General features: G+C 46.3%; 60 protein-coding genes (2 of these 60 running past the window's edge). 41 read left to right on the top strand and 19 right to left on the bottom strand.

What is annotated here, in order from left to right; translation table 11 throughout:
- The 12 genes from EEX84_RS10180 to EEX84_RS10125 form a co-directional block, all read left to right on the top strand.
- Window positions 1–541, top strand: partial view of a GAF domain-containing sensor histidine kinase gene (locus tag EEX84_RS10180; protein ID WP_123165529.1) — the 3' portion only. The gene continues 569 nt to the left of window position 1, outside the view; only the last 541 of its 1110 coding nucleotides appear in the window; its start codon lies off the left edge, out of view; the stop codon is at window positions 539–541.
- An 18-nt stretch (window positions 542–559) separates the two neighbouring features.
- Window positions 560–1195 carry a response regulator gene (locus EEX84_RS10175; RefSeq protein ID WP_123165528.1) on the top strand — a complete coding sequence of 212 codons (636 nt, stop codon included), beginning with the start codon at window positions 560–562 and terminating at the stop codon, window positions 1193–1195.
- A 156-nt stretch (window positions 1196–1351) separates the two neighbouring features.
- Window positions 1352–1612 (top strand): hypothetical protein, encoded by a 261-nt coding sequence (locus EEX84_RS10170; RefSeq protein ID WP_123165527.1) that lies wholly within the window; start codon window positions 1352–1354, stop codon window positions 1610–1612.
- Window positions 1613–1887: 275 nt separating this feature from the next.
- A complete protein-coding gene (gene ehuB, locus EEX84_RS10165) occupies window positions 1888–2778 on the top strand; it encodes an ectoine/hydroxyectoine ABC transporter substrate-binding protein EhuB (protein WP_123165526.1) in 891 nt (296 codons plus the stop codon).
- A gap of 95 nt (window positions 2779–2873) precedes the next feature.
- Entirely contained in the window at window positions 2874–3530 is a 657-nt protein-coding gene (gene ehuC, locus EEX84_RS10160; protein ID WP_123165525.1) for an ectoine/hydroxyectoine ABC transporter permease subunit EhuC, read from the top strand.
- Window positions 3530–4246 (top strand): ectoine/hydroxyectoine ABC transporter permease subunit EhuD, encoded by a 717-nt coding sequence (gene ehuD, locus EEX84_RS10155; protein ID WP_192892949.1) that lies wholly within the window; start codon window positions 3530–3532, stop codon window positions 4244–4246. The genes ehuC and ehuD overlap by 1 nt, the downstream gene beginning before the upstream one ends.
- A complete protein-coding gene (gene ehuA, locus EEX84_RS10150) occupies window positions 4243–5019 on the top strand; it encodes an ectoine/hydroxyectoine ABC transporter ATP-binding protein EhuA (protein WP_123165524.1) in 777 nt (258 codons plus the stop codon). The genes ehuD and ehuA overlap by 4 nt, the downstream gene beginning before the upstream one ends.
- A gap of 122 nt (window positions 5020–5141) precedes the next feature.
- Window positions 5142–6335, top strand: a complete 1194-nt coding sequence (locus EEX84_RS10145) for a cytochrome P450 family protein (RefSeq protein WP_123165523.1) — start codon at window positions 5142–5144, stop codon at window positions 6333–6335.
- A gap of 97 nt (window positions 6336–6432) precedes the next feature.
- Complete coding sequence (locus EEX84_RS10140) at window positions 6433–7734, top strand: DUF2254 domain-containing protein (RefSeq protein ID WP_123165522.1); 1302 nt, start codon at window positions 6433–6435, stop codon at window positions 7732–7734.
- 50 nt (window positions 7735–7784) lie between these two features.
- A complete protein-coding gene (locus EEX84_RS10135; protein ID WP_123165521.1) occupies window positions 7785–8840 on the top strand; it encodes a mechanosensitive ion channel family protein in 1056 nt (351 codons plus the stop codon).
- Window positions 8841–8941: 101 nt separating this feature from the next.
- The gene (locus EEX84_RS10130) at window positions 8942–9547 is read left to right on the top strand and encodes a YflT domain-containing protein (protein WP_123165520.1); all 606 of its coding nucleotides are present in this window, start codon (window positions 8942–8944) and stop codon (window positions 9545–9547) included.
- 110 nt (window positions 9548–9657) lie between these two features.
- Window positions 9658–10059, top strand: a complete 402-nt coding sequence (locus EEX84_RS10125; protein ID WP_123165519.1) for a YndM family protein — start codon at window positions 9658–9660, stop codon at window positions 10057–10059.
- A gap of 35 nt (window positions 10060–10094) precedes the next feature.
- Here EEX84_RS10125 and EEX84_RS10120 read toward each other — a convergent pair whose 3' ends face one another.
- Complete coding sequence (locus EEX84_RS10120) at window positions 10095–11414, bottom strand: hemolysin family protein (protein ID WP_123165550.1); 1320 nt, start codon at window positions 11412–11414, stop codon at window positions 10095–10097.
- A 205-nt stretch (window positions 11415–11619) separates the two neighbouring features.
- Between EEX84_RS10120 and kynU the strand changes: the two genes are divergently transcribed.
- Both kynU and kynB read left to right on the top strand, forming a co-directional pair.
- Window positions 11620–12873, top strand: a complete 1254-nt coding sequence (kynU, locus tag EEX84_RS10115) for a kynureninase (protein WP_123165518.1) — start codon at window positions 11620–11622, stop codon at window positions 12871–12873.
- A 3-nt stretch (window positions 12874–12876) separates the two neighbouring features.
- Window positions 12877–13497, top strand: coding sequence for an arylformamidase (gene kynB, locus EEX84_RS10110; protein WP_123165549.1), 621 nt, complete (start codon window positions 12877–12879; stop codon window positions 13495–13497).
- Between the two features lie 43 nt (window positions 13498–13540).
- Here the strand turns inward: kynB and EEX84_RS10105 are convergent, their stop codons facing one another.
- From EEX84_RS10105 to EEX84_RS10095, 3 genes are all read right to left on the bottom strand, one after another.
- Complete coding sequence (locus EEX84_RS10105) at window positions 13541–13975, bottom strand: phosphatase (RefSeq protein WP_123165517.1); 435 nt, start codon at window positions 13973–13975, stop codon at window positions 13541–13543.
- Window positions 13976–14138: 163 nt separating this feature from the next.
- Window positions 14139–14657 carry a universal stress protein gene (locus tag EEX84_RS10100; protein ID WP_123165516.1) on the bottom strand — a complete coding sequence of 173 codons (519 nt, stop codon included), beginning with the start codon at window positions 14655–14657 and terminating at the stop codon, window positions 14139–14141.
- Window positions 14658–14895: 238 nt separating this feature from the next.
- Entirely contained in the window at window positions 14896–15099 is a 204-nt protein-coding gene (locus EEX84_RS10095) for a YheE family protein (RefSeq protein WP_123165515.1), read from the bottom strand.
- Between the two features lie 52 nt (window positions 15100–15151).
- Here EEX84_RS10095 and EEX84_RS10090 point away from each other — a divergent pair, with 52 nt between their 5' ends.
- The 3 genes from EEX84_RS10090 (at window position 15152) to EEX84_RS10080 (ending at window position 17563) form a co-directional block, all read left to right on the top strand.
- Window positions 15152–16333: a DUF445 domain-containing protein gene (locus EEX84_RS10090; RefSeq protein ID WP_240033956.1), complete on the top strand. Its 1182-nt coding sequence runs from the start codon at window positions 15152–15154 to the stop codon at window positions 16331–16333.
- A 12-nt stretch (window positions 16334–16345) separates the two neighbouring features.
- A complete protein-coding gene (locus EEX84_RS10085) occupies window positions 16346–16693 on the top strand; it encodes a YlbF family regulator (RefSeq protein ID WP_123165514.1) in 348 nt (115 codons plus the stop codon).
- 90 nt (window positions 16694–16783) lie between these two features.
- Complete coding sequence (locus tag EEX84_RS10080; RefSeq protein WP_123165513.1) at window positions 16784–17563, top strand: enoyl-CoA hydratase; 780 nt, start codon at window positions 16784–16786, stop codon at window positions 17561–17563.
- 283 nt (window positions 17564–17846) lie between these two features.
- On the opposite strand, the gene EEX84_RS10075 is transcribed toward EEX84_RS10080, so the two are convergent.
- Window positions 17847–18032, bottom strand: coding sequence for a YhzD family protein (locus EEX84_RS10075; RefSeq protein WP_123165512.1), 186 nt, complete (start codon window positions 18030–18032; stop codon window positions 17847–17849).
- A gap of 126 nt (window positions 18033–18158) precedes the next feature.
- Here EEX84_RS10075 and EEX84_RS10070 point away from each other — a divergent pair, with 126 nt between their 5' ends.
- From EEX84_RS10070 to yhaM, 5 genes are all read left to right on the top strand, one after another.
- Window positions 18159–19058, top strand: coding sequence for an ABC transporter ATP-binding protein (locus tag EEX84_RS10070; protein WP_123165511.1), 900 nt, complete (start codon window positions 18159–18161; stop codon window positions 19056–19058).
- Window positions 19051–20295 (top strand): ABC transporter permease, encoded by a 1245-nt coding sequence (locus EEX84_RS10065; RefSeq protein WP_123165510.1) that lies wholly within the window; start codon window positions 19051–19053, stop codon window positions 20293–20295. The genes EEX84_RS10070 and EEX84_RS10065 overlap by 8 nt, the downstream gene beginning before the upstream one ends.
- Window positions 20296–20394: 99 nt before the next feature.
- Window positions 20395–21609 (top strand): metallophosphoesterase family protein, encoded by a 1215-nt coding sequence (locus EEX84_RS10060; RefSeq protein ID WP_123165509.1) that lies wholly within the window; start codon window positions 20395–20397, stop codon window positions 21607–21609.
- A gap of 4 nt (window positions 21610–21613) precedes the next feature.
- The gene (locus tag EEX84_RS10055) at window positions 21614–24451 is read left to right on the top strand and encodes an ATP-binding protein (protein ID WP_123165508.1); all 2838 of its coding nucleotides are present in this window, start codon (window positions 21614–21616) and stop codon (window positions 24449–24451) included.
- A complete protein-coding gene (gene yhaM, locus EEX84_RS10050; protein WP_123165507.1) occupies window positions 24448–25389 on the top strand; it encodes a 3'-5' exoribonuclease YhaM in 942 nt (313 codons plus the stop codon). Before EEX84_RS10055 ends, yhaM begins: the two co-directional genes overlap by 4 nt.
- Window positions 25390–25435: 46 nt before the next feature.
- On the opposite strand, the gene EEX84_RS10045 is transcribed toward yhaM, so the two are convergent.
- From EEX84_RS10045 to EEX84_RS10015, 7 genes are all read right to left on the bottom strand, one after another.
- Window positions 25436–26323 carry a peptidylprolyl isomerase gene (locus EEX84_RS10045; RefSeq protein ID WP_123165506.1) on the bottom strand — a complete coding sequence of 296 codons (888 nt, stop codon included), beginning with the start codon at window positions 26321–26323 and terminating at the stop codon, window positions 25436–25438.
- 107 nt (window positions 26324–26430) lie between these two features.
- Window positions 26431–26616, bottom strand: a complete 186-nt coding sequence (locus EEX84_RS16680) for a hypothetical protein (RefSeq protein WP_123165505.1) — start codon at window positions 26614–26616, stop codon at window positions 26431–26433.
- A gap of 60 nt (window positions 26617–26676) precedes the next feature.
- Window positions 26677–27222 carry a DUF3267 domain-containing protein gene (locus EEX84_RS10035; RefSeq protein ID WP_123165504.1) on the bottom strand — a complete coding sequence of 182 codons (546 nt, stop codon included), beginning with the start codon at window positions 27220–27222 and terminating at the stop codon, window positions 26677–26679.
- Between the two features lie 109 nt (window positions 27223–27331).
- The gene (locus tag EEX84_RS10030; protein WP_123165503.1) at window positions 27332–27889 is read right to left on the bottom strand and encodes an HTH-type transcriptional regulator Hpr; all 558 of its coding nucleotides are present in this window, start codon (window positions 27887–27889) and stop codon (window positions 27332–27334) included.
- 127 nt (window positions 27890–28016) lie between these two features.
- Window positions 28017–28472: a YtxH domain-containing protein gene (locus tag EEX84_RS10025; RefSeq protein ID WP_123165502.1), complete on the bottom strand. Its 456-nt coding sequence runs from the start codon at window positions 28470–28472 to the stop codon at window positions 28017–28019.
- Window positions 28473–28596: 124 nt separating this feature from the next.
- Complete coding sequence (locus EEX84_RS10020) at window positions 28597–29127, bottom strand: tryptophan transporter (RefSeq protein ID WP_123165501.1); 531 nt, start codon at window positions 29125–29127, stop codon at window positions 28597–28599.
- Between the two features lie 590 nt (window positions 29128–29717).
- On the bottom strand, window positions 29718–30140 hold the full coding sequence (locus EEX84_RS10015; RefSeq protein WP_123165547.1) for an HIT family protein: 423 nt from the start codon (window positions 30138–30140) through the stop codon (window positions 29718–29720).
- A 239-nt stretch (window positions 30141–30379) separates the two neighbouring features.
- Between EEX84_RS10015 and EEX84_RS10010 the strand changes: the two genes are divergently transcribed.
- The 4 genes from EEX84_RS10010 (at window position 30380) to EEX84_RS09995 (ending at window position 35354) form a co-directional block, all read left to right on the top strand.
- Window positions 30380–30808 carry a hypothetical protein gene (locus EEX84_RS10010; RefSeq protein WP_123165500.1) on the top strand — a complete coding sequence of 143 codons (429 nt, stop codon included), beginning with the start codon at window positions 30380–30382 and terminating at the stop codon, window positions 30806–30808.
- 13 nt (window positions 30809–30821) lie between these two features.
- Window positions 30822–33254 (top strand): molybdopterin-dependent oxidoreductase, encoded by a 2433-nt coding sequence (locus EEX84_RS10005; protein WP_123165499.1) that lies wholly within the window; start codon window positions 30822–30824, stop codon window positions 33252–33254.
- A 161-nt stretch (window positions 33255–33415) separates the two neighbouring features.
- The gene (locus tag EEX84_RS10000; RefSeq protein WP_123165498.1) at window positions 33416–34165 is read left to right on the top strand and encodes an ABC transporter ATP-binding protein; all 750 of its coding nucleotides are present in this window, start codon (window positions 33416–33418) and stop codon (window positions 34163–34165) included.
- The gene (locus EEX84_RS09995) at window positions 34149–35354 is read left to right on the top strand and encodes an ABC transporter permease (RefSeq protein WP_123165497.1); all 1206 of its coding nucleotides are present in this window, start codon (window positions 34149–34151) and stop codon (window positions 35352–35354) included. Before EEX84_RS10000 ends, EEX84_RS09995 begins: the two co-directional genes overlap by 17 nt.
- A 40-nt stretch (window positions 35355–35394) precedes the next feature.
- On the opposite strand, the gene EEX84_RS09990 is transcribed toward EEX84_RS09995, so the two are convergent.
- The 3 genes from EEX84_RS09990 to EEX84_RS09980 form a co-directional block, all read right to left on the bottom strand.
- Window positions 35395–36561 (bottom strand): amidohydrolase, encoded by a 1167-nt coding sequence (locus EEX84_RS09990; protein WP_123165496.1) that lies wholly within the window; start codon window positions 36559–36561, stop codon window positions 35395–35397.
- A gap of 155 nt (window positions 36562–36716) precedes the next feature.
- On the bottom strand, window positions 36717–37712 hold the full coding sequence (locus EEX84_RS09985) for a sodium:calcium antiporter (protein ID WP_123165495.1): 996 nt from the start codon (window positions 37710–37712) through the stop codon (window positions 36717–36719).
- 54 nt (window positions 37713–37766) lie between these two features.
- Window positions 37767–38276 carry an antibiotic biosynthesis monooxygenase family protein gene (locus EEX84_RS09980; RefSeq protein WP_123165494.1) on the bottom strand — a complete coding sequence of 170 codons (510 nt, stop codon included), beginning with the start codon at window positions 38274–38276 and terminating at the stop codon, window positions 37767–37769.
- 214 nt (window positions 38277–38490) lie between these two features.
- On the opposite strand from EEX84_RS09980, the gene hemE reads away from it, so the two are divergent.
- The 4 genes from hemE to EEX84_RS09960 all read left to right on the top strand — a co-directional run bounded on the left by hemE (window position 38491) and on the right by EEX84_RS09960 (window position 42766).
- Window positions 38491–39537, top strand: a complete 1047-nt coding sequence (gene hemE, locus EEX84_RS09975) for a uroporphyrinogen decarboxylase (RefSeq protein ID WP_123165493.1) — start codon at window positions 38491–38493, stop codon at window positions 39535–39537.
- A gap of 378 nt (window positions 39538–39915) precedes the next feature.
- Window positions 39916–40833 carry a ferrochelatase gene (gene hemH / locus EEX84_RS09970; protein WP_123165546.1) on the top strand — a complete coding sequence of 306 codons (918 nt, stop codon included), beginning with the start codon at window positions 39916–39918 and terminating at the stop codon, window positions 40831–40833.
- Between the two features lie 25 nt (window positions 40834–40858).
- Window positions 40859–42265, top strand: coding sequence for a protoporphyrinogen oxidase (gene hemY / locus EEX84_RS09965; protein ID WP_123165492.1), 1407 nt, complete (start codon window positions 40859–40861; stop codon window positions 42263–42265).
- A gap of 30 nt (window positions 42266–42295) precedes the next feature.
- Window positions 42296–42766, top strand: a complete 471-nt coding sequence (locus tag EEX84_RS09960) for a FixH family protein (protein ID WP_123165491.1) — start codon at window positions 42296–42298, stop codon at window positions 42764–42766.
- Between the two features lie 56 nt (window positions 42767–42822).
- On the opposite strand, the gene yhfH is transcribed toward EEX84_RS09960, so the two are convergent.
- Window positions 42823–42945, bottom strand: coding sequence for a protein YhfH (gene yhfH, locus EEX84_RS09955; RefSeq protein WP_123165490.1), 123 nt, complete (start codon window positions 42943–42945; stop codon window positions 42823–42825).
- Between the two features lie 145 nt (window positions 42946–43090).
- On the opposite strand from yhfH, the gene EEX84_RS09950 reads away from it, so the two are divergent.
- The 7 genes from EEX84_RS09950 (at window position 43091) to EEX84_RS09920 (ending at window position 52449) form a co-directional block, all read left to right on the top strand.
- Window positions 43091–44083, top strand: coding sequence for a lipoate--protein ligase (locus EEX84_RS09950; RefSeq protein WP_123165489.1), 993 nt, complete (start codon window positions 43091–43093; stop codon window positions 44081–44083).
- Window positions 44084–44231: 148 nt separating this feature from the next.
- The gene (locus EEX84_RS09945) at window positions 44232–44936 is read left to right on the top strand and encodes a response regulator transcription factor (RefSeq protein ID WP_123165488.1); all 705 of its coding nucleotides are present in this window, start codon (window positions 44232–44234) and stop codon (window positions 44934–44936) included.
- Window positions 44937–45965 carry a sensor histidine kinase gene (locus EEX84_RS09940; protein ID WP_123165487.1) on the top strand — a complete coding sequence of 343 codons (1029 nt, stop codon included), beginning with the start codon at window positions 44937–44939 and terminating at the stop codon, window positions 45963–45965.
- Complete coding sequence (locus EEX84_RS09935) at window positions 45943–46716, top strand: ABC transporter ATP-binding protein (RefSeq protein WP_123165486.1); 774 nt, start codon at window positions 45943–45945, stop codon at window positions 46714–46716. The genes EEX84_RS09940 and EEX84_RS09935 overlap by 23 nt, the downstream gene beginning before the upstream one ends.
- Window positions 46688–48625 carry an FtsX-like permease family protein gene (locus EEX84_RS09930; RefSeq protein WP_123165485.1) on the top strand — a complete coding sequence of 646 codons (1938 nt, stop codon included), beginning with the start codon at window positions 46688–46690 and terminating at the stop codon, window positions 48623–48625. Before EEX84_RS09935 ends, EEX84_RS09930 begins: the two co-directional genes overlap by 29 nt.
- A 99-nt stretch (window positions 48626–48724) precedes the next feature.
- A complete protein-coding gene (locus EEX84_RS09925) occupies window positions 48725–50278 on the top strand; it encodes a fatty acid--CoA ligase family protein (RefSeq protein WP_123165484.1) in 1554 nt (517 codons plus the stop codon).
- Between the two features lie 188 nt (window positions 50279–50466).
- A complete protein-coding gene (locus tag EEX84_RS09920) occupies window positions 50467–52449 on the top strand; it encodes a S9 family peptidase (protein WP_123165483.1) in 1983 nt (660 codons plus the stop codon).
- Between the two features lie 275 nt (window positions 52450–52724).
- Here EEX84_RS09920 and EEX84_RS09910 read toward each other — a convergent pair whose 3' ends face one another.
- Entirely contained in the window at window positions 52725–53501 is a 777-nt protein-coding gene (locus tag EEX84_RS09910) for an enoyl-CoA hydratase-related protein (protein ID WP_123165481.1), read from the bottom strand.
- 103 nt (window positions 53502–53604) lie between these two features.
- Here EEX84_RS09910 and EEX84_RS09905 point away from each other — a divergent pair, with 103 nt between their 5' ends.
- Entirely contained in the window at window positions 53605–55221 is a 1617-nt protein-coding gene (locus EEX84_RS09905) for an ABC1 kinase family protein (RefSeq protein WP_123165480.1), read from the top strand.
- A gap of 121 nt (window positions 55222–55342) precedes the next feature.
- The gene (locus EEX84_RS09900) at window positions 55343–55708 is read left to right on the top strand and encodes a YhjD family protein (protein WP_123165479.1); all 366 of its coding nucleotides are present in this window, start codon (window positions 55343–55345) and stop codon (window positions 55706–55708) included.
- Here EEX84_RS09900 and EEX84_RS09895 read toward each other — a convergent pair.
- Window positions 55705–56259 (bottom strand): competence protein ComK, encoded by a 555-nt coding sequence (locus tag EEX84_RS09895; RefSeq protein WP_123165478.1) that lies wholly within the window; start codon window positions 56257–56259, stop codon window positions 55705–55707. The two genes, EEX84_RS09900 and EEX84_RS09895, sit on opposite strands and share 4 nt — an antisense overlap.
- Window positions 56260–56434: 175 nt before the next feature.
- Here EEX84_RS09895 and EEX84_RS09890 point away from each other — a divergent pair, with 175 nt between their 5' ends.
- Window positions 56435–56674: an IDEAL domain-containing protein gene (locus EEX84_RS09890; protein ID WP_123165477.1), complete on the top strand. Its 240-nt coding sequence runs from the start codon at window positions 56435–56437 to the stop codon at window positions 56672–56674.
- Between the two features lie 101 nt (window positions 56675–56775).
- Here the strand turns inward: EEX84_RS09890 and EEX84_RS09885 are convergent, their stop codons facing one another.
- The gene (locus EEX84_RS09885) at window positions 56776–57312 is read right to left on the bottom strand and encodes a hypothetical protein (RefSeq protein WP_123165476.1); all 537 of its coding nucleotides are present in this window, start codon (window positions 57310–57312) and stop codon (window positions 56776–56778) included.
- A 170-nt stretch (window positions 57313–57482) separates the two neighbouring features.
- Here EEX84_RS09885 and EEX84_RS09880 point away from each other — a divergent pair, with 170 nt between their 5' ends.
- Window positions 57483–57671: the beginning of a sigma-70 family RNA polymerase sigma factor gene (locus EEX84_RS09880; RefSeq protein WP_123165475.1), read on the top strand. It continues 342 nt past the right edge of the window; only the first 189 of its 531 coding nucleotides appear in the window; the start codon lies at window positions 57483–57485; the stop codon falls past the right edge of the window.

Below are 57671 nucleotides of genomic sequence, written 5' to 3'. Positions count from 1 at the left end.
CTCGGTCAACCAGTTATTGTTTTCTGTCACTTTGACCGCACGGGGCGGCGTAGAAATGGCGAAAGATGAAGAAGTCCGGGAAACGTTCAGCGGCATTCAGCACCTGACGCAAGAGGCGTTGAACGAGATGAGGGCGCTCATATGGCAGTTGCGCCCAAAAGGCCTGGAGAGCGGTTTGTTGGAAGCAGTGAAAGGATATGCCGATATGCTCGGCCTGTCTTTGGAAACAAAAGTGACGGGCGTGATCCAATTACCGTCCAGAATAGAAGAAACCTTATTCCGCATTTCCCAGGAAGCACTGAACAATGTCCGGAAACATGCAGGAGTCAGCAACGTTCAATTGTTTTTATCCGTCACTTCTTCTGATGTCCTGCTGGTGATAAAAGACGAAGGACGCGGGTTTGCGATTGACGAAAAGCGTTATGTCCCTTCAATTGGCATTCAAAGCATTAATGATCGTGCCAGGTCGGAAGGCGGCAGCGTCGATTGGTCGAGCGAAATTGGAAAAGGCACGGAAATTCTGGTAAGGATTCCGTATTAACTAGGGAGTGGTGAAAACATGAAAGTACTGATTGCTGACGATCACCATGTAGTAAGGCGCGGCTTGCTGTTTTTCCTGAAAACGCAAAAGGATATTGAAGTGGTGGGAGAAGCAGTGAATGGAAAAGAAGCGGTTGAAATGGCGGGTACGCTGCAGCCGGATATCATATTAATGGATTTGGTAATGCCGATAATGGATGGCATACAGGCAACCGAGCATATCAAACAGCGCTTTCCTGATATCATTGTTCTGATGCTGACGAGTTTCTCGGACCGTGACCATGTAGTTCCAGCCATTGAAGCGGGAGCAGCCGGTTATCAGCTAAAGGATATCGAGCCTGACGAGTTGGTCGAATCGCTTCGTGGATTGATGAGGGGCGAGAATATGCTCCATCCCAAAGCGACATCCCAATTGATGAAAGAACCGGAGCAGCCGGCCCCGCATACGGTGAACTTGTTGACGCCACGTGAACAGGAAGTGCTTGCTGAGCTGACAAAAGGGAAAAGCAACCGGGAAATTGCTTCCGCTTTATTTGTGACGGAAAAGACGGTTAAGACGCATATTTCCAATATTTTCACCAAGCTGGAAGTCCAGGATCGCACACAAGCGGCACTTTACGCTGTCAAGCACGGCCTAACCGGGACGAATCAATGAAAAAAAGGTGCATATTTTTTTATGCACCTTTTTTTCGTTTGAGAGAGGATTTTCAGTTTCCTGTTAATTTCAGAGCAATTGGGGTAAAGAAAAGTAAGGTAATGAAAAAAGATATATTTTGAAGTCGAGGATAATGGATGGGAAGGAGGAAGTACGATGACTCAATCTAAATGGTTGAAAGTCGGAGCTGCTTTGTTTTTATCGATGGGTATGCTCGCAGCGTGCGGAGACGGTGATGATGACGACATTGAATTTGAAGCGCCGAATCTTGATACTGATGTGGGAGAAGATGAGAACGAAGCTCCTGAAGTAGATGATTCAGATGATGCAACCGATACAGAAGTCGATCAGGAAGGCGATGATGAGACCGAAACTGACGAAGAGCTGGAAGAAGACATGGGCGGCTCTGGCTCATAAAACGGCCTTCACTATCAATAAATAACTTTCAAAACCTTTTACTGTTTTCAACGGTAAAAGGTTTTTTGTTTCAGTTCTATATTATGAAGAAAACGGGCTGTTTACTTTTGGAATTTACCCGTGTTTCGGAAAGAAAATAGAACCGGATATTTGATAAAAATTTCAAGTATTCGTTCTTCCTGTCAAAGAAATATGATACGATAATGATAAACAAAGAGAATATTCTAAAAATACAGTTATTTTAGTATTCTCTTAAAAAGGAGGAGAGAAGGCGAATGAAAAACGTGTACAAAATACTGTTCGGTTCAATGACTGTATTCATGCTGGCAGCGTGCGGTGGTGACAACGGTGGAGGCGACAGCGGCGGAGAAAGTGGAAGCGGCAGCACACTGGAAACGATTCAGGAAGAAGGGGTGGTGACCGTCGGTTTTGCTAATGAACGTCCTTATGCCTACCAGGAAAGCGACGGGACGATTACCGGACAATCAGTAGAAATTGCCCGAGCTATTTTCGAAGAAATGGGCGTGCAAGAGCTGGAAGGTTCTGTAGTTGGTTTTGATTCCTTGATCAGCGGATTGAATTCCCGGAACTTTGACGCGGTTACAGCAGGTATGTATATTACCCCTGAACGTTGTGCCAACGCGGCGTTTGCTGAGCCGGAATATCAAATTGGAATCGGCATTGCAACACAGGCAGGCAACCCTCATGACATTAACAGCTACGAAGATATCGCCAATAACCCTGATCTTACAGTGGCGGTCATGTCAGGTGCCATCGAACGTGATTATATGCTTGCCAATGGCGTAGCGGAAGATCAGATCCAGCAGGTCAATGATATTTCAGCGGTTATCACGGCGCTTGACACCGGACGTGTCGATGCAATTACGATGACTGATTTGACATTGCAGACAGCGATGCAGGATCAGGAAACAGAAAATATTGAAATTGTGGAGAATGTGGAACAGCCGATTGTCGACGGAGAAGAAGTCATCGGATACGGCGCGGCGGTTTTCCATCCGGATGATACGGAGTTACTGGAACGCTACAACGAAATACTGGCTGAATTTAAGGAGTCCGGGAGATTACTGGAGCTGATGGAACCATTTGGATTTACGGAAGCGAATTTGCCTGGGGACGTCACTGCTGCAGAGCTTTGTGAAGGATAATTTCCCTTCAGGTAAATAACGGATGATCCATCTTCAGGCACTCTTACCGGGTGCCTGATTTTTCCGCTGAAGTAGCGTGAAAAGGAGTGATGACATTGAGTCTGATTGAAATAGTGGAGGTCTTGATGAGGGGGGCCACAGTCACTGTCAGTTTGCTGCTGGCATCAGGTGCGCTTGCTTTTATCCTGGCTTTTATCGCGGGGCTGTCGCGGGTGTCGGAAAACAAGGCCGTGCGGGTCCTCACAATGATTTATGTGGAATTCTTCAGAGGGACTTCATTGCTTGTCCAGTTGTTTTGGATATTCTTTGTGCTTCCCCAATTATTCGATATCCGTCTGGATCCTTTCACAGCAGGTGTTGTCACACTTGGGCTGAATTATGCCGCCTACGCTTCCGAGATTGTCAGAGGTGCGATTCTTGCCGTGCCGGATGGGCAGACGGAAGCGGCCATCGCATTGAATATGTCAAAGTTCCAGCGGATGCGTTATATTATTTTGCCACAGGCGCTGAGGACGATGCTTCCGGGCTTTGGAAACATATCCATCGAATTATTGAAAGGTACTTCCCTCGTGTCGCTGATCACATTGCAGGACATGATGTATCTTGCCCAAAATTTACGGGCGGCTGACTACAGTCAAAGCCTGCAGGTTTTCGGAATCCTGCTGATTCTCTATTTTGTCCTTGCCTTGCCGCTTATCGTATTGTCGCGATATTTGGAAAGACGGGCATCGAGAGGGGTGGCTAGTGCCTGATGGAGATTTTTAACTGGTCATACGCCGCAGAAGTTTTTCCGACTATTTTCAGAGCGATGTTCGTGACACTGGGCATTACACTGGCATCGTTTGCAGTAGCACTTGTTTTGGGACTTATCCTTACCTTGTTAAGAAGGTCACCGGTTAAAATCATCGCGTACCTGACATATGGATTCATTGAATTCGTTCGAGGAACGCCGGTCCTTGTGCAATTGTTTTTTGTCTACTTTGCCTGGCCGCTGGTGCCGGTCATCGGTTTTGAAATGTCGGCAATGACAGCGGGCATCTCAACACTCGGCATCCATTACAGCACGTATTTATCTGAAATCTACCGGTCGGGTATCGAATCGGTGGATCAGGGGCAATGGGAAGCAAGCCGTGCACTCAATTTCAGTAAAGCAAAGACGTGGACAAAAATCATTTTGCCGCAGGCTGTACCGCCGGTCATTCCGATGCTCGGAAATTACTTGATCGTCTTATTTAAAGAAACACCCTTATTAATGGCCATTTCGGTCAATGAAATGCTGATGACTGCGCGGAATTTGGGCTCACAGGTATTTTCATTTGTGGAAGTGTATACGATCGTCGGTTTGTTGTTCTTGTTGTTGAGCTATCCTTCTTCTCTTTTTGTCGGTTATATGGAAAGGCGCATGAACACCCGTTATATGCGTAAAGCGAAAGTCCAAAAAATGAAAAAAGAGGATGTGATTTCATGACGGGCAAACCGATTGTACAATTTAAAAATGTAAAAAAATCTTTTGGAGATCTGGAGGTGCTGAAAGGTTTCGATTTGGATATTATGCCGGGAGAAAAAGTCTCTATTATTGGACCCAGCGGTTCCGGGAAAACGACCATTATCCGAATGCTGATGACCCTTGAAAAACCGACAGGCGGCGAGATTATTGTTGACGGTGAAAATTTATGGCATATGGAAGTGAACGGCAAACTGGTCGAAGCGAATGAAAAGCATTTGCGCAAAATCCGAGGCAATATCGGAATGGTTTTTCAGCATTTTAATTTATTTCCTCATATGACCATCATGCGGAATTGCACAGAAGCTCCTGTACAGGTGCTGGGCCTCAGTAAAAAAGAAGCGGAGCAGCGTGCCGTTCAAATGCTGAAAAAAGTCGGTTTGGCAGACAAAGTCAATAATTACCCGTTCCAGCTGTCAGGTGGGCAGAAGCAGCGTGTCGCCATCGCCCGGGCATTGGTCATGCAGCCGAAAGTGATGTTGTTTGACGAAGTGACATCAGCGCTTGATCCCGAGCTTGTCGGCGAAGTGCTCCAGGTGATTAAGGACCTTGCCGAGCAAGGGGACATGTCGATGATTTTGATCACTCACGAAATGGACTTCGCCATGGAGATCTCCGACCGGGTGGCTTTTTTCGCAGACGGTTTATTAATGGAAGAAGGTCCGCCGCAAGAGTTGTTCAACAATCCGAAAAGCGACCGCTTAAAGAGCTTTTTGCAGCGTTTCAGCAGAGTATAATATCCAGTACCAAGGAGAAGGCCGAGATAGCTCGGTCTTTTTGCATATGCGGAAAGTTAGGCGAAAGGAAGGAGTCATGGTGACCCATGTGCGGGTATAGGAAAGAAAAAGGAGGAGAAGCAATGAGCTCACATCATCCAGAAGAAGCCAAGTTATTTTCAAAAGACTTTATCCGGAATCCTTATCCGGCATATAACAAAATCAGGGAAATCAATCCGGTTCACCAAGTGCGGTTTCCGGACGGCCAGCAGGGCTGGCTGGTGACGTCCTATCCGGAAGCGGTGGATGTTTTGACCGATCAGCGCTTCATCAAGGATTATTCGAAATTGTTTGGGGGCAGCATGGACCAAATGAGCGTATTTACACAGAATATGCTGTTCTCTGATCCTCCCGATCATAAACGGTTGCGGGGGCTTGCTCAAAAAGCATTTACACCGAAAATGATTTCGGGGATGCGTGGGCGGATTCAGGAAATTACCGACGAACTGCTGAATGATATGGAGGGCAAAAGCGAAATAAATTTAATCGACGAGTTTGCGTTTCCGCTTCCCATTATTGTTATCTGTGAAATTTTAGGTGTACCGTCAGAAGACCGAAACAACTTCCGGACCTGGTCCAATGCATTGATAGAAGGAACCAGTGGAGAAGCGGAAGTCAGCATGTACCAGCACATGACGGATTTTATTCAGTATTTGAGTGAATGGTTTTCGAAAGTAAAAGAAAATCCGGGAGAGGACTTGATCAGCAAACTCGTACTTGCAGAAGAGGAAGGGGACCGGCTGAGCGAAAAGGAACTTTATGGAGTGGTGTCGCTTCTCATCATTGCAGGCCATGAGACGACGGTGAATTTAATCGGCAACAGCGTCTTGGCGTTGCTTGAAAACCCCTCACAAAAAGCTTTATTGGAACAGCAGCCGCACTTAATCAGCCAGGCGATTGAGGAAGCTCTCCGTTTTAACGGACCAGTGGAATTCAGTACGTCCCGTTGGGCAGGAGAAGACATGGAATTCCATGGAAAAAGCATTCATAGAGGTGAGCTTGTGACGGTTTCCTTGAATGCGGCAAACCATGATCCGGAAATTTTCCCTAATCCGGAGCTGTTTGATATCAACCGGGAAAAAAGCCCCCATTTGGCGTTCGGAAAAGGCATTCATTTCTGTCTCGGTGCCCCACTGGCCCGGCTGGAGGGGGAAATAGCCCTTACCAGCCTGCTGAATCGCTTCCCAAATATGAAACTGAGAGTGGATGAGCAGGAACTGGAGTGGCGTCCGGGCATGATTGTCAGAGGCGTCAAAGAAATTCCGCTCTCCGTTTGAACAAAAGGCCGGAATCCGTTCCGGTCTTTTTTGGTGTTTGTCCAAAGAAGGGAAAGGGAAAAAGTACATATGAACAGCCGGGGGAGGAGGAATGGATATGGAAAAGATCACCTATTGGTTTAAAGAGAAGTTTTGGGTAACACCGGCCGTATACAGTTTGCTGGCTGTCGCATTGTCCGTTATTTTCTTTTACGTGGATTTATTGGTCGTTGAGCGTTACAGAGAATACATACCATCCATTCTGCTTACAAACGTGGATTTAGCAAAGACCATTATGGGCGCTTTGGCTGGAGCTTTATTAACAATGACAACCTTTACGTTCTCCACCATCCTTGTCGTCTTGACGATGTACTCTTCCCAGTTTTCCCCAAGAACATTGAAGAATTTCGTGCATGACCGGCTTACATGGCGCGTATTGGGTATTTTTCTTGGCGGCTTTGTCTACAATACGTTGTCGCTGCTGTTCATGCGTGATGATTTATATAGCCATAATGTGATTTCCACATTCGTCGGAATTTTAATTGCATTCTTTTGTCTGTCCGCATTCGCTTATTTTGTGCATCACATTGCTTCCACCATTCAAGTCAGCAAATTGATCATTGGACTTGTGGAAGATGCGGAACGGGTAATTTCCCTCTATGAAAAACTGGAAGATGAACAAGCCGGAAATCCAGGACAGTGGGCTCCTGTAGGCATCAAAGAAGCCGTCCGGGCCGAAACATCCGGATACGTCCAGTTCATTTCCTTTGATAAAATGAAGGACTTTTCGCTGGAACATGAAGCCAAAATCGAACTGCATGTTAAAACTGGGGATTTCGTATACGAAGGCAAGCCTTTGGCTACCATTTACCTGAAAAAATCTTCCGGTAAAGATCTTTCCGAATTTTGGGTTATCGGCCAGGAAAGGACCACCGAACAGGACGTCGATTTTGCTTTGCAGAAGCTGGTAGAAGTTGGGCTGCGGGCGATTTCACCAGGCATCAATGATCCGAACACCGCCAATGAAATCCTGGCACGGATTGGAAGGCTTCTGGGAAGACTGGGGTGTTTGGAGTTGGGCCCACAGCATATAGAAAATAAGGAAGGAGAAAAAGTGATTTTATATCCTTTTTTTTCTTACAAGGAAATCTTATATCATGTCTATTATCAGGTTTCCCATTACGGCAAAGAAGATATCTCGGTCCTGGCAGCGGTGACAGAGTCGCTGGGAATTGCGGCGGCAATGGGAGATTCCCGCCATCATGAAGCGCTATGGAATATGGAGCTTTATGTTCTGGAAGGATTGGAAGCACAGCAATTGAAAACACTTGACCGTGATTTTCTTCAGAAAAAGATCGACGAATTGGCGGACGCGGTGAACAAGCGCCCCGTTAACCTGCACACCTTGGAAGGGGATTGAAGAAGCATCTCTACACTGAGTGAGGATGACTCAGTCAAAGGAGGAAAGAAATGGATAATACGCAGCTTTTTCAAGGAATTGAAATTTTAAGGGATTTGTCAGTCCGTGAGTTTTTTATGTTCTTTGTCTACTTATCTTTGATTTTCGCAGTGAAATCAGGAATTCAGTGGTTGTTAAAGTTGATATTCCGATCGGAGAATTTCAAAGAGCGGACATTCCCTATTATCGAAGATGTCCTCAACTGGGTTGCCTTTTACAGTGCCATCTTATTGTTTTTATTTTATTTTTCCAAAGAACAATGGCTGTTCACCCCTTTTTACACGACAGAAGGGGTGGAAATTTCCATTTTCCTCATAGTCGTAGCTGTTATGATTGTCACCTTTGCAAGTCGCCTTGTGAAAGCATTCAACCGACATATCATGCCTTTTATATATGAACAGTTCGATGTCGATATCGGGTTGAGTTTTACAATCAACCGCTTGATCTATTATTCTGTCATGTTTTTGGCGCTGGCGGTCAGTTTTACGACAGTGGGGTTGGATTTGACAGCTTTGGGAGTAGTCTTCAGCGTACTCGGAATCGGAATCGGTTTTGGTGTGCGGAATATTGCGGCAAACTTTGTGTCAGGCATCATCATTTTGTTTGAACGGCCGATGGAAGTGGGAGAAATGGTCGAAATCGATAAAAAGATCGGTAGGATTACGAAGATCAAACTGCGTTCAACGGTTGTCGAAACATTGAAAGACGGAACGCTTGTCGTGCCGAACCAGTATTTCATTGAACAAATCGTCAAAAACCGTTCCAGTGCGGAACTGTTTGCGCGGGTCGTGGTCAGTGTGGTATATGGAAGCGACACACAGCGCATTGAACAACTGCTGCAACAAGCCGCAGAGAAAGAAGTGCAGGCCATGGAAGGAGTGCCGGGAACCCCTCCGGATGTCCGCTTCATCGAATTCCGCAATTCTGCCATGGATTTTCAAGTAGAAGTCCATGTGGTCAATGTGGAAATGAAACAAGCTCTCGAAAGCAGGCTGCGTCATTCAATCGCCACGTTGTTTTTTGAAAACGATGTGCAGCTTGCGGCCATTCCGCCAGTCGAGCAGTGATTCAATGTCATGAAAGGAAGCAGAGTTTAAAAGATTTCCAGAAGGGAATTCAGCTAGAAAAGAAAGAAAATTTCAACTAAACTCTTAGGAGGCGACAGGAAATGGCAAAACAATCAGTAGTCGGATATTACAATAATGAAAATGAAGCAATTGAAGCGATTGAGGATTTAAAACGACAGGGTTACCGGCCGGAAGATATTTCAGTGCTCAGCAAAGACAAAGACGAGACAGAAAAAGTAACAGAAGAAACCGGAACTCATGCTGGTGAAGGTGCAGCAACAGGTGCTGTAACAGGAGGAGCACTTGGCGGACTCGGAGGCGTGCTGGCAGGGCTTGGGGCACTGGCCATCCCGGGAATTGGTCCGATTGTTGCGGCAGGTCCCATTGTGGCTGGTTTGACAGGAGCTGCTGCAGGGGCAGGGATCGGTGGACTTGCCGGTGCATTAATTGGTTTAGGAGTGCCGGAAGAAGAAGCAAAAGAATATGAAACGCGGTTTAATGAAGGGAAAATCCTGGTTTTGATCGATGATGAAAACCGGCCGCTTTCAAAGGCCAGAGACCGTGAAGATGTAGCCTATACACCTGAAACGGGAGAGCGCGGCGCAGATACTCAAGTGGATGATACAAGAAGGATGGATGCAAGCGAGCCGATCATCGGAGCTCCGCACGATGACGCAAAAGATAAAATAGATCGATCAGGTCTCTGAAGACGAAACGTACAGTACTTTTCGAAATGGTTTTTTATGCTAGAAGATGATTATAGACAGCGGAGCGGGGTAAACAAACTATAACCACAAGAAAAAAGGAGGAACAAGCATTGAACCATGTAAAAGCTCTTATCATCAAGTTTGTAATGATTGCTGCCGTCCTTTTGATTGTTCTGACCGGGTTTTTCGACGTATCCTTCATGGACTCGATTTGGATCAGCCTTGTCCTGACGGTAGTAGCTTATGCCATGGGAGATCTGATGATTTTCCGTAAGACCGGAGGTGCAGCAGAGCGCACGAAACGGAATGCGATTGCGACCATATCCGATATCGTTGTTGCGTTTCTGGTGATCTGGCTGATGGGCGAAGCATTGGTCGGAGGAAATGTCGATATCATCACAGCTTCCATCATTTCCGCTTTAGTCATCGGGGCTGGTGAATGGTTCTACCATATTTATCTGGACCGCAGCGTCTTCCCCGAGAAACACAACCATACAACAACAGCACATTAACGGAAAAAGGCTCCTTCAAGGGAGCCTTTTTTTCGTTACTCTTCTTCAATTTCCATCTCCGGCAATTTCTGGACTTCTAAATACAATATATGATGGCCATCAATATCTTTGATCAGGAATTCGTAGCCCTGCTCGACAATTTTCTGCCCTTTGATGGCATCAAAGCTTTTGGTCATGAACCAGCCACCGATGGTATCGATGTCTTCTTCCTCGATTTCAATGCCCAATGTATCATTGACGGTTTCAATCAGCATCTTAGCGTCGAATATGTAATGATCTTCCCCGATTTTTTGAACTTCCGGCACTTCATCAATATCGAATTCATCGCGGATGTCACCGACAATTTCTTCGATAATATCTTCAATAGTCACCAGCCCGGAGGTGCCGCCATATTCATCGCGCAGAATGGCCATATGGATCCGTTCCCGCTGGATTTTCAGCAACAATTCACTGACGGGCATCGTGTCAATCACCTGAATGATCGGCAAAGCGAAAGAAGAAACCGGCAAATCTCCGTTTGACGAATTTTTGATATAGGCCGTCAGCAGGTGTTTCATATTGATTACACCAATAACGTTGTCTTTGTCACCGTCAGTGATCGGGTAACGAGTGAATTGTTCGACTCCGATCAAATCGAAGACTTCTTTTAAGGTCATGTCTTTTTCGATGGTACTCATTTCTGTCCGAGGGACCATAATTTCCTTGGCAATCCGGTCATCAAACTCAAAAATCTTATTGACGTAGGCGTATTCAGACGAGTTGATTTCGCCGCTTTTCAGACTGTCGGACAACAACATACGCAAATCTTCTTCTGTGTGTCCCATTTCGGAACGGGATACCTGCTGGATGCCGAACAACCCGGCTACAAAACGTGTAAGGCCATTAAAAACCCAAATAAAAACATACAACAGGCGATACGCTGCAAGAAGCGGCTTTGCAGTGGCCAATGTAATTTCTTCCGCTTTGTGGATGGCAATCGTTTTTGGTGTCAGTTCACCAATCACTACCGACAGGAGTGCCACCGCAAGAAAAGCAAGCAAGAAAGCAATCGCTGTAGAAATACTATCCGGTATATTAAAAGTGGCGATCCAAGGGCGCATTAGCTGTTCCACGGCAGCATGGCCGAGCCAGCCAATCCCCAACATTGACATCGTGATGCCGACTTGGCAGGTAAACAGGTAATTATCAACATTTGTCACAACTTTTTTGGCAGCCAGGGCATGTTTATGCCCTTCTTCAACCAATTGGTCTATTCGAGTTGAACGTACTTTTACAATCGCATATTCACTGGCTGAAAAAAAAGCAGTGGCAGCGAGTAAGATAGCAAAAGCTGATAATTGTATGGGTATGTCCAAATAATTCCTTTGCTCCAGTCTCAAATGGGAAAGTGGAACAAAGTCTGCACCTCCTACGGTGAAAGAATAAAGTATTTTAATGATAAAAGATAATTGGAAAAAAGACAAACCTCTCCGTGAAATAATTTGCGGAATTTTGATTTTATTTGTAAAAGCAATCCGTTATGATGAAAAGAGCATGAAATTTTATAGAGGAGGGCATCACATGCCTACAGTGAAAGAGTTGGATCGTTCAGATTCATTGGCACATTTTAAAAAAGAGTTTTACCGGACAGAAGGGCAATTATATATGGATGGCAATTCGCTTGGATTGATGTCGAAAAGAGCGGAGAACAGGCTGAACGAACTGATGGACAGTTGGAAAATACATGCTATCGATGGTTGGACGGAAGGAGAAAATCCCTGGTTTACATTGGCTGAAGACATGAGTGCCCGCATCGCACCCCTTGTAGGAGCTCATGCACACGAAGTCATGGTGACAGGTTCCATCACGTCGAACATTCATCAAATGTTGTCCACGTTGTTTCGACCGACACCAGACCGCTCGGTGATCCTCGTTGATGAGTTGAATTTTCCATCTGACATCTATGCAGTGGAAAGCCATTTGCGATTACGAGGATTAGAACCGGAAACGGCCATGCGGAAAGTTAAAAGTACGGATGGATATACACTGGAAATGGCAGATATACTTCAAGAGCTGAGAGAAGATGTCGCCGTACTGCTGCTTCCCTCTGTTCTGTACCGTAGCGGACAATTATTGCCATTGCGGGAAATAACGGAAGCGGCACACGCAAAAGGGATTCTGGTCGGCTTCGACTTGGCCCATTCCATCGGCGCGATGCCACACGAATTGCATGAATGCGGTGTCGATTTTGCCGTATGGTGCCATTATAAATACATGAATTCAGGTCCGGGGGGAACCGGTGGCCTGTATATCCACGAACGGCATCATCACCTGTCACCAGGCAATGCCGGGTGGTTCGGTTCCGAGAAAACAAAGCAATTCGATATGGACCATCAATTTACTAAAGCACAAGGCGCAGGGGCTTATCAGGTTGGCACCCCCAATATCTTCAGCATGGCTCCGCTGCTCGGCAGCATTGAACTGTTTGAAGAAGCCGGCATCGATTCCATTCGCAAAAAGTCGTTGGAGCTGACACGGCTGTTAAGGCAACTGGCTGCTGAACACATTCCGGAATTGCAGGATGTCACACCGAAAGCTGATGAGGAGCGGGGCGGCCATATCGCATTCGCTCACCCGGAAGCGGCCCGGATCTGCAAGGCATTAAAACAAGCGGAAGTCGTGCCGGATTTCCGCGCACCAAATATTATCCGTCTGGCGCCGATCGCTTTTTATACTTCCTACAGCGATGTGGAAGAAATGGTCAGCCGTCTGAAAAATATTATGGCAAACGAATTGTATAAGAATTTTTCCAACGAACGAAATGTGGTGGCGTAAATGATGGACAGGGAAATAATCGATATTTCAATGGAGCTTGCAGAAGCCACTCCCGAATGGCCTGGAGATACGCCATTTGAGTACCGTCTTGCTGTCACCAAAAAACAGAGCGGTTCGGTGAATATCGGGGAAATGAAATCCAGCACCCATATGGGTACACACATCGATGCGCCGTTCCATTACGATGATGATGGGTTGACAGTGGGCGAATTGCCGTTGGATGTCTACCTTACCAAAGCACAGGTTATGGACGTGGCCGGCCTTGAAACAGTAGGTCAGCCGGATTTGAAAAAGTTGCTGCCGGGAGTCCAGGCTGTTTTGCTGAAAACAAATTCCTGGAGAGACCGTTCCAGATTTCCGGACAGCTGGCCGGTGTTTGACCCTTCAATTGCAGAATGGATGGCAGAAAATGATGTCCGGCTGCTGGGCGTCGATGTGCCGTCAGTAGACCCGGAAACCAGTAAGGAATTACCAATGCACCATGCCATGAACCGTTTCGCAAGATTCATCCTGGAAGGGATTGTCCTGGACGAAGTACCAGAAGGCACCTATCAGCTCGCTGCCCTGCCACTGAAGATCAAAGGAGCGGAAGGCAGCCCGGTGCGCGCAGTTCTTTATCGATAATTTGCTGCAAAAAAGACCTTCACCTGTTTACCGGGTGAAGGTCTTACATGTAGTTGGAACGAAAATAAGGTTCCAGCTCTTTTATATTCATCGCTATCTCTTCACAAACCTCTTGGTATAAAGCCCATTGTTCTGCTTCATCAGTCGCTCGAAGTTCAGGGCTGCGGATGTCCCATTTCAGAACTTTTTGAGTAGGCAGATCCGAAGGGATTTCTCCTTGTTCGAATTCACCATCGTGCAAAGCTATGATTAAATCAGCTTCACCCACTTCTGAAGAGTTGTAAAATCTTGGTTGTACATTGGGTAAATCCAACATAATTTCTTTCATGATTTCCACTGGCGTATCGGTCATTAGTGGCTGATTCCATGCAGCGCTCCTGACATCCCAGTTCGGAAGTTTTAAACGGTTAGCCCAAATCTCAGCCATGAGACCACGATGCTGGTGTGAAGACAGAAAGTAAACGGTATGTTTCGGCATGGCTGATACCTTCTTCCTCTGATCAAGTTTTCTGTTGTACTAGTAATCTTTACCCACTACACAGCTCTTTAAACTAGTAAGTAAAAGGACATCATGTTAATAAAATACAAAAAAAGAAAAATGGTTAGCGGAGAAGTGTGGACAATCGGGAAAAGCGGGATTTTTATTTTACTACCAGAACAGAGCAGGCAGCTTCTTTGATCAGCTTTCGGCTGACAGATCCGACAAAGAACTTCTGCAAACCGGACTTCCCGCTGTTTCCGACGACTAGTAAGTCGATTTTCTGTTCCTCAATAAAAGCAGGGATGGTTTTGGAAGCGGTTCCTTCCAATGCCAGTACAGAAGCCTCCACACCTTTCGCATCAAGTTGCTGCTGGATGGAATTATGCATGTACTTGGAATACTCCATCGGCGACGTTTCCAACCCTTGGGCCGAATCGTATTCTTCGTCGTTGACGACAGGAGGCAACGACTGGGTGGAAGTGCTGTCCAGAGTCGGTGAAAAAATGGGAGCGGACGTCCCGGGACTGTCAAGCAAACTGACGTTCTCCTGGAATTCTTCATTCACATAAATGATGGAAAGCTTGATATCGGGAAGTGCCTGTTTCATCTCAACGGCTTTGTCAAACGCCAATCGGCTTCCATCAGATCCGTCGTATGCTACGGCCATATTCTTATACATTTTGAATCACCTCAGGGGATTATTTTCTTATTATTAAACTACCCCTCTTCAGTGCTGCAAAAACATGGACAGGGTCCGGCGGGGCAGCAGTTGGATTCTTACAGAAAGCTTATGTGTACAGTGTGTCCGTTAAGCAGCTCACATTCGATTCATGCTGAATGCAAATGCTGTTCATTGAAGGCGGTCTTGCCTATAATAAATAAATGGAATGAAAAAAGCGCTGGAACTTTCCAGCGCTTTAATCGTATACATGAAATAGCATCAATTCGTGAATCATTTCTTTCACGGTTTCTTCGTCTTCCGGTGTTTTCGACAGCCAGACGATACTGCCGTCGGGATGATATTCTCCGGTGATGCGTTCGTTCCGGTAAAAAAACGATATATTCCAGCCGGGCAATTGGCGGTTTTCGAACATCGGTTTAAATTTAAAATGCTGCAGCATATGACCCCTCCTTTGCCTCTCCACATTATCATTATAGGCGGAGTTTGGCGGATTGACAAAGAAGAAAAAGAAGAGAGTGACGATTTTGGATATTTTAGTGATTTTATTGTTGATGGCATTAATCGGCGCTTTGATCGGGGGAGTTACCAATCTGATCGCCATAAAAATGCTGTTCCGTCCATACAAACCACTTTACATCGGTTCATGGAGATTGCCGTTCACCCCAGGAGTCATTCCGAAGAGAAGAGATGAACTGGCCAGCCAGCTGGGCAGTACGATCGTCGAGCATCTTTTGACTCCGGAGTCGTTTAGAAAAAGGTTTTTGAACGCAGAGATGCACCAAAAAACAGAGAATTGGATTCAACGGCAATTACAGAAATATGTTTTCAATTCACCAAACAGTTTCAATGACTGGCTGGCATCAGCTGGGCAGGAGAATATGCAGGCCAAAGCGGAAGCGAAGCTGGACGAGTTGGTGGACCTGCAATATGCATCCATCCGTAAACGGATAGCGGGAAAAACAGTGGGCGACTTGATGCCTGACAATTGGAAGCAGGAAACCGACCAAAAAATATGGCGGTCGGTCAAGTACGCAGTAGACCGGGGAAGCGATTATTTCTCATCTGTGGAAGGGCGGCGGGCCATCAAGGTGCTGCTGGATGAATTCTTTGCCACGCGCGGCCGTTTTGGGAATATGCTGCATTCTTTATTGGGAGAATCGACTTCGTTGGTGGACCGGATCCAATCAGAAATCATCAAATTTTTAAATTCCCCGAAAACATTTGAATTGTTGGCTTCTTTAGTTTATGAAGAATGGGAAAAACTGCAGGAACGTGAGGCTGACAAGCTTTTGTCAGAATTTGACCTGGAACCGGCTGTGGATTCAATCAAAGAATATGTAAGAGAAAAAGCCGATATTCCAGGTCGCTTAAACGCAACACTTGCAGAGACTTGGCCTCGGGGGTTAGAATGGACAGGTGAAAACTTTACTCCCCTTGTCACGGATTTCATATTCCAGCAAGGCGAGTTGAAGATGGAAGAGACGATGCAAAAGATCAATATCGAAGGCATGGTCAAAGAGCAAGTCGATTCTTTGCCGTTGAGTCGAATGGAAGAATTGGTCCTGGGGATTTCACGGAAAGAATTTAAGATGATCACGGTACTGGGCGCTTTTCTGGGTGGATTGATCGGCATAATCCAAGGATTGCTTGTCACGGCACTGAATTTAATGTAGAGGAGAATTATAATGGCAGTAAACATTTATGACGACATCAACAAATTGGAAAGCACGTTCCGCAGTACAGAGGAGTTCGAAAAATTAGAAGCAGCTGTTGAGTCAGTAAAAGCAGACAACGAAGCGAACGAATTGTTCAAAAGCTTCCGCGATCTTCAAATTTCACTTCAGCAAAAACAGTCGCAAGGCGAAGAAATTTCTGAAGAAGAAATGATGAGCGCACAAGAGACAGCACAAGCAGCTCAGCAGAACCCGAAAATCTTGGCAATGCTGGAAGCAGAAATGGGCTTGAGCCAAATGATCGAAGAAGTAAACCGTGTATTGATCAAGCCAGTACAATCCCTTTATGAAAGCATGTAAGATTATTAATAATTAAAGGGTTTTCCACTAAAGACACCGAATACGTAAAGGTGAATGACTATTCATCTTTACGAAGGGGTGTCTTTTTTTATGTATGAAACAATTGAATTGAACAAGGAAGGGCGTACGGCTCATTTAATCATGAAGCGGCCGAAGTCAATGAATGCGATGAACGGCAAAATGATGAAGGAACTGGCGGATTGCTTTGATTCTTTATTGCAGGATTATACTGTTCAAGTATTGATCATCCACGGCGAAGGCAAAGCGTTTTCAGCTGGGGGCGATATCAAGGAAATGATGGATCCGGATCAGCCGATGGATATGAGTCTGGTGATGGAAGACCTGAAGCGGTTATCGAAGGCCCTTTATACATTGCCGCAAATAACCATTGCAGCGATTCACGGGGCTTCCGCCGGGCTTGGCTTCAGTATTGCACTGGCTTGTGATCACGTAATCGCGGAAGAAAACAGCAAGCTGGCGATGAATTTTATAGGTATCGGCCTTGTGCCGGATGGCGGCGGACATTTCTTCCTGAAAGAACGGGTCGGCGTTCCGAAGGCGAAGCAATTGATATGGGCAGGACAGACACTGAAAGCACATGATGCCCTGGCCAAAGGGCTGATCGACGAAGTGACTGCAGAAGGCCGTGCATTGGAACATGCCGAAGCGTATGCCAAAGAAGTGCTCGCTTCTCCGGTCCGGGCCAAATTGGAATCGAAGAATATTCTGCACCAATTGAAAGTGGATGAACTGGAGAAAGTATTGGAACGGGAAGCGGCAGCTCAAACAGCGATGCGCCAATCAGAAGACCACTTGGAAGGCATACAGGCATTTGTTGAGAAACGGAAACCGGCGTTTAAAGGGATATAAAAAAGAATAAGCTTTTCGAAAGCACCTAAAATAAAACAGGTGGAGAAAATGAATTAATTTCTCCACCTGTTTTTAATGTTATTATCGCTTCTGTTTCCTTATTCTCTCGATTGCGCATAAAATCACTCTCTACAAGTGAGCAAGGCTGATTGGAGTAGAGGCGGCGACTCCTGCGGGAAAGCGGAGTGATGAGACCCCGCAGGAGCTTGCGACGAGGAGGCTCAGCGCTTCGCCCGCGGAAAGCGTCCGCCGGAACGGAAAACAGCCACTTTCTTTATAAATTTCACGAATGGAACAATAACAGTTTCCCGGCAGGCGAAGCAAGGCGATGCGTTTGCTTCACTAACTCTTTTTCTTCCAGAATTTCTCTTCCTTTTTTTCTTGCCTCTTCATCATTTTCTGCTGTAAACGTTTCTTCCATGATCAGTTTTCCGGTTTGTTCGAATGCAGTCAATTTGTACGTTCTCATGAAAATCCAATCCTTTCTGAATGCTTATTCAGTTTAAGTATAAAGGGTTTGAAGAAAAATGTCCTCGGATTTTGAAACATTTTGAAAATAAGTCCGTATAAATGAAAGTGAAAGGCAGGGATAAAGATGGCTTTAGAAGTAAAAGGTGCGACAAAAAAATTTGGTGGCTTCACCGCAGTGGATGATTTACATCTGTCCGTAGATCAAGGACAGATGTATGGCTTCCTTGGAGCCAATGGGGCGGGGAAAACAACAACTTTCCGGATGATCCTCGGTTTGCTGGATCCGACTGAAGGGGAAGTCCGTTGGAACGGCAAATCCATTACATACGCAAGCAGCCCGGAAATCGGTTATTTACCGGAAGAACGGGGGTTATATCCGAAGATGAAAGTTGAAGAACAGCTCATCTATCTGGCACAGTTGAGGAAAATGCCGAAAAGCGAAGCAAAAAAACAAATGGAGCATTGGCTTGACCGCTTTGAAGTACCTCATTACGCAACCAAAAAAGTGGAAGAATTATCGAAAGGCAATCAGCAAAAAATTCAACTCATTGCGGCTCTTCTGCACAATCCGTCATTGCTGATCCTGGATGAACCGTTTTCAGGGCTCGATCCGGTCAATGTCGAGATGCTCAAGAGCGCCATCCTGGATTTCCAGAAGCAGGGAGCGACCATCATTTTCTCCAGTCATCGTATGGACCATGTGGAAGAGCTGTGTGATGATATGAGCATCCTGGATCACGGGAAAGTGGTGGTCAGCGGATCCATCCGTGAAGTCAAACGATCATTTGGCAAACAAAATGTCCGGATCAAAATGGACAGTGAGTTGTCAGGGCTGGCAGATGTGCATGGAGTCGAAAATTATACGGCGACCCACGATGGTGCCCTGTTTCGAATCTCAGACGAAACGGCAGCGGAGCGACTGTTGGAAGAGGCGTTAAAACTCGGGAAATTGAGGCATTTCGCCATAGAAGAACCTTCCCTGGAAGAAATTTTCATCGCGAAGGTGGGCAAAGCTTATGCATAATTTCTGGATTATATTCAAACAGGCTTTTATGCCAAAAGCCAAAACGAAATCATTTATCATTACGACGGTGATTGTAGCAGCCGCTTTTTTTCTGATGGCGAATCTGCCGAATATCATCTCTGTATTTCAGGGCTCTGAAGAAGACGGATCCGTTCTGCATGTAGTGGATGAAACAGGGGAATTATTCCCGCAATTTCAGCAGCAGCTAGAAGTCGCAGACAGTGATACACAAGCGATGCAGACAGAGCTGTCGGAACAGGAATTGACGGAAGGGATCAGGGAAGGGAGCATCGAGGCATACTTGGTGCTGGAGCAGGGAGAACAATTGTCTGCACGATATGTCGCGGAGTCCGCCAATGAATTTACAGGAGACATAGAGAGTGCTTTACAGGCTATGCAGACGGCGCAAACTGCCGAAACACTTGAGTTGAGCGAGGAGGAAATGACAAGTTTGTTTATGCCGGTCTCTTTCGAACGGGAAACAGTGTCTGAATCCTCAAAATCACAGGAAGAGTTGAGCCAGGCGAGGGGACTTGTCTATATTCTCATCATGCTCATTTATGTGGCAGTCATCTATTATCCCAATATGATTGCGATGGAAGTGGCCAACGAAAAATCTTCCCGTGTGATGGAGATCCTGATTTCAAGTGTGTCTCCGGTCAAGCATATGTTTGCGAAGATAGCCGGGGTTGGGACGCTCGGTATACTCCAGATGCTGATTTTCGGATTAGCGGGATATACGGCGATCAAAACTGCAGGAACGGATTTGACAGAAGGATTTTTCAGTGTTTTCGGATTTTCAGATGTGAAAATTGAGACATTCCTGTTTGCTGTTTTATTCTTTCTTCTCGGTTATTTTCTCTATGCAGTACTGGCGGCGTTACTGGGTTCACTGGTCAGCCGGACAGAAGATGTCCAGCAGCTGATGCTGCCGATGATGTTTTTGATCATTATCGCTTCCCTCATCGCTTTTTCAGGGATCGGTATGCCGGAAGCCACCTATGTCACCATTGCTTCTTATATTCCATTCTTCACGCCGCTGGTGATGTTTCTGCGTGTCGGCATGCTGGACCTGCCATTATGGGAGCCGTTGCTGGCAATTGCCATCATGCTGGCGACCATTGGGTTATTGGGATGGTTCGGAGCCCGCGTATACCGTGGAGGTGTCTTGATGTATGGGTCTTCCCAATCGCTGAAAGACATCCGAAAAGCAATCCGGTTGGGGAATAATAAATGAAGAAAAGGACTGCTGGCAGAAAAATTCTGCCGGCAGTTTTTTTCGTGTCCTATTCATGGTAAAATAGGAACAAATATTCGGTTTTGAAGGAGTCATAAAATGGGCCATATACGATTTATCCATGCGGCGGATTTGCATCTCGGCAGTCCTTTCATCGGTATGAAGGGGCTGCAGAAAGAACACTGGCAAGCGCTGAAAGACAGTACATTTGTCGCGTTTGACCGTTTGATTGAGTATACCGTAAACGAGCGTCCCGATTTTCTGCTGATAGTCGGCGATATTTATGATGGAGAAAACCGAAGCCTGCGGGCGCAGCACCGATTTCAGCTTGGCATGCAGCGTCTTCACGAACAAGGGATCCCTGTCATCATCAGCTATGGAAACCATGATCATTTGAGCGGCAAATGGACCCGTTTCGAATTGCCGGACAATGTCTTTGCTTTTGATGCTGCTGTCGGCCAAATCCGGCTGGATACGGCAGGCGGTCCTGTCAGCATCACCGGCTTCAGTTACGGGGAACGGCATATCAAAGAATCCGTTGTCAATCGTTACCCCCAAGCTGAAGAGCGGGACGTTTTGCATATTGGGATGCTGCATGGCAGCATGGAAGGCGATACAAACCATGCCGTGTACGCACCTTTTACAAAAGAACAGTTGCTCAGCAGGAATTACGATTACTGGGCACTTGGCCATATCCACAAACGGCAGGTATTGCATCAGGATCCTCCGATCGTCTATCCGGGAAATCTCCAGGGCCGCCACCGGAACGAAGCGGGAGCCAAAGGATTCTATGATGTAACCTTGTCGAAACAGCAAGTAAATCAGCACTTTGTTGAAGCTTCAGCCATTCAATTTGTGACCATACCGATCAACTGCAGCGGAATTGCCCATATGAATGAATTGCTGGAGTTGTGTGCAGAGACGCTGGAAACATGGGGAGATCAAGGACCGATGATAGCTGATCTCCGATTTACCTCTATTGACGAAGAAACAGCCGGATTATTCGATGCCGTTACAGAGACTGAGTTGATGGAAACGGTCAGAGAAACTGCAGAGGTGCTGGATCGCTTTGTTTGGATCGATCAGCTGGTTTTCGAGAGTCCGCAGCTGGATTCCGAAACCTCGCCGCTCAGCGAAAATCTCATCGATGTGCTGACCGGTTGGGAATTGAATGACTGGAAAGAGGTTTTAAAAGAGCTGTACAGGCATCCGAAAGGAAGCAGGTATCTTGAAACGTTAAACGATTCTGCAACACAGGAAATTGGCCGGCTTGCTGTAGAGAAAATACGTCATGACATGCAGCTGAAGGAGTGAACTGATGAGAATTGAAAAAGCGATCATTTATGGATTCGGCAAACATGAAGACCGGACCATCGAGTTCAATGACCAGGCCACCATTTTCCACGGTCCAAATGAGGCGGGGAAAACCACCATCCAGCAATTCATCATCCAGACTTTGTTCGGCTACCCGGCACGAAATCTGTCTTTGCAGCGCTACGAACCAAAGTCCGGAGGGAAATATGGTGGTCAGCTTCATATCAACGATCAGGTTTACGGGAAAGTCATCATTGAACGGGTCAAAGGCAAGTCTGCCGGCGATGTAACTGTCTTCTTCGAAGATGGAAGACGTGGCAGTGAAGAACAACTGAAGCTGCTGTTGCGCAATTATGACCGGTCGTCATTTGAAGCGGTGTTTTCTTTTTCCATCCATGAGCTTCAAGGATTGGAGAAGATGACCGAAGAGGAATTGAGCAGAACGTTACTCGCTTCAGGCACCACCGGCATTGATACGATTGCCAAAATGGAAACACGTCTGGAAAAGGAAATGGCCGGCTTGTTTAAAAAAGGCGGACGCAATCCGGACATGAACATTCTGATTGAAGAATTGAAGGAAATAGATCGGGAAATCAAAGACTACAGAGCCCGTATCGAACAATATGAACCTTCAGTGAGAAGAGTAAAGGAAATCGAACAGCGGCTGGAAAAAGTGAGCAGGGAAGAAAAGCGGGTAAGCGATGAGTTAAAACAAGCGGAAAAATGGTTTCAGGCAGCACCGTTGATTGAAAGAAAAAAGAACCTGGATGAAAAAATTGCAGGTTTGCCAAATAGGGACTTCCCGGCGGATGGCAGTCGGCGTATGGACCGAATCATCGACCGCATTTCGGAAACCCGTGCTCAGCTGGAGCATGTGGAACAAGAAATGGCTTCACTGAACGCGGACAGCTTTGTTTCTCCGGAACTGGATCAGATCGAACACTTATTGAATCAGGAGTCGGAATGGCATCAATTGCGTGCACTGCTTCGACAAAAAACAGAAGAAGCAGAACAGCTGGCAGATGATCAAGAGAGGCTTATGGCACTGGTCGGCATGGAAGAACAGGAAATTTTGAAAAGTGATGTTTCGTTAAACAAAGAAGAGCAACTGGTGGAATTCATCCAAAAAGCGGATGTAGAAGAAGAAAACCGCCGTTATCACCAGCGGAAGTTAGCAGAAGAGCAGGAAAAAGCAAACGAACTTGAGAAAGAATGGAATGCTTTTCTTCAGCATCAGCCTTCAGCAGGAGAACGGGCTGGCGCACAGAAATGGTCTTCTGCAAAAGTACAATTGGCTGAAGCAAGAGCCGCCAAGCGTATACAGGGTCCGATCAAAAATCCCGGGGCCAATTATCTCCTGATTGTCCTGGGGGCATTGGGCCTGGTCTATGGCATTCTGCAAACCAATTACCCAGTAGCCGTGATTGCCCTGCTGGTCGCTGTGGCCGGAGTTTGGCAGGTTGTAAAAAGCGGCAAGAACCTGCCATCGACAGACGGCTATGAAGAGGTATTAAAAGAGTATGAAGGCAGGGAAAGTGAATTTGAAACGCTGGTCCGCCGACTGGACATTTATGACCGAAAAGCAGAAGACATGAAAAGAGACCTGGAAGCTGCCAAGAAGAGAGTGGCACAGCTTTCCAGCGATCCAGAAAAACTTTCGGCAAAACAGGCATATGAGCAATTCCTGGCGGAAATGGGCATTGACCCATCTTCCAACCGTTCCGTTGTACTCGACTTGTTTGAAAAACTGCGCGAAATCCAAGCTATTCATTCACGTCGCCAACGGGTGAAGGAAGAGACTGCAGGAGCCACAGCACAATTGAACAAGTGGCTGCTGAAAGCGGAACAGGCAACAGGAAAGACAGTTGATGCAGATGGGTTATACGCCATGCTTCGTTCTGAATACCATGCTCGTCAACAGCGGTTGTCTGCACATCAGCAACAGCTGGAAAAATTGGAAGAATTGGAGAATCAACAAAAACAGCTGGAGACTTTATCGGATCAGCTGGAAAAAGACCGACGGCATTTATTGACTGAAGCAGGTGTGGAAGAAACGGAAGACTTTTATCGTGCATGGGAAGCAAACATGAAGAGAAAAGAGCTGGTGCAAGAACGGTCGCCGGTTGATGCACAGTTGGAGACGTTGGGAAAGGTCGAAAAACCTCTCAGCTTTGACGACAGCAGCGCGGCAGATTATATAGCAGATCAAGAAGGGCTACTGGCGAATTTGGCAGAAGAGCGAAAAGAGCTGCTCGCTGAACAGGCAGACAGACAACAAAGCATCAACGCCCTGTTATCAGATCAGGCATATGAAGAAAAGCTTCAGCAATTCGAGGAAAAGAAAGCGGAGCTTGCCGGACTCGCGAAACGCTGGTCGGTTGATAAAGCGATTACGGAAGCTATTAGACAGACGATGGAAGAGTTGAAAGAAAAGAAATTACCTGCGGTTATTGCGATCGCCCAGCAGTATTTCAATAAACTGACGGAGGGGGCCTATGAGCAATTGGAAATCAATCCCGACGGTTATTTTGAAGCGATAGCACCGGAAGGACTGAGGTTCCATATCGCTGAACTCAGCCAGGCAACAAAAGAACAGGCTTACGTGGCACTCCGGTTGGCGCTGGTACAGTCCATGAGGGAAAGCCACCCGTTTCCGGTCATCATGGACGACGCGTTTGTTCATTTCGATCGCAGCAGGCTGCAGCAAATGATAAACTTATTAACAGAGTTGCAGCAACAGCATCAGTTTATTTATTTTACATGCCATGACACCATGCAGCAGATATGGCCAAATGCCGGTGTTATTGAAGTGGCTACTAATGAGAGGGGGATTCATACATGACAAAAGGAATTACGCAACGTGCAGTAGGGGAGACGGTGGATACGTTCCTGCTCATCAAACAATCGACAAAAGGAGTCACAACTACAGGCAATCCATTCATGTCGCTCGTATTGCAGGATAAAAGTGGTGATATTGAAGCCAAACTGTGGGATACAAAAGATGAACATGAAGCCATGTACGCCGCAGAAACGATTGTCCGTGTAGGCGGTGAAATCCATAATTACCGGGGGAAAAACCAATTACGCATAAAGAGTATCCGCCCTGCGAAGCCGGAAGAAAAGAAAAGTATCAGTGATCTCGTCCCTTCTTCTGAGAAAAGCACAGACGAGTTACTGGAAGAAATATTGAAATATCTGTTTGATATGCAAAATCCGCAGATTCAGCGTATTACGCGCCATCTGCTGAAGAAATACCAGGAGCGGATTCTGACATTCCCTGCAGCAACACGGAATCACCATGATTATGTGTCAGGACTTGCCGATCATGTGGTGTCGATGCTGAAACTCGGCAAATCCATTTGTGACATTTATCCGTCTTTGAATAAGGACCTGCTGTATTCAGGGATCATCCTGCATGACATCGGAAAGGTGTTTGAATTGTCCGGTCCCATTTCCACCAGTTACACAGTGGAAGGGAATTTGCTTGGCCATATTTCCATCATGGTCACGGAAATTTCCAAGGCAGCAGAAGAGCTGAGCATTGAAGGCGAGGAAGTGCTGCTTCTTCAGCACATGGTATTGTCCCATCACGGGAAAGAAGAATGGGGCAGCCCAAAAAAGCCGATGATCAAAGAAGCGGAAATTCTTCACTATATCGATAACATCGATGCCAAAATGATGATGCTCGACCGGGCGTTGGAAAAGACGAAACCGGGAGAATTTACGGAGCGATTGTTCCCGCTCGACAACCGTTCATTCTACAAACCCAATGTTCAATGAAGAAACCCCCGTCCTCTTTAGAGGGCGGGGGTTTTGCTGCTTGCTATTATTGAGCAGGAGCTGCTTGGGCATTCATGATTTCGTCCAATGCACCTTGCAATTCTTCGTCTTTGATATCGATATTGGCTTCTTCCATCATTTCCGCTACTTTCGGGATTAATGCAGCCTGGTCAGCTTTTGACATGGCAATATCGAGGCGAATTGACTCGCGCTGATCTTCCAGTGCCGGTTGATCTTCAACTTCCCGCTTTTCGGTAACCTGGATAATGTGGAAACCGAATTCCGACTGTACAGGTTCACTGATTTCATCGACTTCCAGGTTATAGGCAGCTTCTTCGAATGCCGGAACCATCTGACCGACTCCGAACCAATCCAGGTTGCCGCCATCTGCTGCAGAACCGTCAGTTGAATGCTCTTCAGCCAATTCAGCGAAGTCACCGCCAGCGTCCAATTCTTCCTTGATGGAAGTTGCAGTTTCTTCATCTTCCACGAGGATGTGGCGTGCGTTCAGTTCTGTACCTTGACGTTCATATTGTGCTTCAATTTCTTCGTCTGTTACTTCGACATCTTCAGTCAGCGCTTTTTCCTGCAGTAAATTCAAGCGAATCACTTTCCGGTAACTTTCTTCAGTCTGATTGTTTTGAGCAAGGAACTGTTCAAAGCTCTCACCCATTTGTTCTTTGTTGCTTTCGAATTCTTCGTCGACTTCTTCTTCGGTTACTTCGTATTGATCGCTGAGCACTTTTTCAATCATTAAAATCTGCACGGCTTGTTTTCCGACAGATGTTTTCATTTCTTCGTAAAGGTCGTCTTTTGTAATGTCTCCCACTTCAGAGGATACAACAACTTCACTGTCTCCTGAACCATTGTCGCTGCATGCTGACAACGCCAATACAGAGGCAGCCAAAGATAAAGTCAATATTGATTTTTTCATGTTTTCTCTCCTAACTTTCTTTCTGGATGTAAGTCTCACTTTAATTCAGACGCTCGCCGACCGGAAAAGTTTCATACAAAAAGTTCATTTGCTGAGGGCAAATGAACTTATGGAGTAAATTCTACGCCTACATATAAAGATACCAGTAATATCGTAATCAATATATTGATTGTACGGAATATTTTTTGATGGTTTTCTTCAGGGATTTCCCGTGAAGTGACAAGCGCATATGTCATTCGATTGATTTGGAATAAATAGAGTATCGAGAACACAACAACTAAGCCGATAATCATGAGCTTCCTCCCCTCTGACCTTAGGTTCTAGTATAACAAATACCGAGATAAAAAACAGGTTTAGGAAATTACTTGCGGCACAAGAATTTGAAACCCGTTTTCCGTTTCCTCGATCAGTGCGTATTTAGGTGAGCGGGATAAGTTCCGGATATAAACCAGATCAGTCAAACACAGCGCACAATGAAAAGCGAACAGCATCGCGAAATAATGACTGTAAGCCGGCATGCTGGCGACCAGCAGAATGATGCTTGAGTTGATCAGTAAAAAAGGAGAGATCAATGCGAAAATAAAATGCATTTTAGGAACCGGCTCTTTGATGCGCAATGAAATCAGCGGAATCAATCCCAGTTGTTTTTTAAAAACAAGGCGTATACTTCTTCGGCAACCGACAAGCGGCAGAAAATGGCATAGTTTATGAAGCGGATAAAGAGCGATCATCGACAACAGGAACAGCAGAAAATACTGATCCGATAAAGTGGCGGAATAGAATATATTCAATGCGACGTAAAAGATCATGAAAACACCAAGGCCACTTAGTGAAGACAGCATGAATAAACGGTCAAATCCGTATTGTTTTTTTACATTTATAGTTTTCCAGCAATGCATGCGATGCATCTCCTCTAAGTAAAATTCTCTTATGAGTCGATACATACAATACGATGATTTTCCGGGAAATGCAATAGGTTAATACATTAAATTTTTGAGAGGGCTTTCATCAATTCTCAATGGCTTCGATAATATGATTTTCCTCACTGAACTTTTCTTCGATGTTCTTAAAGGAAGCTTCGAAAATTTCCATAAAATCATCGCCATAGATATTTCGAATAACACACATGACATCCAGAAATTCCGGGAATTTTCCGTACAGATCACGCAGCGGCATCGCTCCATCGATCACTGAATGGGGAGTCTCGTGATAATTTTCAATCATCTCCGCCATCAGATCTTCTCCTTTTTTCGTCAATTCGACATATGTATTGCGCTTATCGGTATCGCGTTTTGAAAAAGCGAGCAACTCCCGCTCCTCTAATTTTTTTGAAAAATTAAAAGCAGTGGAAACATGCATGACGCCAAATTTGGCTACGTCGGAAATGGAAGCTCCTCGCAGGTGATAGGAAATCCATAGGATATGATGTTCGTTAATATTTAAATCATATGGTTTAATCCACATTTGCCAGTCTTTTTCTACTGCTTTCCATAGTGCTTTCGACAACTGGCCAATACGTTGGCTAAATAACATTGCTTCTTTCATCGTGTATTCCCGTTCATTCATAATACTGCACCAACTTCCCCCAAATATTTTTCTTTATTATAGCAGTAAAACAAAGAGGATTAAAGTGTGAATAATAAAAAAATTTAAAAGCCTAAAAAAAAACTGCCATTTAGGCAGTTTGTCATCCTTATTTGGACTCTTTGTCGGAGTCTTTATCGGAATCGTCGTCAGTGTCGCTGTACTCAATGTAGCTTTTCTTTTCCTGTTCTTGCTCATCGTCTTTTTTCTTGTTCTTGCTGATGGCCTTTTCCAGTGCTTCCATCGAATTCTGGATTGCCAGTATTTCAAGCTGAAGATGTTCTTTGGCGGGAGCCGTTTCTTCCTGCCATTTTTCCAACGATTTCTTCAACTCATCCATTGTTTCGGGGAGTTGTTCTTTTGCTTCGGTGGTCAGCTCAGACACCGACTCTTTCAAGTTATCAATTTTCTCTTTTACATCCGCTAATTTTTCTTTCCAATCGGAAGATGCAGTTTTCATGGAAGTGCGCAATTCTTTCCCGGATTGGGGTGTGGAAAATAATGTGGCTGCAGCTCCAGCTGCGAGTCCAGTAGTAAGTCCTAGAAAAAATGTTGATGCTTTCATCAGCCAAACGCCCCTTTCGTCCTATAACGTTGTTTTCCACTGTTTCAATTAATTAAAACATAAAGGTGAATGACTATTCAACGAAAAAAAGCTTTTCCCTGAAATACAGGGAAAAGCTTTTTCTTTATGCTGTTTGCGAAACGGCGGTTTCGAACTTCGACCGTTTGACCAATGTGATGACAATCGGATAGATCAAGGCGAACGCGATGGCGTTCAACGCCATTGCCGGCAATACCACCGTCGCAAAAAGCAGACTGAATGGAATATTGGCTCCAATGATGAAAATGGCAGCCGACAGGAAGACGCTCCCTGACAGGACCGTACCGCCCGCACATAGAATGATGGCAACTGGAAGTTTCGAAACAAATTTCTTCAACACAACTACAGCTGCAAAAAAGACAAACGCCGTTACAAATTTGTCAACGATATTCGGAAAAAATCCTCCCGGAAATGTGGAGAACAGGCCGGAAATGACTCCGGTTGTCACCGCCAGTAAAAATACCGACTTTACATTAGGGAACAGCAGGATCCCGACAAACATCATCGTCAGCATAAAATCGGGTTTCATGCCGCCGTTAATTCCGGGGATAATCACGTAAAGTGCAGCCCCTACGCTGACTAACAGCGCCATCAATACCAAGTTCTTCGTATTCATTTCTCATCTCTCCTCAGCTCAAAGCTAGTTTTGTTTTTCCTGGCGTGCCCTCGTGGCCGACAGCGAAAACTTATCATGATTCTATCTGTTACAGCGGTTTAAATCAAGCATTTTCAACTTATATAAGTTGAACTAATCATTTTAATCTGACGATATTCCGCAAAACAGCTGCGCTAAAACCCTGTGCTCCTGCATCGCTGCGCTGCTTCGTCGCAAATACAGGGCCGAAGGGAGTTCGGCCCATGTATTTCCTGCGGGCTTGCGCTGAACTAACTCGGGCTAGACGCCCGAGTGGATTTCAGCACTTCATCGCAAACGTGTTGGTGGCCCAACACGTTTACTGCTCCCGCTGGAGTCTCCGCTGTTTTGCTCCATATCGAAGCAGGCAATCATCAAAAAGTTAACCAAAAAATTCTTTTCTAACAGCAGAGTGCTTATTCAGCGCCGGCGCGTCCAATACCTTTGCGACGAAGCAGCGCAGCGATGCAACGCCCTTTCATGTTTCGAAGCTAGCGCAGCGATGCAGAAACAGGAGCACCGATTTCTGCCCAAAGCGACCGAAGCGGAGAGTAAAAGGATAATTCTTTAGTTCAACTTAGTTTTTCTTTTACTTGTTCAGCGAGCTGCTGGATGCGTTCGGATGTGAATTCTTTTTCTTTGCTGACCCATTTCATTCCAAAACCATCTGTTTCGCCGTAGCGGGGGATAAAGTGCAAGTGGAAATGGAAGACACTTTGACCCGCTTGTTCGCCGGCGTTGTTCAGCAAGTTCATGCCTACGGGCTCGAACGTTTCTTTGATTGCCTGGGCGATTTTCGGTGCGACTGAAAATAAGTTTGCTGCTTCCTCGGAAGACAACTCATAGATATTTGCCTTATGTGATTTCGGGATGAGCAGTGTGTGTCCTTTTGACAGCGGCATAATGTCCATGAATGCATATACATGGTCATCTTCGTAAACTTTTACACTGGGGATTTCGCCTTCAATGATTTTGCAGAAAATACAATCGGTCATTGTCATCATCCTTTCTGTTTCCTTTCAGTTTACCATATTAATCAGACGCAGTGCCTTCCGTTTTGGACTCTGGCGGAATGGGAAGTCCCAAGCAGTTATGGCAGGGGATGAGAAGATTGCCAACAATGTTTATCATGGCTCTATTAAAGGAACTAGTTCAGTAAATTGAATTATGAGCAAAAAGTCAGCCGGCATAAGTTGTAAGGAGAGCATACCGAAAAAAGAATGGAGGTGAGAAGATGGCAACAAAACTTCAAAACCTGTTTTCAGACGTTTTGGACAACGCCAATCGAATATTGGAGGAGACAAGCCCTTTTGACCATCCGTTATTAACCTTGGTTCGGGCGTCGATTGAAGAGCAGAAACAGACATTGACAAAATTGCTGCCCGAATTAAAAGAGGAGGAACAAGCGGAACTTGCTACAGTGAGGGAATATATCAGCATCGTCTATCACGACCATGAAATTGCCAATCCGTTGTTCGGCGCTTGGGGCAGAGCCAATGATTGGATGAATCTTCCATCAAAATCCGTATTTGAAGAGCTCAAACCCGTGTTTCCTGAGATGAAGAAAAGCCTGGAAGACGCAGCCATGGAATTGGAGAAGATTTACGGGGAGGAAGAAATTAAATTCGTGGTACCTACTTTTTACATTCCAACAATTCGATAGGAGGGGCTAAAGAATGGCATGGACCTGGGAAGATGAACGAATTGATCAAAACGTCTACAGCCAGGGAGAAGTGGATCGATGGGTATACAGCACTTGTAATATTTGTTCAGTAGGCTGTGGATGTTACACAGCTGTCAAAGATGGAAAAATTGTTGGTGTCAAAGGCAATGGCGACCATCCGATCAACCGCGGCCGTCTGGGACCGAAAGGGGAAAACCAATGGTATGCCAATAATGCGCCTGACCGGCTGACCACGCCACTGATCAGAAACAAAGAGGGAACGTTGGAGCCTGCTTCCTGGGATGATGCCATGAACTTGATCGTCAGCAAAGCCAAACAGTCCATGGAAGAGAAAGGAACCAACAGCATCAGCATCTATTCGACGGGGCAAGGGTTTCTCGAAGATTATTATGCACTGGCAAAAATCGGACGTGCCGGATTGCAGACTCATTTAATGGATGCCAATACACGGTTGTGTACAGCAACGACGGAGTTTTGTCTGCTGCAGTCGTTCGGTGCAGACGGAACGCCCGCTTCTTATGACGATGTGGACCAAACCGATACATTGATGCTGTTCGGACACAATCTGGCGGAAACAGGGACAGTGTTGTTTGAACGAATCATGGAGCGTAAGAAAAAAACAGGAAAGCCGTATCTGATTGTAGTGGACCCAAGAAAAACATTGACTGCGAAGGAAGCGGATTTACATCTTCAGCTTTACCCGGGTTCCAATGTCGCTCTTTTGAATGGCTTGGTCAGTGAAGTCGTGAAAAACAAACAGATTGATACGGATTTTATTGCCCAGCATACAATTGGCTTCGAAGAAATGGCGGATGCACTTGCAGAATGGCCATTGGAAAAAGCGGAAGAGGTTACGGGCATTCCACTGGAAACATTAAAGCGGGCTGCCGAACAACTGGGTACGACTGACTCTTTGGTCACCACAACGCTACAGGGGACTTATCAAAGCGCAGATGCAACGACGGCTTGCGTTGCGATCAATAATTTTCATTTGATCAGGGGATTGATCGGAAAGCCGGGAAGCGGTCCTTTGCACATGGCAGGGCAGCCGAGTTCTTCCGCCAACCGGACAGCAGGTGGGGTTGGAACGTATCCCGCACACCGCAACCATACAAACCCGGATCATATAAAAGAAATGGCGGAGTTATGGAATGTTGAGATGATGACATTGCCAGTAGGTCCTGAAAAAGGAATCGAAGAACATATCACCATGATTGAAAATGGAGAAATCGGGTTGTTTTGGAATATAGGCACAAACTCGATGGTATCTCTTCCGAACCGGCAACGGGCCAAAAAAGCGATGGAGAATACATTTGTCGTCGTGCAGGATCCGTTCTTAACGGAAACCACTGCGGTAGCAGATGTCGTACTTCCTGCTGCTATGTGGGGCGAAAAAGAAGGGACGATGGAAAACGCAGACCGGACGATCAACCTTGTGCGAAAAGCAGTGGAACCACCTGAAGGCGTAAAATCCGACTTTGACATTTTCCTTGATTTTTCGAAGCGTATGGATTTACAGGACAAGGATGGACATCCGCTCCTCACTTTTACCACGCCGGAAGAATGTTTTGAAGAATTCAAACGGGTCTCCAAGGGACGCCCTTGTGATATGACGGGCATTACGTATGACAGGCTTGAAAAGCATAACGGCTTAAGATGGCCGGTTCCAAGTGAAGATTCTCTCGGCACACCACGGCTGTATTCGGATTTTACTTTTCATACAACGGTGGAAGATGCGCAAAGTTACGGCAAAGATCAGTTTACTGGACGCGCTTTGACAAAAAAAGAATTTGCGGATAAAAAAGCGGACGGGAGAGCGCTTCTCCATCCCACCCACTATTTGCCGCCGGCGGAACAGCCGAACAAATCGTTTCCAATGTGGCTGACAACCGGCCGGCTCGTCTGGCATTGGCATACGCGCACCAAGACAGCACGGTCTCCCATCCTCCATATGGCAGCACAACATGGATACGTGGAGATTCATACAGAAGACGCAAAAGAGTTGTCCATCCTCCAAGGCGAGGTAGTGCGGGTTTCATCGCCTCGCGGATGGATTGAAGTGCCTGCACGGATTGGGGATGCTGTACAGAAAGGATTGGTATTTGTTCCTTTCCATTTCGGCAGCTGGGCAAAAAAAGAAGCCGCCAATGATTTGACGGCTGATTTTGTTGATCCGCTTTCCAAGCAGCCTCAGTTTAAACAGTCTGCCTGTAAAATAGAAAGAATTCGAAAAGAGCATCAAATGGCGTCAGGAGAATCATTGGAGTATATTGCCGAGCAATATGATTTGTCGGTAGAAGACTTGAAAGAAGCGAACCGTTTAACCACGCCTTATGAAATTCAAATGGGAGACAAGATTGAGATACCGCTGTCTGTTATGAACGTTCCCTTCCAACCCTATATGCCTTACAGAGGGAAAATATAAGAATTGCATCAACTGGATGGACCACATCAGCTCTCTTCACGCTGATGTGGTTTTTATGTTACATAAATTTTGAAGAAATTAAGAAAGAAAGACTTGAAACCCCGTTTCGATCGAAATTGTCGGCAGTTTTGATATAATGTCATATGAAAGAGGTGTTGGAAGTGGCGGTTTTGGAAGTTCAATCATTAACGGGAGGATATACGCGAAAGCCCGTTTTAAAAGATGTTTCATTTTCGATAAAAAAAGGGGAGCTGGTCGGTTTGATCGGCTTGAACGGTGCGGGGAAAAGTACTACGATCAAGCACATCATCGGATTGATGGAACCGAAAGCAGGGGAAATCCGGCTCAACGGCAAGACGTTTCAGCAGGACATGGACGCTTATCGCTCGTCGTTTTCCTATATTCCGGAGACTCCTGTTTTATACGAAGAATTGACGCTGCGCGAGCATCTGGAATTGACCGCGATGGCATACGGTCTGGACAAAGAACGTTTTGAGCAGCGCTCTGCAGCATTGCTGAAAGAGTTCCGGATGGAAAGGCGGCTGAAGTGGTTTCCTTCTCATTTCTCCAAAGGAATGCGGCAGAAAGTGATGATCATGAGCGCATTTTTGGTGGATCCGGATTTGTATATCATCGACGAGCCGTTTGTCGGTCTTGATCCGCTGGGCATCAAATCGTTATTGGAGCAAATGGAGCAGCAAAAGAAAAAAGGGGCATCGGTGTTAATGTCCACTCATATCCTGTCCACTGCCGAACGTTATTGTGACCGGATTATTCTTCTGCATAACGGTACCATCCGTGCGAGCGGGACGATGAAGGATCTGCGCGAAGCATTCAATATGCCGGACGCTTCGCTGGATGATTTGTATATAGCGATGACTGAGGATGAAATCAATGAAGAATTTGCATGATCTTTGGTCGAAGCGGCTTCAAACATATATGGTGGAAGTCCAAAATTATTTAAAATATATATTTACCGGGCATATTGCGGTGGTGCTGCTGTTTGTCATCGGCGCAGCCGGATACGCCTACAGTGATTGGGTACAGAATATTCCCGAAGACTTTCCGGGCGCGTGGGTATTGGCCCTTCTATTCGGGTTATTGCTTGCTTACAGTCCGCCGTCGACATTATTGAAACGGGCGGATTCGGTATATTTTCTTCCTATGGAAAGCAGATTGGGTGAATTTCTCAAACCAGCATTGAAATGGTCCTTTTTTTCTCAATTGTATTTTCCCGTTATCGCTTTTATCGTGTCTTTGCCGATGGTCAACGCCTTATACGGCATGAACGCTTCTTATTACATCGGGTTCCCGATTTTGCTGCTGCTGTTGAAATGGTGGAACATCCAGACCGAGTTTTCGTTCCGTCAGATGAAGGCGGGCGAAAACGCGTGGGGGGATCGCCTCATCCGGTTTCTTGCAGCAGCGTCATTTGTCTACTTTTACGTAGAAGGGCAATTGCTGCTGGCGGGGTTGGTCTTATTCGCCATGATTTTTTACGGTCGTTGGACCAAGCACAAAACGGCGGGACAGGCATTCGCTTATGAGCATTTTATCGATCTGGAAGAAAACCGGATGCTGCGTTTTTATCAGTTTGCCAATTACTTTACGGATGTGCCACACATAAAAGGAAAGATCAAAACGAGAATGTGGCTCAATTGGGTGTATGGGTTCATCAAACCCGGACCCCAAAATGCGCATTTCTATCTCGTATGGAGGACCTTCATCCGTTCTGATGAGCTGTTTTACCTGTGGGTCCGGCTGACGGTGCTCGTAATGGCAGGGGCTTGGCTGATCCCATTTCAAGTCGCTATCCTTGTCTTTGCAGGAGCATTGGCGTTTGCTTCCGCCATCCAGTTGCAGCAGGGGCTGACGCAGACACAGCATTTCCGGATGGACCAATTGTTTCCTTTGACGAATTTCAGCAGGGAAACGGCGGTGCGGAAGCTGATTTTGATCATGCAGTCACTGCAGGCTGTATTAGCGGCCGTCGTCCTTTTAATAGTCTCTGAGCCGCTCGTGGCACTGGCTGTTTTCATCACCATCCTGGCAGTGTCGGGAATCACCGTTTTCTTTACGAATAAAAATAAAAAGAAATAGAAAAAGCCCTGCATTTTCACATGCAGGGCTTTCCTTATAGTCAGTTATGCACATTGACTGCAGCAGCGGCCAGGGTTTTGGCTGCTACAAGCATGGCTTCTTCCTTAAAGTCGAATTTCGGATGATGGTGCGGGTAGGCATCGCCGTCCGGCATCGCTCCGGTAAAGAAGAAAGTGCCTGGCACTTTTTCTAGGTAATAGGCAAAATCTTCTCCGCCCATTTGAGGAGGTGCATTATATACTTCATTGACTCCTGGAACGGTTTCGGCAATGTTTTTCAAGTACATGGTTTCGGCTTCATGATTGACAACTGCCGGATAGCCCCGGACAAATGAGAACTCATGGCTGCTGCCGTTTGCCAGGCTGGTTCCTTCCACCACACGCTCCATCTCGGTTTCCATTAAATTGCGGATGTCTTCACTGAATGTGCGAACAGTTCCGGATAAAAGCGCTTGGTCAGCAATGATGTTGAATGGGTTTTCCGCTACAAAAGAGCCGACGGACAAAACAGCCGATTCCAAGGGATCAACACGTCTCGAAACCAATTGCTGTAAATTCGTCACGAGTTGAGAAGCGATGACCACTGCATCTTTTGTTTCGTGCGGGTTAGCTCCGTGGCCGCCGCGTCCCTGGACTTTGATGGAAAAGCGGTCTGCGGCAGCCATGATGGGACCTACACGGTAATCGATTCTGCCGTAAGGCGTCATCGACCAAAGATGTGTTCCAAAAATGACGTCAACGCCGTCAAGCGCGCCGTCTTCAATCATTGGTTTGGCACCGCCCGGAGCCAATTCTTCAGCATGCTGATGAATCAGTACGTACGTCCCAGGAAGTTCTTCGCGCATTGCATGCAGAATTTTTCCCAGTACCAGAAGTGTGGCAGTGTGGCCGTCATGTCCGCAAGCATGCGTGACGCCTGGTACCGTCGATTTATAAGAGACGTCTTTTTGGTCCTGGATTGGCAGCGCATCAAAATCGGCGCGCAAGGCCACGGTTTTGCCGGGTTTGGCGCCGCGAATGGTAGCGACGATTCCATTGCCGCCGACTCCATGCTTTACTTCCACTCCAAGCTGCTCGTAATAATGGTGGATATAATAGGCTGTTCTCTTTTCTTCAAAAGAAGGCTCTGGATGCATGTGCAGGTAACGGCGGATTTCCACCATTTCGGTATAAGCGGCGTCCAGCTCCGCATAAATTTTTTCAATCATTGAAAAGACCCCTTCCGGAAATTTAAGTGGTTATTATTAAATAATAGCACAAAAAAAAGAGCGGATAGGCTCTTTTTTAATCCAGAATGAAAGCAAACAGCTGCGACTTTTGAGAAAGTGCAGCTGTTTTGCAGAATGTTGATGTCAATATTTTTTTAGTAAGTAAAGTTTAAGTACGATGCGATAAAGTAAACCACGACGATTATCGCCGACGGAAGAGCATAGGTCATCACAGTCGCACTGTTTTTACGGATTAGCGCATATAAAGCAAGAAGCGACATGACCAGTACACCCAACGCGATGATCATGCTGGCTCCGGAAACATTGCCGATGATCGTTCCTTCCGTGTAGACAGGATCCGATAACGCCAAAATGATCATATTGAAAATGTTGCTTCCGAGAATCGCCCCGACCGCCATATTGACGTTGCTTAAGCGCAATGCAACGAATACAGAGATGGCTTCAGGAAGCGAAGTGGCAGCAGCAATCAGGAAGCTGCCGATAAAGCTGGAACCGATTCCTGTTATGATGGCAATTTCATCACCGGTAATGGAAAGGGCAGTCCCTGCTGCCAAAATGACCAACGCGGCAATGATGAAACGGATAATCGCCCCTTTTGGAGACAGTGTAGCGCTTGGGTTATCCGGTTCTTCTTCCTCTTCTGCCGCAGCTTCTGCAACAGGATCAAGTGATGGCAGCTTGTTAATGACCACCATACCGACAATGTATGAAACTGCGATGATCAAAGCATCCAGACCAACACCAAGGATTTGAATATCAATGCGCAGCCAAAGCGCCATGATTACCAAAACAGTTAATAATAGTCCGAGTAGCGCAGTATAAATATTGTCCCGTGAAGCACGGTCCAGGATCCGGCGCTTTCGGAGAATAAAGTCGAATGCTCCCAGGATGAATAAGTTAAAAAGGTTGGAGCCGACCATATTGCCGACTGCGATATCGGCATTGCCGATGGCAGCTGCAGAAAAGCTGGTAGAAACTTCGGGTAGGGATGTGGCACCTGCCAATAGCAGTGTACCGACCATCATGCCACCCATTGCTGTTTTTTCGCTGATGACATCGGCGTATTCGGACAGTTTGATCGACGCATACACCGTGAGAATGGCAGCGAGAATAAAAATAACAAAAACCAAGTAATTTCCTCCTGTTCATTATGTAGCTGGTCTTTTGAGAAGACCAGGCTCTTATTAATCTTCTTCAGGTTTTGCTTTATACGTTGTCACATAAGAAGAGCCGGAAAAAATATTCGGCCGTTTTTCCGCACTGCCTTCAGCCGGCTTGGCATGGGCTTTGGAAAATGCCTGCGATTCTTTCCATTTTTCGAAAAATGCAGGGGACTCCCATTCGGTCAATACGACATATGTGTCGGAATCGAGTGGACGCAGTACACGGAAAGCGATATAGCCGGGTTCGTTTTCAATGGCGCCTGCCCGGTTTTTGAAACGGTGTTCAAAAATCGGCCGTCCTTCGTCCGTTACCGGTATATTATTGAAGACAAAAAACCCTTTTTCTTTGAACTCGCCTGTTCCGTCTACAACTTCGTAGCGGCGAGGTGTTTGAAAAACAGTTTTCCCTTCCGTTTCGTGGAGGACCAGCGTGGTGTTTTCTCCCTGCATGACGACCATCGTTTCCTCCGGGTATTTGTCACGCATTTTTTTCATGTACTCATACGTTCCAGTGGTCATAAACAAATTCACAAAATTCCCCTCCTTAAATATACAACACTCTTATTATAGCGTTCCCTGAAGAAAATTACACGAAACACATCTTGTCCAACTGGTGACTTTATAAGCGTCTATTTTATGACATTTGAGCGCGGAAACTATACAATAAGCAAGGGAGCGTCTATAGTAAGTACGGACATAAAGATAGACGCAGCAGAAGACAGTGATGAAGGGATGAACATTCAGAATGACAGTATTCAATGACACTTATTTGCGGGCTGCCCGCGGCGAGAAAACGGACCATGTACCAGTATGGTATATGCGCCAGGCAGGCCGTTCGCAGCCGGAATACCGGAAGATCAAAGAAAAATATTCGTTGGAAGAAATCACGCACCAGCCAGAGCTCTGTGCCTATGTCACAAAGCTGCCGGTAGATCAGTATAATGTGGACGCGGCTATTTTGTACAAAGACATCGTGACACCGCTGCCGGCAATCGGTGTGGACGTAAAAATCAAAGCAGGAGTCGGACCTGTCATCAGTAATCCGATCCGTACAATGTCTGACATTGAAAAACTTGGGGAAATCAACCCTGAACAAGACGTCGATTATGTGCTGGGAACCATCCGTCTCTTGACACAGGAACAATTGAATGTGCCGTTAATCGGTTTTTCAGGAGCACCTTTTACTTTGGCCAGCTACATGATAGAAGGCGGCCCTTCCAAGAGCTACAACAAAACAAAAGCGATGATGGCATCACAGCCGGAAATGTGGTTTGCACTTATGGACAAACTGGCCGATACGATTATCCCTTATGTGAAAGCGCAAGTTTTGGCTGGCGCAAAAGCTGTTCAGATCTTTGATTCGTGGGTTGGCGCATTGAATGTGGAAGATTACCGTATTTTCATCAAGCCGGTCATGGATCGTATCTTTGCAGAATTGCGGACATTGGGTGTTCCATTGACAATCTTTGGTGTAGGAGCCAGCCATTTAGCGAAAGAGTGGCACGACTTGCCAGTGGATGTAGTCGGTCTTGATTGGCGTCTGCCGATTTCCGAGGCCCGCGAAATGGGACTGACCAAATCGCTGCAGGGGAACTTCGATCCTTCCTTCCTGTTGGCTGACTGGCCTGTCATCGAAAAGCGCGCCAAAGCGATATTGGATATGGGCATGCAGCAGGACGGCTATATCTTCAACCTGGGACACGGCGTTTTCCCGGAAGTGCAGCCGGACACACTAAAGCGTCTGACTGCATTCGTTCACGAATACAGCGCTGCTTACAAAGCGAATAACTAGAACAATTATATAAGTTTAATTATTTTTCTCACCGATATTCCGCAAACCAGCTGCGCTTGCCGCGGCCAATGTCTTTGCGACGAAGCAGCGCAGAGATGCAGAGACAGTGGAGTTTTCTTCGCTGGTTTGCTCCATATCTTTTAGGAAAACAGCGCGAAAGCATAAAATTGCTCATGACTTAATAAATTTCTTAGCGCCGGCACGTCTATGGGGGCAGCATAAGCGACGAAGCAAGGAGACAGGCGTTCTTTGCCTGGCTTCTTGCGGGAGTCATCCCCAAAGCGCCAAGCGGATTGCAGTGAAATTTTCTGCTTATATTCAAAAACAAATCAATAGAATGTAAAAAATTTTTTTGAGGTGATCAGATTGAAAAAGACAATGGGATTATTAGTGATGGCGTATGGTACGCCGTATAAAGAAGAAGACATCGAACGCTATTACACGCATATCCGCCACGGCCGCAAGCCGAGCGAAGAAAGCATTGAAGATTTGCGCAGCCGCTATAAAGCGATCGGCGGATTATCACCGCTTGCAAAAATCACGCAGGACCAGGCGGAAGCGTTGCGCGACCGGTTGAACGAAGTACAGGATGATATCGAATTCAAAGTTTACCTTGGCTTGAAGCACATTGAACCATTTGTTGAAGATGGAGTGGAAGCGATGAAACAGGATGGCATTACTGAAGCAGTATCGATTGTGCTGGCACCACATTTCTCCACGTTCTCAGTGAAATCGTATAACGGCCGCGCAGCAGAGGCTGCTGAAAAAGCCGGAATTTCACTGACATCTGTGGAAAGCTGGTATACAGAACCGAAATTCATCCAGTACTGGGGCGAACAAGTGAAAGATGCTTTTGCAGAAATGTCCGAAGAGGAACGGGCAAAAGCCTGCCTGATTGTCTCAGCTCATTCATTGCCGGAGAAAATCATTGCCAATGGCGATCCATATCCGGATCAATTGAAAGAAACAGCTGACTTGATTTCACAGGCTGCGGGTGTCGATAACGTTGAAGTTGGCTGGCAAAGTGCCGGGCAGACGCCGGAACCGTGGATCGGGCCGGATGTGCAGGACTTGACTCGTGAATTGTTCGAACAAAAAGGATATACCTCTTTTGTTTATACGCCAGTCGGTTTTGTTGCGGACCATTTGGAAGTGCTGTTTGACAATGATTACGAGTGCAAAGTGGTGTGTGATGAACTGGGTGCCACGTACCGTCGTCCTAAAATGCCGAACGTTCAGCCATTGTTCATTGACGGCTTAGCGGATGTGGTACTGAAGAAATTGGCTGAAAAGTAAAAGATGAGGAAAGCGAGGGGGAAATGTGGCGGCACGAGTACGGAAAGTGGCAGTAGTCGGTGGCGGAATAACGGGGCTAACTGCTGCCTACTACTTACAAAAGCAGTCGAAAGAGCAGGGGGTAGAACTGGAAGTTACTTTGATCGAAGCGACTCACCGGCTGGGTGGCAAGGTCCAGACGCTGCGTAAAGATGGTTTTGTAATAGAACGTGGACCTGATTCGTTTCTCTCCCGCAAAAAAAGCATCAATCGGTTGGCCCGCGATTTAGGGATAGAGGACCGGTTGATCCGGAACTCTACCGGAAAAACCAGTATTGCAGTGGAAAATCATTTGCATCCACTGCCGCCGGGATCTGTTATGGGTGTACCGACGGTTTTTTCTCCTTTTCTTACTTCCTCGTTATGTTCATGGAGTGGAAAATTACGTGTGGCAGGAGATTTTATCCTGCCCCAATCACTGGCGGAAGATGAAGATCAGCCGCTTGGCCGTTTTTTACGTCGGCGCTTTGGCAATGAAATGGTGGAAAATGTAATGGAGCCGCTTTTTTCCGGTGTCTACGCCGGAGACATTGACAAATTGAGCTTGCATTCGACTTTTCCAGAACTGGGAAACACCGAACAAAAACAGCGCAGCCTTATTCGAGGATTAAGGAAAAACCGGACAGTGGAGCAGATGGGGTTTGATACAGAATCGAAAAGCCTGTTCCAGACGTTCGATGGCGGGTTGTCTACATTGATTTACGCCTTGGAAAAAGAGTTGGCGGACTGTAAAGTATTGAAAAATATCAAAGTGATGGCTGTGGAAAAAAGCGGTGATCAGGTCCTCTTAAACTTGAACAATGGTTCTTCTGTACTGGCGGATGAAGTGGTATTTGCCATTCCGCATAAGCATGCGCAGCCTTTGTTCGAACCTTTCGGGTTATTGGAGAATGTGAAAGATATGCCTTCCACTTCGATTGCTACGATTTCGATGGCATTTTCCGGAGAGCAGGTAAGGGACACTTCGGAGTTGAACGGGTTTGTAGTCGCACGCAATAGTGATCTGGTCATCACTGCCTGCTCCATGGCGCACCGGAAATGGCCATCGCTGACTCCGGAGGGCAAAAAGTTGTTCAGGACATTCATTGGCCGTGTCGGGGATGAAGCGATTGTGGATTTATCGGATACAGAAATCGAAAAAATGGTACTGGCGGATTTGAAGAAATCATTGGGAGTTGAAGCCACCCCTGAATTTACCGTGGTTTCCCGCTGGAAACACGCGATGCCCCAGTACTTGGTTGGCCACAAGGAGCGGATAGCGGAAACAAAAAAGGAAATGCAGCAAGTGTTTCCAATGATCCAATTGGCGGGAGGCTCTTATGACGGGTTTGCTTTGCCGGATTGTGTCGAGCAGGGAATGGCGGCTGCGAACCGAATTCTTGCCCGCTGCTAGTTGGCATTATTATGCGGAGGTTAGTTAAAGATGAAAAGATTACTAGGATGGGTTTTGCCGATTTTACTGCTTGCAGCCTGCGGTACAAACGGCAACGATACTGCTGGTGCCGGTGAAATGCCAGAAGAAATTATTGTGGAAATTAATACAGCGGAACAAACAGAAGTGGCAGAGAACGTCGTTTTGTCAGCGACTGTGACACAAGGTGGCGAAGCGGTCGAAGATGCGGATGAAGTGGTCTACGAAGTATGGGAGTCCGGTAACCGTGACGACAGCGAAATGATTGAAGCTGAGCACGTGGAAGACGGAGTCTACGAAGCGGAAACGGTTTTCGAAGAAGAAGGCTTGTATTATATGCAGGCTCATACAACAGCTCGACGTCTCCATGTCATGCCAAAGCAGGAAATCACAGTCGGTGATCCGGACCCTGGATCAATCGTACCGGATGACACAGACGATTCACAGGGAATGGACAAGATGAACGAACATTCCGGCCATTAATAAAAAGAGCAAGCGCTGATCGGCGCTTGCTCTTTTACTATTATTGCACTGTATTACTACAGTTCGTTACAGGAATCACATTGTGTTCCATAGCATTCATGTTGTTCTTCGATTTTCTCTCCACAGCTTGTACATTGTTTAGAAGGCAGGTTCTTGAAAAATTCGACGACGTTTTCCATTAATTATTCCAGCTCCTTTTTGTTATAGTACTGTTCGTGTTTAAAACAGTGTATTATAACAGTTGGAATCCGTCAACCCTTAATCATGAATTTTTTTGAAAAATCCGTTAAACTGGAAAAGTAGAAAAGGTAAAGGAGTGGAATCATGTATTTTGTAGACAATAAAGGAATTACCGATCCGCGCATCAATCTGGCGATCGAAGAATATTTGCTGAACACGATGGACGTGGAAAAAGACTCGTTTCTATTGTTTTACATAAACGAGCCTTCGATCATCGTCGGGAAAAACCAGAATACAGCAGAAGAAATCAATACTGATTACGTCGATTCAAACGGCATTCATGTCGTTCGCCGCTTGTCTGGTGGAGGCGCAGTCTATCACGATTTAGGTAACTTGAATTACAGTTTCATCACCGTGGATGATGGCAACAGCTTCCGCAACTTCAGAAAGTTCACGGAGCCGGTGGTGGCAGCTTTACAGAGCCTCGGCGTCAACGCGGAACTGTCCGGGCGCAATGATTTGATGGTGGAAGGACGCAAAATTTCAGGCAATGCCCAGTTTTCGACGAGAGGACGCATGTATAGCCACGGCACGCTGATGTTTGATACAGAAGTGGAAGCAGTTGTATCTGCGCTGAAAGTCAGCAAAGAAAAAATCGAATCGAAAGGCATCAAATCGATTCGCAGCCGTGTCGCAAATATTTCGGAGTATTTGAAAGAACCGATGACCATCACAGAATTCCGTTCAGCTATTCTGCATTCGGTTTTTGAAGGAGAAGAAAAAGTCCAATACTGGGAACTGACCGATGAAGATTGGGAAAACATTCATGCCCTTTCCAAAAAACGCTACGGCAACTGGGATTGGAATTATGGAAAATCGCCGAAATTCAATGTTAAACATTCGCACCGTTTTCCGGTGGGAGGCATTGATGTCCGGCTTCAAGTTGAAAAAGGCTTTATCAAAGATGCCAATATTTACGGAGATTTCTTCGGTGTCGGTGATGTGTCGGAAATTGAAAACGCCATTAAAGGTGTCAAATACGAACGTGCTTCGTTGGACGAAGCCATCAGTGGTTTTGACATTCCGACGTATCTTGGCGGAATTACAAAGGAAGATTTCCTGAAATTAATTTATTAAGAATTCTTGAAGAGTCTGCTATTGAGCAGGCTCTTTTGTTAAAATGGGACTAAGTTACATACTGTGATCGACAGTCTTCAAAACAGTGGTTGAAGACACTGGAGAAGTCAGGCTTCTAATGTGAAAAGAAATAGAAAGGGGGGTTCTTGTGTCTGCACAACGGATTTTTATCGTGGAAGATGATTTGAAAATCGCTGAAATGCTGGCCGATACGCTTCGTAAATATCATTATGAAGTAGAAACAGCAAAGGATTTCGATCAAATTCTCGAAGAAGTCGAAGCATTTGATCCCCATCTGATTTTGCTGGATATCAATTTACCTTCCTACGATGGTTACTTCTGGTGTCGGCAGCTCAGACAGAAAACAACATGCCCGATTTTGTTCATCTCTGCACGGTCTGGTGAAATGGATCAGGTTTTTGCATTGGAGAACGGTGGCGATGATTTTATCACGAAACCTTTCCATTATGAAATCGTCCTTGCAAAAATAAAAAGCCATTTACGCAGAGCCTACGGCGAATATGCACCAAAACAGGAAGAACGATCGGTCAAGGCCGGCCGTATCGAATTGTTTTTGGAGCGAATGGAATTGACGGTCAAGACAGTGGCAATTCCATTGCAGAAAAAGGAGTGCACGATATTGGAGTTGTTGATTTCACAATATCCGAAAGTAGTGACGCGGGAACAGTTACTGGAAGAGCTGTGGGATGACCAGGCGTTTGTTGATGAAAATACGTTGAATGTCAATATGACACGCGTCAGAAAAAAGCTGGCGGAGTACCAGGTACTGTCTACGATTGAGACGGTGCGCGGGGCAGGGTACCGGTTATTGATTCACGAGGAGGAACAGTAAATGCTGCGGTTGTTTTTAAAAGAGCACGCGGCGTTCATTGTCTTTCAGGCCCTGCTCGTGGCCTTTATCCTGGCGCTGTATTGGCTGGACGGTTTCCGCAACGCCGATACGGCGATTTATTCGTTTGTTATCAGTACGCTGCTGGTTATCACTTTTCTAATTGCCCGTTTTATCAAAAGGTATCGTTTTTATCAGAAAATAACTTCAACACCAAAAGCGATGGAACATGCTTTGCAACGTGATGGAAAATCGCCGGAACAGCTGCAAATGGAAGCTTATACACAGAGCCTTTACCGACTTTACCAACAGGAAGTGCAGGCGCTGTATGCTGCGCAAAACCGGCATCTTCAGTTTATGAATCAATGGGTACACCAAATGAAAACTCCATTATCGGTCATGCAATTGCTGCTTCAGCAACAAGGGGAATTGGATAAAGACAGCGTCCGGGAAGAATTGGAGCGGCTGAAAACAGGACTGGATACGGTGCTTATGAATGCAAGGCTGGATACATTTGAACAGGACATGCAGATAGAGCAGGTTCCTTTGCGTCAACTTGCAGGAGAATTGCTGACGGAACACAAGCGGCTGTTCATCTCCAAGCGGGTCTATCCGGAACTGGCGATAGCGGAAGATATTCAGGTGCCCACCGACCGTAAATGGATGAAATTCATCCTGAGCCAGTTTTTGACGAATGCCGTCAAATATACATTCGAAGCGAACAAGAAAATATATATCCAGGCATCCTGCAAAGATCATCATGTTTTGCTGACCATTCGGGATGAAGGAATCGGCATTCCGTCTTCCGACTTGCCACGTGTAACAAAAGCGTTCTTTACAGGAGAAAATGGAAGGAAGACCGGCGAATCAACCGGCATGGGCTTATACCTGGCAAAAGAGGTATGTAAAAAACTCGGTCATCGCCTGACCATCGATTCAGTCCAAGGAGAAGGGACGACTGTATCCGTCTTGTTCTACAACCAAGACACTGCAACAGGAGGGGAACATGATGTCGCTAGTGAAAGTCGATGAAGTGACAAAAGTATATGAAGGAAAAGTGACGCACCGTGCGCTCAACCAATTAAGTTTTAACGTGGAAAATGGGGAGTTTCTGGCCGTCATGGGTCCTTCGGGCAGTGGCAAAACCACTTTGCTGAATCTGATTTCCACCATAGATGTATTGACTTCAGGGGAAATTTTAATAGACGGCATCAATCCGCAGGTTCTTGATCAAAATGAGTTGGCTCTGTTCCGCAGAAGACAGCTGGGGTTCGTATTTCAGGATTTCAATTTGCTTCAGATGCTGACAGTGGAGGAAAATCTGGTGTTGCCGTTGACGCTTGATTACATTCCGACAGATGAAATGGCACAGCGTGTGCTGGACATGGCGAAACGTTTGAATCTGAGGTCCATCCTGCATAAGCGGCCAAACGAAATTTCCGGTGGTGAAGCCCAGCGAACAGCCATCGGTCGTGCGCTGATTCATCGGCCGGCGTTGATCCTGGCTGATGAACCGACGGGCAATCTGGATTCCAAAGCTTCAAAAGACGTATTGGAATTATTATCGAAAGTCAGCAAGGAACAACATACCACGACCATCATGGTGACCCACGATCCAATTGCTGCAAGCTATTGCGATCGTGTCCTGTTCATCAAAGATGGGGAATTTTTCAACGAAATCTACGGCGATGACCGCAGACAGACCTTCTATCAGCGCATTTTAAACGTTCTGTCCTTATTGGGAGGAAGCGTCAATGACCTTACGGCAACTCGCTTATTATAATGTGCTGCGCAACCGTCGCAGCTACGCCGCCTTTTTTCTGGCCAGCGTTTTTTCGGTCATGGTCTTTTTCGTCTATTCGATGTTCATCTTCCATCCGCTGCTCGAAGAAGACAGTTTACGGGTTTTGGCCGTCCGCGGCATGTTCATCGCAGAAATTGTCTTATACATCTTCACCTTATTTTTCTTGTTTTATTCGATGAGTGCGTTTTTACAGGCGCGTTCGAAAGAGTTTGGAGTACTGGTCCATTTGGGGATGACCAAAAAACAATTGAACAAGCTGATCTTTTTTGAAACAGTGATCCTCGGCGGGGTTTCCACCGTTACGGGGATCGCTTTCGGTTTTGCTTTTACGAAATTTTTCTTCATGATCGGCCGTGAAATCATGCAGCTGGAGGCTTTGCCACTGTATGTTTCGTGGCAGCCGTTCGTTTTGACGATTGCCGCTTTTGCCAGCCTGTTCATCATCATCACGCTCATCAGTGTGTCTTTTATCCGTACAAAACGGGTGATCGATTTGCTGCAGGGGTACTGGAAAACAGAAGAAGTGACAAAGTCCTCGACAGTTCTTTCCTACACTGGCCTTTTGCTGTTGGCGTTGTCCTACGTACTGGCATCAGTGGTTACCGACGCCACGGTCTATATGATGGTGCTGATCGTCCCGCCGCTTGCAACGCTTGGTACGTATCTGTTTTTTACGCATTCCATCCATTTTCTTTTGAATATGTACAAAAAGAACAAAAGTATTTATTGGAATAAAACCCGCCTTGTTTCTTTGGCTGAATCGTCAGTCAAACTGAAGGACAGCGCCCAAATGTTTTTTATCGTTACCATCGTTTCGACGGTAGCATTTTTGACAGTGGGAACACTGGCGTCGTTCACTTCCTATACAGGCGATTTCCGCGAATCCAATCCGCTTGGCCTGATTTATATTTCGTTTAATGGCAACGATGAGGAACAGCAGCACATCGATGGCCTGACACAGGAACTGGAAAACGAACGCTTAGCGTATGACCTGGTTCCATTGACTGTGAAACGGCAGACATCCAGCTTTACGGGAAACGACGTGGACATTGTCTCGGCATCCGACTTTAACCGTTTGGCCGTGGCACTCGGCTATGAGCCGGTCAACCCTGCTCAAGGCCAAGCGCTGTTTATTCCTTATTCGAAGGAATCGCTGGATATACTGGCAGACAGCCAGGTTGAAACGGTGTTAATGGAAAGTGAGGTGCCGCTGTCGATCAATGCGGTCTATCCGCAGCTGATGTTTCCGATTCACACATTGAATTACAACAGCATTGTGGTTAATGACGCTGATTTCGCGGCAGTTGACGAGCCGCTTATGGGTTATGCGGCGGGCCAGTCCACTTTCACTTATTATGCATTTCACATTCCGGAGTGGGAGGAAACAGCCGCTGTCGGGGCAGGGTTGGCAAGCATTGTAGAAGAAGCTTTGGAATCTGAAGATTTCAGTGGTTTGAACTTCTTTTTTGAAAACCCGGGAGAAGAGTACCGCTGGTTCAAATCTTCTTTTGCCCTGCTGTTGTTCATTGGTGTCATGGTGGCAGCGGTATTCCTGCTGGCCGCCGGAAGCTTTATCTACTTCAAACTGTATACGGGACTCGAACGGGATCGGAAACAGTATTTGCTGTTGGTTCGATTAGGCATGACGGACAAAGAACTTGGAAGAATTGTTAACCGGCAACTGGTGCCTCAATTCTTCCTGCCATGGACGCTGGCACTTTTGCACAGCGCCTTTGCTTTTATCTCTCTGCAGGTAGTGTGGGATGAGTTTGCCCAATTGTCGATTTTGGTGGAGATGGCGCTTGTGCTCGGTGGTTTTACATTGGCGCAGGTCCTGTATTTCTTTTTGATCCGCTGGCGCTACATCGCCCATTTGCAGGCATCATGAAAATCATGATGCCTGTTGTATTGTCTGAAGATTTATTTTATAATGAAAAGAGTTAAAATATGAATGAGTATTCATTCAACGCGAAAGAGGGATGGGAAGATGAATTTAGTCACAAGTGTTCAAGGCATTGCATCGCAAGAACCTCATAGAACGGCGTATCATTTCATGGGAAAAGGTACGACCTATGGTGAATTTGATCAGTCAGTAGCGAAATTTGCAGGGGCTTTGCAGGAATTGGGCGTGGAAAAAGGGGACCATGTCGCATTTCTTTTGAGCAATACACCTCATTTTTTAATTTCGTTATACGCAACGATGCGTCTTGGTGCTACAGCTGTTCCGATCAACCCGATCTACAGCCCTGATGAAATCGCTTACATTGTAAAGAACAGCGATGCGAAGGTGGTTATTGCACTGGATAAACTCCTGCCGTTGGTGGAAAAAGCGCACTTGGCATTTCCGGCGGTGGCGGATTATATTATGTGCGAAACAGAGCCGGACCTTGCGGGTAAACTGCAGCAATTGCCGACGGAAGTGAAAGGAAAGGTTTCTGATTTTACGGAACTTCTCAAAAAAGCGCCGGCTATCGGGACAGAAGTCGAAGTGGCTACAGACGATAACGCGGTCATCCTGTATACTTCAGGAACTACCGGCAAGCCGAAAGGTGCGATGCTGACGCATGGGAACCTGTATTCCAATGCACGGGATGTTGGCGAATATTTGAAAATGACGCCGGATGACCGTGTGATTGCCACTTTGCCGGTCTTCCATGTATTTGCGCTTACAGTGGTAGTCAACGCACCACTTATGCAAGGAGCGGAAATTGTGCTGGTCCCGCGCTTTAATCCGAAAGAGGTGTTTGACGCCGTTAAATCCCGGAAGGCAACAGTTTTTGCCGGAGTGCCGACTATGTACAACTTCATGTATCAATATCCGGATGTGGATCCGGCAGATTTCAATACAGTCCGTCTGGCGATTTCCGGCGGTTCCGCTTTGCCTGTGGCATTGCTGCATAATTTCGAGAACAAATTCAACGTCCGGGTTTCCGAAGGATATGGGTTATCGGAAGCATCACCGGTTACTTGCTTTAATCCAGTGGACCGTGAACGGAAAGCTGGATCGATCGGAACTTCGATCATCAATGTGGAAAACAAAGTGGTCAATGAACTGGGAGAAGAAGTGCCTCCTGGAGAAGTGGGCGAATTGATCGTACGCGGCCCGAATGTCATGAAAGGTTATTACAAAATGCCGGAAGAAACAAGCGCCACCATCCGGGATGGCTGGCTGTATACAGGGGACTTGGCACGCGTGGATGAGGAAGGTTATTTCTTTATCGTCGACCGCAAAAAAGATTTGGTGATTGTTGGCGGCTACAATGTCTATCCGCGTGAAGTGGAGGAAGTGCTGTTTACACATCCAGGCATTACCGAAGCGGCAGTGGTCGGCTTGCCGGATCCCGATTTCGGGGAAGCGGTCCATGCGTATGTTGTTCTGAAAGACCAGGACCTTACGATAGACGAATTGAAAAGTTATTGCGCTGAACACCTGGCAAAATATAAGGTGCCGAAACATATTGAAATTCTTGACGAGCTGCCGAAAAACACAACCGGTAAAATCTTGCGCCGTGCACTGAAAGATCAGGCAATCAGCAAGTAACAAGAAAGCATGACCAGTAATTTGCTGTGTTCGTGGGAAGTAAAGTGAATAACGAGAGATGGATATGGCTCCGGATTAACTCCGGAGCCTATTTTTGAATGATTTAATTGAAAACACTGAGTTTTTTCATTATAGTAAAGAAGCAAGTATTGCGATTATCGAAATAATTCCTGCAAGGAGGACTTCAAGTGGAGAAAAAAGCGGTAGAAATAAAAGACTTAACCAAATTGGTGTCAGTGACAGATCCAAAGATTTCACCGGATGGCAAACGGGCTGTTTTCGTACGGACGCATATCAATGAAGAAGACAATACATACATTGCTCATCTCTATCATGTCGATTTGATAACTGGAGAAGTGACACAATGGACACAGGGCAAAGAACGTGTTTCTTCCCCTCAATGGTCTGAAGACGGAAAATCCGTAGCTTTTCTGTCCAATCGCGACGACCAAAACCAGGTATACATCATCTCGGCCCAGGGCGGAGAAGCACGAGCCGTGACGGATTTCGAAAAAGGCGTCACCGGTTTCCGCTGGTCTCCATGCAACAAGAAAATCTGGTTCAGCGCACTTGTCAAAGAAGGCAAGACCTTCACCGATAAAGAGGAAAAAGACAAAGATGAAAAGAAAAAACCGGAACCGTATGTCGTCGATAAGATGAAGTACAAAGCGGACGGCCTGGGCTTGTTGCCGAAAGAGTACCACCGACACATCGGTATGATTGACATCGAGTCCAAAGAAGTGGAGCAGATCACAGAAGGGAATTATCAGTACAGCCTGGAAGCGGTGTCCCATGACGGTGGGAAAGTGGTATACGGTGTGACACGTGAAGAAAATCTCGATTTTGTGTTCCGCCAGTCGCTGTATGTTTATGATACTGACAAGAAAAAAGAAACGGTGTTGATCGAGGAAGAAGGACCTTTCGGAGGAGCGGCTTTTTCCCATGACGACACGAAAATTGCGTTCGGCGGCAACACGCGCCAATTTGAAAACGCCACGCATATGGAGCTGTATGTCGCGGACGTCAACGGAAAATCACGTGTTTGCCTGACGGAAAGCCTGGATTTGCCGGTTGGCGATTATGTGGCAGCAGACCATCAGCAGGGAGCGAACGCGCCGCTTGCTGTCTGGACAAAAGATGATCATTTGTATTTCCAGGTGTCCGCAATGGGCGATGTACGCCTGTATTTTGCTTCCTTGGATGGTGCCTTGTATCCGGCGTCTCCTGATTTAGAGCATGTATACGGCTATGACATCTCGCGTGACGGTTCTTTTGCGCTGGCCACCATCAGCAACCCGGTCAACCCCGGTGAATTATATAAACTGACCATTGCAACGGGCGAACGGGAAGCTCTCACTGATTTCAATAAAACCTATTTGGAAGAAACGGAATTGATTGCACCGGAACTGATTATTGCCAGAGGCGCAAAAGACTGGGCGGTCCATGGCTGGCTTATCAAGCCTTATGGATTCAAAAAAGGAAAGAAATACCCGCTGGTCGTCAATATCCACGGGGGCCCACATGCCATGTACGCCAATACATTCGTCCATGAAATGCAATTGTTGGCAGCTCAGGGGTACGGTGTGTTATTCGTCAACCCACGCGGCAGCCACGGTTACAGCCAGGAATTTGTCAATGAAGTGCGGGGGGATTACGGTGGCGGCGATTACGAAGACATCATGAAATCCCTTGATGATGTCATTGCCGCAAACAGCTGGATTGACACGAAGCGCCTCGGCGTTACAGGCGGCAGCTACGGCGGATTTATGACCAACTGGATTGTCGGTCATACCAACCGTTTCAAGGCAGCTGTTACACAGCGTTCGATTTCCAACTGGATTTCGTTCTTCGGTGTGTCGGATATCGGCTATTACTTCAGCGATTGGCAAATTGGTGCCGATATGACGGATGTCGATAAGTTATGGAGCCATTCTCCGTTGAAGTACGCGAAAAACGTGGAAACGCCGTTGTTGATTCTCCATTCGGAAAACGATTACCGCTGCCCGATCGAGCAATCCGAACAGCTGTATATTACGTTGAAGAGCATGGGTAAAGAAACGGAATTTGTCCGTTTCCCAGAAGCCGACCATAACTTGTCGCGCACCGGTAAACCGAATCTGCGTTTTGCCCGCCTGGAACAGATTACAGGCTGGATGGAAAAGTATTTATAAGGATGATATAGAAAAGAGTTGTTTTCCGTTCCGGCGCTCGCTTTCCGCGGGCACGGCCTCAGCCGCTTCACTCGCTCTGCTCGCTCCAGGGTCTTCGGCTCGTGCTGTTCCCGCAGGAGTCGAGCGCCTGCACTCCAAACAACTTTGTTTCCTTGTGATGAAGAATTTTTATGCTCAATCAAGAGATCAAAGTAGCAGAAGCAGTAAATATCAAAAACAGGTGGAGAATTTTCTCCACCTGTTTTTTTATGCTTATGGAATAGCTCTTTGGATGGTTATTTTCCTTTAAACACTGGTTTCCGCTTGTCACCGAAGGCGTTCAGCGCTTCGATGCGGTCTTCTGTCGGAATCGTCAGTTCGTACGCTTTCCGCTCGATCTGGAGCCCTGTCTGCAAGTCGGCGTTCATGCCGTTCTTGATGGCAAACTTCGCCTGCTGCAAAGCAATCGGTCCATTGGCAAGCAGTGTATCGGCGAATTCCCCGGTCACTTCCGCCAAGTTGTCGCGTGCTGCCAGTTTGGTTACAACACCGTATTCAAGCGCTTCTGCAGGGGTCAAACGGCGTGCCGTCAAAATCAACTCCATTGCCTTTGCTTCGCCAATCAGTCTCGGCAACCGCTGTGTGCCGCCCGCCCCCGGGATGATGGCTAAGCTTGTTTCCGTCAGCCCGATGCGGGTGTCGTCTGCGATGATCCGGAAATCACACGCCAATGCGAGTTCCATGCCACCGCCGAACGCAAAGCCGTTGATCATGGCGATCGTCGGCTGCGGCAGGTTTTCAATTGTCGTGAAGACTTCGCCAATTTTATAGAGGTTGCGTTTCACATGTTGTTCGGTCAATGTTTTGCGTTCTTTTAAATCGGCCCCCACACTGAACGATTTTTCGCCTGCTCCTGTAAATACCACTGCCCGGATGTCCGGGTTGATGCGGATCGCTTCCACCACTTGTCCGAGTTCCGCCAGCATATCGTAATTGAAGGCATTCATCGCTTCGGGTCTGTTGAAAGTGATAAATGCCAGACTTCCCTGTTGTTCGTAATGGATTGTGTCCATTTCCATCCCCCTTTATCAAACCTGCTGTGCTTTTCAAACATACCATTTTTTGGACTATTCCGCCAACAATCCTTATAATGAAATTCAAAGGAGGAACCGTTACATGAATCGTATTCCAATCATCCGCATTAGCCGGATTGTCCTTATGGCAGTCAGGTTCTATTTACAAGTGCTGTTCTTCCATAGGCGCCACCGCGGAGACTGGAATCCGTTGGTGATGGAGAAGTGGAACAAAATGGTGACGAAACAAGCAAAGGATTACAAAATACTGGCGTTGAAGCTCGGCGGCCTGATGATTAAACTGGGCCAGTTCCTGTCCACACGTGCCGATATCATGCCGCCTTCTTTTCTGGTGGAGCTGGAAGGGCTGACGGACCGTGTGCCGTCCATTCCAAGGGAAAAAATCGTTTCCGTGCTGGAAAAGGAGTGGAACACGCCTTACACAACTTATTTAACGTCTTTATCGGATGCAGCCGTGGCTTCGGCCTCTATTGGGGAAGTTTATAAGGGTACATTGCAGGACGGCACAGAAGTGGCGGTGAAAGTCCAGCGTCCTGGAACGGATCGCATCTTACGGGCGGACTTTCAGGCCATCCGGATTGTCATCTGGATGGCGAAAACATTTACTCCATTTTCCAAACAAATCGACTTTACCCAATTGTATTTGGAAATGACCGAAACCATCGGCAATGAACTGAATTTTTTGAAGGAATTACATAGTGGACGTTCTTTTGCAGATCGCTTCGGTGATATGGAAAGCATTTATTTTCCCGTATACTATGAAGAGTTTTCGACAAGGCGCGTGCTCGTCATGGAATGGATTGAAGGGGCGCGTATAACGGATCTGGCGTTTATTGAAAAACACGGTTTGGACCGGCGGGAAATCTCGGAACGGCTTTTTATGCTGTTTTTGGAACAGGTGTTGTACGGCGGCCAATTCCATGCCGATCCTCATGGCGGCAATATTCTGCTGAAACCGGATGGAACCATTGTGCTGATTGATTTTGGTATGACAGGGGTCATCACCAAATCGGATTCTCAGGCGGTGCTGCGGATTGCGGAAGGCATCCTTTTCAAAAACTATGACCAAGTGCTTGACGGGCTGGAAGATTTGCGGTTTTTGCTTCCGCAGGCGGACCGGCGCTTGCTTGCGGATACGATTTCACGACTCGTCACGGCCTATGAGTCGAATGAATTGATGCAAATGGACAGTTTTGTAGTAGAGCGGCTGCTGCGGGACATACAGGAAATTGTCCGGACGCAGCCGGTTCAGCTGCCGGCTGAATTTGCCTTTTTTGGGCGCGCGGTTTCGACGTTTATCGGAGTGCTCCATGTATTGGATCCAAATGTCGATTTGTTGGGAATTGCGCGGCCGAAAGTATTGGAATGGGCATCTTCCCAAAAAGGGGACGACCGCATCTTTGGAAAAGAAGATGTGTTCCGCTGGCTGCTTCAGTCAACCGGACCGCTGCGTGCGTTTCCGCAGAAAGTCATCAATTATTTGGAAGAGCCCGAGCGGCTTCGCCATTACCTCGAAAACCGGGACGGCAAGGAGCGGGAATACCAACGGCGTCTGCAAAGCCGAATGTTTGCCGGGATCTTTTCAATTCTCTCTTTTACGGGAATTTCGGTGGCTGTGTGGTTTTGGCACGAAGTTTATCTATGGGTGTCGTCCATTTTTTTCATCGGTTCGCTGTGGGTGTACCGTTCGATTAAATAAAAAAATCTATGCCACTGCGGTGGCATAGATTTTTTATTTGGAAAGTCTTGCAATTTCTTTAAGACAGAGTAGAATAAAGATAAGAACATATGTTCCCTTTCTTAAAGAGGAGGTGTGAAACATGCCATTGATTTCTCAGGAGCAGGTGGTCCATTTTGAAAACATGATTTACTTGCCGATGGTGTTGACCATCCTGGAACGGGATCGAGCCTTGTTCGAGACAGGGGCTTTCAAACTGAACCGCCCTTATATCGAATTGGTGGACGGGGCGATCAAGCAAGTGCAGAAAGAACTGAAAGAAACGAAAATCCATATGCGGAAACACCATATGAAAATGCTGCGCGGTACCGGCGACGACACTTTTACGGAATATGTATTTTATCATGGAGGCTATGAAGATCATCGGCGTTATTTGAATTTGCGTCTTCGCAACCGTGTGGAGGAGTTGCTGCGTGTCTATTTGGCGATGTCGGACAAAGAGCTTTAGCCTTGAGGATGCTGTCTTCTCAGAGCCAATTTGGGCTTTGATAAATAGACCAATTGCTGTTTGTGCATGTTCTGCGCTTTTTTGAAGTATCTCCGCAGTGAACCGGCAAACGAATGCTGGTTTCTCAAAGCGATGGGGGAAACATCCAAATCCACGGTTTCGCCATTGCTTAAATAGACAATGCTGCCTTTTCCGCTGGCATCACTTTCGATCAAGTCGATGGCATCGAAATTGAACCAGACGGCATCTTTGTTTTTCGGTGAATGAGTCGGGAAAAAGATGAGTGGATTGCCATAATACTCTCCAATGATGACGGGGGGTTTATGTTTGACTCGGACGGCTTTTTGGGAATAGAGGGTGGCGCTTTCCAGAGATCCTCTGTAAAAAGAGCAGGAGCTGGTAATTGTTTTGTAAATCGATTGTTCAATGACAAATTCATTTCGATCTTCGATGACGCGCGTTACTGTCCGATGGCCGTCGACATACGGGATGAGTGCGTATGTATTGCTGCACACAATATATGAAGAAAGCGGGTAATTCTTTTTACCCATTATAAAACACCCCCAAATTTACTTTACATATCCTATTATAATAAAAAATGGAAATTCCGCAATACTTTTAATCAGAAAATATTTTTTGTTCTATTTCATCGGAATTTTCAAAAAATGATTGATTCTTTATGAAGTTATCGTGTATACTAATGAAAAGCATTCGGGGTGAAGTAGAATGGAAAACTATTATTCTTATGCTGATTTCATGAAAGCGATGGCTCAAACGAAGAAAATAACCGAAGCGGAGAAACTGCTGAATGATATTTACCTTGATTTATTCCTGAAGCATGTTCACCGTTCTCAACAAGAAGCACAGCTCATGACCCTAATCGATGAAGCCCTGGACAACAATGACCGTGAATCATTTACGATGTATGCAAATCAGTTGCAGGAATTGCAATGCGACGAAGATTGAATAACGAAAACCGCTCCTTCGGGGGCGGTTTTTTATGTGCATTAAAAAGAGTGATCACGCTTATGTCTGATTAACAGTGAGAACTGAGCAACAAGTGATTTTTATATTCTATTCAAAACTTCTTTAAAGTAGCGTTGAAGGTCACCACTTCCTTGAAAACGTTCCGGCAGCACCAGGGCGGTCTCTTTACGGATTTGTTCCAACTTCGGTTCGTATGGATTTGTCTGCTGGCCGGAAAGATGAATCAACTGGATGACCGGATCTTGCGGTTTCATTTCGTATGCTCTTTTCACCATATAAACACCTGTTTGTTCTTGTTCTCCAAAAAAGTCAGGGAATAACAAAATCATGTAGCCGAACAACCAAAGGAATTCGACATGATGCTGAAAATGACGATGTCCGAAAGCTGTCAAACTTTTCAGCAGCTCTTCACATTCTTCCACATCTTTTTCTTCCAAGTCAGAAGCCGCAAAAACTCCCCATTCCGCCACTACATACCAGCACAGGAAACTGAGTTTCAAGAAGACTTTCAGATCCATCGGCTTTTGTTGCCAAACTTGATGCATATAACAAATAGCTTCTCTATATTTTTCCTGTGTTTCCAATTCGTCCACTCTGGACCAGCGCCAATCCATCATCGCTTCCGCTCCTCTCCTGTATTCAGGCGTTCACTCAGAACAGCTTTCTTCCATTAAATCATAAAAAAGAAAATAGGCGGAAAAGACACCAGCGAATTCTTTCTGGAAAAACTGTAACATTATAGGGAGTCGAACGTGTTACCAGTAAGATATAGCCGGAGGGGGAGCGTATGAAAAATTATCAGCTGGAAGATTTATATAAAAAGTACGCAAAACCCCTCTACTATTTCTTATGGAAAATGTCAGGTTCTGCTCATGTAGCAGAAGATTTGACGCAGGAGACATTTGTGAGAGCGACGGTCTCCCTCTACACGTATGACGGAGAAAAAGCGCGTGCCTGGCTGTTTAAAGTGGCACGG

The sequence above is a fragment of the Planococcus salinus genome (genome assembly GCF_003719725.1).
In the GTDB taxonomy this organism is placed as follows: Bacteria; Bacillota; Bacilli; order Bacillales_A; family Planococcaceae; genus Planococcus; species Planococcus salinus.
Note: the sequence above shows the minus strand (reverse complement) of the source record. Positions and strands in the feature narration are given on the sequence as shown.

Coding starts and splice junctions, on each gene's coding strand:
- EEX84_RS10105 (WP_123165517.1), bottom strand. CDS start 13,975: ATGCCGAAACATACCGTTTACTTTCTGTCTTCACACCAGCATCGTGGT.
- EEX84_RS10005 (WP_123165499.1), top strand. CDS start 30,822: ATGGCATGGACCTGGGAAGATGAACGAATTGATCAAAACGTCTACAGC.
- kynU (WP_123165518.1), top strand. CDS start 11,620: ATGCCTACAGTGAAAGAGTTGGATCGTTCAGATTCATTGGCACATTTT.
- EEX84_RS10140 (WP_123165522.1), top strand. CDS start 6,433: ATGGAAAAGATCACCTATTGGTTTAAAGAGAAGTTTTGGGTAACACCG.
- EEX84_RS09940 (WP_123165487.1), top strand. CDS start 44,937: ATGCTGCGGTTGTTTTTAAAAGAGCACGCGGCGTTCATTGTCTTTCAG.
- EEX84_RS09925 (WP_123165484.1), top strand. CDS start 48,725: ATGAATTTAGTCACAAGTGTTCAAGGCATTGCATCGCAAGAACCTCAT.
- EEX84_RS10080 (WP_123165513.1), top strand. CDS start 16,784: ATGTATGAAACAATTGAATTGAACAAGGAAGGGCGTACGGCTCATTTA.
- EEX84_RS10015 (WP_123165547.1), bottom strand. CDS start 30,140: ATGACCGATTGTATTTTCTGCAAAATCATTGAAGGCGAAATCCCCAGT.
- EEX84_RS10045 (WP_123165506.1), bottom strand. CDS start 26,323: ATGAAAAAATCAATATTGACTTTATCTTTGGCTGCCTCTGTATTGGCG.
- EEX84_RS10030 (WP_123165503.1), bottom strand. CDS start 27,889: ATGAATGAACGGGAATACACGATGAAAGAAGCAATGTTATTTAGCCAA.
- EEX84_RS09960 (WP_123165491.1), top strand. CDS start 42,296: ATGAAAAGATTACTAGGATGGGTTTTGCCGATTTTACTGCTTGCAGCC.
- EEX84_RS10175 (WP_123165528.1), top strand. CDS start 560: ATGAAAGTACTGATTGCTGACGATCACCATGTAGTAAGGCGCGGCTTG.
- EEX84_RS10095 (WP_123165515.1), bottom strand. CDS start 15,099: ATGCTGCAGCATTTTAAATTTAAACCGATGTTCGAAAACCGCCAATTG.
- EEX84_RS10070 (WP_123165511.1), top strand. CDS start 18,159: ATGGCTTTAGAAGTAAAAGGTGCGACAAAAAAATTTGGTGGCTTCACC.
- kynB (WP_123165549.1), top strand. CDS start 12,877: ATGGACAGGGAAATAATCGATATTTCAATGGAGCTTGCAGAAGCCACT.
- ehuD (WP_192892949.1), top strand. CDS start 3,530: ATGGAGATTTTTAACTGGTCATACGCCGCAGAAGTTTTTCCGACTATT.
- yhfH (WP_123165490.1), bottom strand. CDS start 42,945: ATGGAAAACGTCGTCGAATTTTTCAAGAACCTGCCTTCTAAACAATGT.
- EEX84_RS09885 (WP_123165476.1), bottom strand. CDS start 57,312: ATGATGGATTGGCGCTGGTCCAGAGTGGACGAATTGGAAACACAGGAA.
- EEX84_RS10020 (WP_123165501.1), bottom strand. CDS start 29,127: ATGAATACGAAGAACTTGGTATTGATGGCGCTGTTAGTCAGCGTAGGG.
- yhaM (WP_123165507.1), top strand. CDS start 24,448: ATGACAAAAGGAATTACGCAACGTGCAGTAGGGGAGACGGTGGATACG.
- EEX84_RS09905 (WP_123165480.1), top strand. CDS start 53,605: ATGAATCGTATTCCAATCATCCGCATTAGCCGGATTGTCCTTATGGCA.
- EEX84_RS09900 (WP_123165479.1), top strand. CDS start 55,343: ATGCCATTGATTTCTCAGGAGCAGGTGGTCCATTTTGAAAACATGATT.
- EEX84_RS09995 (WP_123165497.1), top strand. CDS start 34,149: ATGAAGAATTTGCATGATCTTTGGTCGAAGCGGCTTCAAACATATATG.
- hemH (WP_123165546.1), top strand. CDS start 39,916: ATGGGATTATTAGTGATGGCGTATGGTACGCCGTATAAAGAAGAAGAC.
- EEX84_RS10035 (WP_123165504.1), bottom strand. CDS start 27,222: ATGCATTGCTGGAAAACTATAAATGTAAAAAAACAATACGGATTTGAC.
- EEX84_RS09990 (WP_123165496.1), bottom strand. CDS start 36,561: ATGATTGAAAAAATTTATGCGGAGCTGGACGCCGCTTATACCGAAATG.
- EEX84_RS16680 (WP_123165505.1), bottom strand. CDS start 26,616: ATGATTATCGGCTTAGTTGTTGTGTTCTCGATACTCTATTTATTCCAA.
- EEX84_RS10065 (WP_123165510.1), top strand. CDS start 19,051: ATGCATAATTTCTGGATTATATTCAAACAGGCTTTTATGCCAAAAGCC.
- ehuB (WP_123165526.1), top strand. CDS start 1,888: ATGAAAAACGTGTACAAAATACTGTTCGGTTCAATGACTGTATTCATG.
- hemE (WP_123165493.1), top strand. CDS start 38,491: ATGACAGTATTCAATGACACTTATTTGCGGGCTGCCCGCGGCGAGAAA.
- EEX84_RS09935 (WP_123165486.1), top strand. CDS start 45,943: ATGTCGCTAGTGAAAGTCGATGAAGTGACAAAAGTATATGAAGGAAAA.
- EEX84_RS10100 (WP_123165516.1), bottom strand. CDS start 14,657: ATGTATAAGAATATGGCCGTAGCATACGACGGATCTGATGGAAGCCGA.
- EEX84_RS10075 (WP_123165512.1), bottom strand. CDS start 18,032: ATGAGAACGTACAAATTGACTGCATTCGAACAAACCGGAAAACTGATC.
- EEX84_RS10085 (WP_123165514.1), top strand. CDS start 16,346: ATGGCAGTAAACATTTATGACGACATCAACAAATTGGAAAGCACGTTC.
- EEX84_RS10135 (WP_123165521.1), top strand. CDS start 7,785: ATGGATAATACGCAGCTTTTTCAAGGAATTGAAATTTTAAGGGATTTG.
- EEX84_RS09950 (WP_123165489.1), top strand. CDS start 43,091: ATGTATTTTGTAGACAATAAAGGAATTACCGATCCGCGCATCAATCTG.
- EEX84_RS10145 (WP_123165523.1), top strand. CDS start 5,142: ATGAGCTCACATCATCCAGAAGAAGCCAAGTTATTTTCAAAAGACTTT.
- EEX84_RS09930 (WP_123165485.1), top strand. CDS start 46,688: ATGACCTTACGGCAACTCGCTTATTATAATGTGCTGCGCAACCGTCGC.
- EEX84_RS09890 (WP_123165477.1), top strand. CDS start 56,435: ATGGAAAACTATTATTCTTATGCTGATTTCATGAAAGCGATGGCTCAA.
- EEX84_RS10060 (WP_123165509.1), top strand. CDS start 20,395: ATGGGCCATATACGATTTATCCATGCGGCGGATTTGCATCTCGGCAGT.
- EEX84_RS10025 (WP_123165502.1), bottom strand. CDS start 28,472: ATGAAAGCATCAACATTTTTTCTAGGACTTACTACTGGACTCGCAGCT.
- EEX84_RS10010 (WP_123165500.1), top strand. CDS start 30,380: ATGGCAACAAAACTTCAAAACCTGTTTTCAGACGTTTTGGACAACGCC.
- ehuA (WP_123165524.1), top strand. CDS start 4,243: ATGACGGGCAAACCGATTGTACAATTTAAAAATGTAAAAAAATCTTTT.
- EEX84_RS10170 (WP_123165527.1), top strand. CDS start 1,352: ATGACTCAATCTAAATGGTTGAAAGTCGGAGCTGCTTTGTTTTTATCG.
- EEX84_RS09910 (WP_123165481.1), bottom strand. CDS start 53,501: ATGGACACAATCCATTACGAACAACAGGGAAGTCTGGCATTTATCACT.
- EEX84_RS09895 (WP_123165478.1), bottom strand. CDS start 56,259: ATGGGTAAAAAGAATTACCCGCTTTCTTCATATATTGTGTGCAGCAAT.
- EEX84_RS10130 (WP_123165520.1), top strand. CDS start 8,942: ATGGCAAAACAATCAGTAGTCGGATATTACAATAATGAAAATGAAGCA.
- EEX84_RS10055 (WP_123165508.1), top strand. CDS start 21,614: ATGAGAATTGAAAAAGCGATCATTTATGGATTCGGCAAACATGAAGAC.